The 57190-nt window shown below is 61.5% G+C and carries 50 protein-coding genes, 2 tRNA genes and 1 other RNA gene (1 of these 53 only partly in view); 30 read left to right on the top strand and 23 right to left on the bottom strand.

Translation table 11 applies throughout. From position 1 onward, the window contains the following. Positions 1-75: the 5' end (the start) of a basic amino acid/polyamine antiporter gene (locus PZN02_RS05170; RefSeq protein WP_280660535.1), read on the bottom strand. The gene continues 1359 nt to the left of window position 1, outside the view; only the first 75 of its 1434 coding nucleotides appear in the window; its start codon is at positions 73-75; its stop codon lies off the left edge, out of view. Positions 76-368: 293 nt separating this feature from the next. Continuing rightward, entirely contained in the window at positions 369-1799 is a 1431-nt protein-coding gene (locus tag PZN02_RS05165) for a basic amino acid/polyamine antiporter (protein ID WP_280660534.1), read from the bottom strand. 523 nt (positions 1800-2322) lie between these two features. Here PZN02_RS05165 and PZN02_RS05160 point away from each other — a divergent pair. Then, the gene (locus PZN02_RS05160; protein WP_225105906.1) at positions 2323-2523 is read left to right on the top strand and encodes a DUF2905 domain-containing protein; all 201 of its coding nucleotides are present in this window, start codon (positions 2323-2325) and stop codon (positions 2521-2523) included. Between the two features lie 128 nt (positions 2524-2651). Here the strand turns inward: PZN02_RS05160 and PZN02_RS05155 are convergent, their stop codons facing one another. The 3 genes from PZN02_RS05155 to PZN02_RS05145 all read right to left on the bottom strand — a co-directional run bounded on the left by PZN02_RS05155 (position 2652) and on the right by PZN02_RS05145 (position 3782). Next, positions 2652-2984 (bottom strand): ArsR/SmtB family transcription factor, encoded by a 333-nt coding sequence (locus PZN02_RS05155; protein ID WP_280660533.1) that lies wholly within the window; start codon positions 2982-2984, stop codon positions 2652-2654. After that, the gene (locus tag PZN02_RS05150) at positions 2971-3408 is read right to left on the bottom strand and encodes an SRPBCC family protein (RefSeq protein ID WP_280660532.1); all 438 of its coding nucleotides are present in this window, start codon (positions 3406-3408) and stop codon (positions 2971-2973) included. The genes PZN02_RS05155 and PZN02_RS05150 overlap by 14 nt, the downstream gene beginning before the upstream one ends. A 98-nt stretch (positions 3409-3506) precedes the next feature. Next, positions 3507-3782 (bottom strand): BON domain-containing protein, encoded by a 276-nt coding sequence (locus PZN02_RS05145; protein WP_280660531.1) that lies wholly within the window; start codon positions 3780-3782, stop codon positions 3507-3509. A gap of 198 nt (positions 3783-3980) precedes the next feature. On the opposite strand from PZN02_RS05145, the gene PZN02_RS05140 reads away from it, so the two are divergent. Then, positions 3981-4925, top strand: coding sequence for an AEC family transporter (locus PZN02_RS05140; RefSeq protein ID WP_280660530.1), 945 nt, complete (start codon positions 3981-3983; stop codon positions 4923-4925). A gap of 125 nt (positions 4926-5050) precedes the next feature. Here PZN02_RS05140 and PZN02_RS05135 read toward each other — a convergent pair whose 3' ends face one another. Then, the gene (locus tag PZN02_RS05135; RefSeq protein WP_280660529.1) at positions 5051-5686 is read right to left on the bottom strand and encodes a c-type cytochrome; all 636 of its coding nucleotides are present in this window, start codon (positions 5684-5686) and stop codon (positions 5051-5053) included. Positions 5687-5842: 156 nt separating this feature from the next. On the opposite strand from PZN02_RS05135, the gene PZN02_RS05130 reads away from it, so the two are divergent. The 3 genes from PZN02_RS05130 (at position 5843) to PZN02_RS05120 (ending at position 7792) form a co-directional block, all read left to right on the top strand. Beyond that, the gene (locus PZN02_RS05130) at positions 5843-6595 is read left to right on the top strand and encodes a 3-deoxy-manno-octulosonate cytidylyltransferase (protein WP_280660528.1); all 753 of its coding nucleotides are present in this window, start codon (positions 5843-5845) and stop codon (positions 6593-6595) included. A 14-nt stretch (positions 6596-6609) separates the two neighbouring features. Beyond that, positions 6610-7464 (top strand): prephenate dehydratase, encoded by an 855-nt coding sequence (locus PZN02_RS05125; protein ID WP_280660527.1) that lies wholly within the window; start codon positions 6610-6612, stop codon positions 7462-7464. Between the two features lie 190 nt (positions 7465-7654). Further along, positions 7655-7792 carry a DUF1127 domain-containing protein gene (locus PZN02_RS05120; protein ID WP_136509286.1) on the top strand — a complete coding sequence of 46 codons (138 nt, stop codon included), beginning with the start codon at positions 7655-7657 and terminating at the stop codon, positions 7790-7792. 125 nt (positions 7793-7917) lie between these two features. Here the strand turns inward: PZN02_RS05120 and PZN02_RS05115 are convergent, their stop codons facing one another. From PZN02_RS05115 to PZN02_RS05105, 3 genes are all read right to left on the bottom strand, one after another. Further along, positions 7918-8625 carry a helix-turn-helix transcriptional regulator gene (locus PZN02_RS05115; protein ID WP_280660526.1) on the bottom strand — a complete coding sequence of 236 codons (708 nt, stop codon included), beginning with the start codon at positions 8623-8625 and terminating at the stop codon, positions 7918-7920. 135 nt (positions 8626-8760) lie between these two features. Further along, positions 8761-9741 carry an NAD(+) diphosphatase gene (gene nudC, locus PZN02_RS05110; RefSeq protein ID WP_280660525.1) on the bottom strand — a complete coding sequence of 327 codons (981 nt, stop codon included), beginning with the start codon at positions 9739-9741 and terminating at the stop codon, positions 8761-8763. 2 nt (positions 9742-9743) lie between these two features. After that, positions 9744-10148, bottom strand: coding sequence for an HIT domain-containing protein (locus PZN02_RS05105; RefSeq protein ID WP_280660524.1), 405 nt, complete (start codon positions 10146-10148; stop codon positions 9744-9746). Between the two features lie 223 nt (positions 10149-10371). Here PZN02_RS05105 and ffs point away from each other — a divergent pair. The 6 genes from ffs (at position 10372) to PZN02_RS05075 (ending at position 15663) form a co-directional block, all read left to right on the top strand. Continuing rightward, positions 10372-10469, top strand: an RNA gene (ffs, locus tag PZN02_RS05100) — signal recognition particle sRNA small type. Positions 10470-10524: 55 nt separating this feature from the next. After that, the gene (locus tag PZN02_RS05095; RefSeq protein ID WP_280660523.1) at positions 10525-12393 is read left to right on the top strand and encodes a DNA polymerase III subunit gamma/tau; all 1869 of its coding nucleotides are present in this window, start codon (positions 10525-10527) and stop codon (positions 12391-12393) included. A gap of 49 nt (positions 12394-12442) precedes the next feature. After that, entirely contained in the window at positions 12443-12766 is a 324-nt protein-coding gene (locus PZN02_RS05090) for a YbaB/EbfC family nucleoid-associated protein (protein WP_280660522.1), read from the top strand. A 149-nt stretch (positions 12767-12915) separates the two neighbouring features. Next, positions 12916-13527 (top strand): LysE family translocator, encoded by a 612-nt coding sequence (locus PZN02_RS05085; RefSeq protein WP_280660521.1) that lies wholly within the window; start codon positions 12916-12918, stop codon positions 13525-13527. A 50-nt stretch (positions 13528-13577) separates the two neighbouring features. Beyond that, positions 13578-14183 carry a recombination mediator RecR gene (gene recR, locus PZN02_RS05080; RefSeq protein ID WP_280660520.1) on the top strand — a complete coding sequence of 202 codons (606 nt, stop codon included), beginning with the start codon at positions 13578-13580 and terminating at the stop codon, positions 14181-14183. A gap of 214 nt (positions 14184-14397) precedes the next feature. Further along, positions 14398-15663, top strand: a complete 1266-nt coding sequence (locus PZN02_RS05075; RefSeq protein WP_280660519.1) for a lytic murein transglycosylase — start codon at positions 14398-14400, stop codon at positions 15661-15663. A gap of 507 nt (positions 15664-16170) precedes the next feature. Here the strand turns inward: PZN02_RS05075 and PZN02_RS05070 are convergent. Beyond that, positions 16171-17787 carry an MFS transporter gene (locus tag PZN02_RS05070; RefSeq protein WP_280660518.1) on the bottom strand — a complete coding sequence of 539 codons (1617 nt, stop codon included), beginning with the start codon at positions 17785-17787 and terminating at the stop codon, positions 16171-16173. A gap of 272 nt (positions 17788-18059) precedes the next feature. Between PZN02_RS05070 and rimP the strand changes: the two genes are divergently transcribed. From rimP to PZN02_RS05015, 11 genes are all read left to right on the top strand, one after another. Then, positions 18060-18677 (top strand): ribosome maturation factor RimP, encoded by a 618-nt coding sequence (gene rimP / locus PZN02_RS05065; protein ID WP_280660517.1) that lies wholly within the window; start codon positions 18060-18062, stop codon positions 18675-18677. A gap of 45 nt (positions 18678-18722) precedes the next feature. Beyond that, a complete protein-coding gene (gene nusA, locus PZN02_RS05060; protein ID WP_280660516.1) occupies positions 18723-20333 on the top strand; it encodes a transcription termination factor NusA in 1611 nt (536 codons plus the stop codon). A gap of 5 nt (positions 20334-20338) precedes the next feature. Next, positions 20339-21031 (top strand): RNA-binding protein, encoded by a 693-nt coding sequence (locus tag PZN02_RS05055; protein WP_280660515.1) that lies wholly within the window; start codon positions 20339-20341, stop codon positions 21029-21031. Between the two features lie 105 nt (positions 21032-21136). Next, positions 21137-23803, top strand: a complete 2667-nt coding sequence (infB, locus tag PZN02_RS05050; protein WP_280660514.1) for a translation initiation factor IF-2 — start codon at positions 21137-21139, stop codon at positions 23801-23803. Between the two features lie 180 nt (positions 23804-23983). Next, entirely contained in the window at positions 23984-24397 is a 414-nt protein-coding gene (rbfA, locus tag PZN02_RS05045) for a 30S ribosome-binding factor RbfA (RefSeq protein ID WP_280660513.1), read from the top strand. Positions 24398-24406: 9 nt separating this feature from the next. Next, the gene (truB, locus tag PZN02_RS05040; RefSeq protein WP_280660512.1) at positions 24407-25342 is read left to right on the top strand and encodes a tRNA pseudouridine(55) synthase TruB; all 936 of its coding nucleotides are present in this window, start codon (positions 24407-24409) and stop codon (positions 25340-25342) included. A 333-nt stretch (positions 25343-25675) separates the two neighbouring features. After that, positions 25676-27400, top strand: coding sequence for a sensor histidine kinase (locus tag PZN02_RS05035; RefSeq protein WP_280660511.1), 1725 nt, complete (start codon positions 25676-25678; stop codon positions 27398-27400). 270 nt (positions 27401-27670) lie between these two features. After that, positions 27671-27940, top strand: a complete 270-nt coding sequence (gene rpsO / locus PZN02_RS05030) for a 30S ribosomal protein S15 (protein WP_280660510.1) — start codon at positions 27671-27673, stop codon at positions 27938-27940. Between the two features lie 454 nt (positions 27941-28394). Continuing rightward, a complete protein-coding gene (pnp, locus tag PZN02_RS05025; protein WP_280660509.1) occupies positions 28395-30548 on the top strand; it encodes a polyribonucleotide nucleotidyltransferase in 2154 nt (717 codons plus the stop codon). An 80-nt stretch (positions 30549-30628) separates the two neighbouring features. Continuing rightward, entirely contained in the window at positions 30629-31645 is a 1017-nt protein-coding gene (locus tag PZN02_RS05020; protein ID WP_280660508.1) for a class I SAM-dependent methyltransferase, read from the top strand. 267 nt (positions 31646-31912) lie between these two features. After that, positions 31913-32155, top strand: a complete 243-nt coding sequence (locus PZN02_RS05015) for a hypothetical protein (RefSeq protein ID WP_280660507.1) — start codon at positions 31913-31915, stop codon at positions 32153-32155. A gap of 82 nt (positions 32156-32237) precedes the next feature. Here PZN02_RS05015 and fabI read toward each other — a convergent pair whose 3' ends face one another. Genes fabI through fabA form a run of 3 tightly spaced genes read right to left on the bottom strand, consistent with a single transcriptional unit; the run spans position 32238 to position 34832 of the window. Further along, on the bottom strand, positions 32238-33044 hold the full coding sequence (gene fabI, locus PZN02_RS05010; RefSeq protein WP_280660506.1) for an enoyl-ACP reductase FabI: 807 nt from the start codon (positions 33042-33044) through the stop codon (positions 32238-32240). A 4-nt stretch (positions 33045-33048) separates the two neighbouring features. Continuing rightward, the gene (gene fabB, locus PZN02_RS05005; RefSeq protein ID WP_280660505.1) at positions 33049-34269 is read right to left on the bottom strand and encodes a beta-ketoacyl-ACP synthase I; all 1221 of its coding nucleotides are present in this window, start codon (positions 34267-34269) and stop codon (positions 33049-33051) included. Between the two features lie 47 nt (positions 34270-34316). Further along, positions 34317-34832, bottom strand: a complete 516-nt coding sequence (gene fabA / locus PZN02_RS05000; RefSeq protein ID WP_153442463.1) for a 3-hydroxyacyl-[acyl-carrier-protein] dehydratase FabA — start codon at positions 34830-34832, stop codon at positions 34317-34319. Between the two features lie 386 nt (positions 34833-35218). On the opposite strand from fabA, the gene irrA reads away from it, so the two are divergent. Beyond that, positions 35219-35641 carry an iron response transcriptional regulator IrrA gene (gene irrA / locus PZN02_RS04995; protein ID WP_136509262.1) on the top strand — a complete coding sequence of 141 codons (423 nt, stop codon included), beginning with the start codon at positions 35219-35221 and terminating at the stop codon, positions 35639-35641. A 60-nt stretch (positions 35642-35701) separates the two neighbouring features. Here irrA and PZN02_RS04990 read toward each other — a convergent pair whose 3' ends face one another. From PZN02_RS04990 to PZN02_RS04975, 4 genes are all read right to left on the bottom strand, one after another. Further along, the gene (locus PZN02_RS04990) at positions 35702-36337 is read right to left on the bottom strand and encodes a trimeric intracellular cation channel family protein (RefSeq protein WP_280660504.1); all 636 of its coding nucleotides are present in this window, start codon (positions 36335-36337) and stop codon (positions 35702-35704) included. Positions 36338-36628: 291 nt separating this feature from the next. Then, positions 36629-37414: a YdcF family protein gene (locus tag PZN02_RS04985; protein ID WP_280660503.1), complete on the bottom strand. Its 786-nt coding sequence runs from the start codon at positions 37412-37414 to the stop codon at positions 36629-36631. Positions 37415-37605: 191 nt separating this feature from the next. Then, positions 37606-37681 (bottom strand) — tRNA-Ala (locus PZN02_RS04980). A gap of 249 nt (positions 37682-37930) precedes the next feature. Beyond that, entirely contained in the window at positions 37931-38320 is a 390-nt protein-coding gene (locus PZN02_RS04975; RefSeq protein ID WP_280660502.1) for a TIGR02300 family protein, read from the bottom strand. Positions 38321-38606: 286 nt separating this feature from the next. Here PZN02_RS04975 and aroA point away from each other — a divergent pair, with 286 nt between their 5' ends. The 4 genes from aroA to rpsA all read left to right on the top strand — a co-directional run bounded on the left by aroA (position 38607) and on the right by rpsA (position 43390). After that, on the top strand, positions 38607-39953 hold the full coding sequence (gene aroA / locus PZN02_RS04970) for a 3-phosphoshikimate 1-carboxyvinyltransferase (RefSeq protein WP_280660501.1): 1347 nt from the start codon (positions 38607-38609) through the stop codon (positions 39951-39953). A 141-nt stretch (positions 39954-40094) separates the two neighbouring features. Then, a complete protein-coding gene (locus tag PZN02_RS04965; protein WP_280660500.1) occupies positions 40095-40886 on the top strand; it encodes a hypothetical protein in 792 nt (263 codons plus the stop codon). After that, positions 40883-41521, top strand: coding sequence for a (d)CMP kinase (gene cmk / locus PZN02_RS04960; protein ID WP_280660499.1), 639 nt, complete (start codon positions 40883-40885; stop codon positions 41519-41521). The genes PZN02_RS04965 and cmk overlap by 4 nt, the downstream gene beginning before the upstream one ends. 162 nt (positions 41522-41683) lie before the next feature. Then, positions 41684-43390, top strand: coding sequence for a 30S ribosomal protein S1 (rpsA, locus tag PZN02_RS04955; RefSeq protein WP_280660498.1), 1707 nt, complete (start codon positions 41684-41686; stop codon positions 43388-43390). Positions 43391-43526: 136 nt separating this feature from the next. Here rpsA and PZN02_RS04950 read toward each other — a convergent pair whose 3' ends face one another. Continuing rightward, positions 43527-45152 carry a hypothetical protein gene (locus PZN02_RS04950; RefSeq protein ID WP_280660497.1) on the bottom strand — a complete coding sequence of 542 codons (1626 nt, stop codon included), beginning with the start codon at positions 45150-45152 and terminating at the stop codon, positions 43527-43529. A 467-nt stretch (positions 45153-45619) separates the two neighbouring features. Between PZN02_RS04950 and PZN02_RS04945 the strand changes: the two genes are divergently transcribed. After that, entirely contained in the window at positions 45620-45949 is a 330-nt protein-coding gene (locus PZN02_RS04945) for a DUF6665 family protein (RefSeq protein ID WP_280660496.1), read from the top strand. A 112-nt stretch (positions 45950-46061) separates the two neighbouring features. On the opposite strand, the gene PZN02_RS04940 is transcribed toward PZN02_RS04945, so the two are convergent. After that, on the bottom strand, positions 46062-47126 hold the full coding sequence (locus PZN02_RS04940; RefSeq protein ID WP_280660495.1) for a hypothetical protein: 1065 nt from the start codon (positions 47124-47126) through the stop codon (positions 46062-46064). A gap of 259 nt (positions 47127-47385) precedes the next feature. Then, on the bottom strand, positions 47386-47763 hold the full coding sequence (locus PZN02_RS04935; protein WP_280660494.1) for a BA14K family protein: 378 nt from the start codon (positions 47761-47763) through the stop codon (positions 47386-47388). A 389-nt stretch (positions 47764-48152) separates the two neighbouring features. Here PZN02_RS04935 and PZN02_RS04930 point away from each other — a divergent pair. Together PZN02_RS04930 and PZN02_RS04925 are read left to right on the top strand one after the other, a co-directional pair. Next, positions 48153-48239: transfer RNA gene (locus PZN02_RS04930), tRNA-Leu, on the top strand. 98 nt (positions 48240-48337) lie between these two features. Continuing rightward, positions 48338-49792 carry a tyrosine-type recombinase/integrase gene (locus tag PZN02_RS04925; protein WP_280661388.1) on the top strand — a complete coding sequence of 485 codons (1455 nt, stop codon included), beginning with the start codon at positions 48338-48340 and terminating at the stop codon, positions 49790-49792. 124 nt (positions 49793-49916) lie between these two features. On the opposite strand, the gene PZN02_RS04920 is transcribed toward PZN02_RS04925, so the two are convergent. Genes PZN02_RS04920 through PZN02_RS04910 form a run of 3 tightly spaced genes read right to left on the bottom strand, consistent with a single transcriptional unit; the run spans position 49917 to position 56808 of the window. Further along, on the bottom strand, positions 49917-53021 hold the full coding sequence (locus PZN02_RS04920) for a type I restriction endonuclease subunit R (protein WP_280660493.1): 3105 nt from the start codon (positions 53019-53021) through the stop codon (positions 49917-49919). After that, positions 53021-54976 (bottom strand): restriction endonuclease subunit S, encoded by a 1956-nt coding sequence (locus tag PZN02_RS04915; RefSeq protein ID WP_280660492.1) that lies wholly within the window; start codon positions 54974-54976, stop codon positions 53021-53023. Before PZN02_RS04915 ends, PZN02_RS04920 begins: the two co-directional genes overlap by 1 nt. Beyond that, positions 54973-56808, bottom strand: a complete 1836-nt coding sequence (locus PZN02_RS04910) for a type I restriction-modification system subunit M (RefSeq protein WP_280660491.1) — start codon at positions 56806-56808, stop codon at positions 54973-54975. The genes PZN02_RS04915 and PZN02_RS04910 overlap by 4 nt, the downstream gene beginning before the upstream one ends. Positions 56809-57190: the final 382 nt, after the last annotated feature.

Raw genomic sequence — 57190 nt, 5'->3', positions numbered from 1 at the left:
GGCGCCGACCATGGAACCGACAACCATTGCGGTCAGAGCGAAGAGGGACAGCTTCTGCTCAGCTTTGCTCGCCATCGCACTGCTCCCGGGTTGACCGATGTGGGGGGCGTCCGCGCCGGTGCGAACGCCGATCAGATCTGGGTACCGCTCGTGATTCCGGATGAACTTGTGGAACTTGCTATGAATTGAAGCGGATAACCGCTTCTGGCACCACTTCTATAACATGCTTGGATTGTCCGAACGCAATGTTAGCGTGTAATGTGCAAAATTCCTAGTGGAAATCGATTACCTGCTGATATGCCGGTACAAGGACGCGCGTGCGCCCTACAGCACCGCGCGCCTTTTTCACGCGCAAAGAACTCTGAAATCTATAAGGTGATGTGACCGGTCACGAGACCGTAGACGCCGATAAGGCATCCGGCCACTGCAGCCATGAAGACGAGCCATTCCCGATGGTTGAAGAGCGGCTTCTTCTGTTCGCACCGCGTGTAGAAGAACAGGACCGTTCCAAGTGCGTAGAGGATGGTGGAAAGCAGCAGGAACTTCAGGCCCCCGGCATAGATCATGAATGCCGTGTAGACCATTGCAGCACCCGCGAGGATCAGATCGCGGAACCGCTCTTCCGGCCTGATGTCATAGGTCTCGCCGCGCCGGGCGACGAGGAAGCCGTAGGCCGCGACCAGCAGGTATGGAACCAGAACCATCGCGCTCGTCAGGTTTACCATCAACCGGAACGCGTCCTCCGAGAACAACGTGCTGACGAGGAAGAGCTGGATCACTCCGTTGCTCAGCCACAGAGCCGCAGCAGGAACGTTGTTACTGTTCTCCCTGGCGAGAACGCTCGGCATGTCCCCGTTCTTGGCGGCGCAGAAGATCACCTCGACGCAGATCAGCGACCATGCCAGATACGCTCCGAGCACGGAAACGATCAAACCGACACTGACAAAGACGGAGCCCCATGGCCCGACGACGGATTCCAGCACGGAAGCCATCGAAGGTTGCCGCATGCCCGCTATTTCCGGACGTTCCAACGCGGCGTAGGGCAGCAGCGTTACCAACACCATCAACCCCAGTACGCCTGCGAAGCCCAGCGACGTGGCCACGCCCACATCGGACCGTTTGCGGGCGTAGCGCGAATAGACGCTCGCGCCCTCCACGCCGATGAACACAAAAACTGTGACCAGCATGGTCGCACGGACCTGCTCGAACAGGCTCGCCTCGGGCATGCCCGCGCCGCCCCAAAAATTGGCGCGAAAGAGGCCGGCCTCGAACACGCCGAGCAGGATGACGATGAAGATCACAATGGGGACGATCTTTGCCACGGTGACGACAGTGTTGATGGCCGCTGCCTCCTTGATCCCGCGCAGGATCATGAAGTGGAAGCCCCACAGCGCAACTGAGGAGACAAGCACTGCGGCGACCGTGTTGCCGTCTCCGAAGACCGGAAAGAAGGCGCCGAGGGTCGCCTTGATCAACACCCAGTACGACACATCGGCAATACAGCCGACGAGCCAGTAGCCGAGGACCGAAAGGAAGCCGGCATAGTCGCCGAAGCCGGCCCGCGCATAGGCGTAGACGCCCGCATCGAGATCCGGCTTTCGTTCGGCAAGCACCCGGAACACGTGAGCCAGAGTGAACATTCCCGCCCCTGCGATGCACCAGGCCACGATCGCGCCGAACGGTCCGGTCGCATTGCCGAAGGTGCGCGGCAGGGAAAAAATCCCGGCGCCGACCATCGACCCGACCACCATTGCGGTCAATGCGAACAGAGACAACTTCTGCCCCGAATTATTCGTCATGCTGCTGCACCCGCCGCACAAGAGTTGCTGCCGCAATGGTCGCGTCGTGCATGGTAGCCGAACCTGCATAGAATCTCGCAACCTACGTCTGCAATCATCGCACTATTGACCATCGTTAGTATACACGATCGTCGCCGTGGCTCGCCGGTGCTGGGAGCAGAGCCGACCATGGATCGAGGCCATGTCGATTATTCGGTGTCGGGGAAGGCGGATTGCCGCCCGCATTCGACGGCTCGCCGCGACGCATCGTCCCAGCCAATGCCCTGCGTGGAGAGCAGCTCCTGCAACTGGCGCAACGGAAGCGGCAATCGACCATGAAAAGACTTCGTTTGCGACAGGCGGTCTTGCGCTCATGTGGCGGCGGCATCGTTTGCAATCCTCTTGAATGAACAGCCAACAGAACGGCAAATTGCGCCGTCACCGGAACCTGTTGTTGCCAGTCCAACACCGGCGCATTGTTATACGATGCGAATTCAAACATCATGCTGGAAGGCTGAATTCGCGAATAGATCATGCCTGTGCCATGTCCCGAGTTTTGATCATTGTCGGACTTGTCATCGTCGCGGTTGGCATTCTCTGGCCGTGGCTCACGCGCCTTGGCTTGGGCAGGCTGCCGGGCGATATTCTGATCCAGCGCGAGAATTTCACCATCTATATACCGATTACCACCGGGCTACTTTTCAGCGTTGTGCTTTCGGCCATCCTCTGGCTCCTTAATCGTTAAGCGGCGACGTTGCCGGACCTGTTCCGAAAGACGGTGGCAGCGCGTTATGAGGGATCGTCCGATGACAGGGATTCGGGACGCCTTCCGAATTCAGCACGAACGGTCTCGCGCAGCGGTCATCAACGCATTCATCGCTCCACCAGCGCCTTGAGTCGCGCCAGCGCCTCGTCCCATTGCGCGGAAACTCTATCGAGGTACGATCGTGCCTCGATGATCGGCCCGGGCCGGTAGCCGAACTGGCTTTCGCGGCCGACGCGGATGCTTTTGACGAGGCCGGCGCGTTCCAGCACGTGCAGGTGTTTGGTCACCGCCTGCCGCGTCAGCTTGGTGTCGGCCGAAAGCATAGCGATCGACCGCGTCTGGCCATCGCTGAGCTTTGTCAGAAGCGAGAGGCGGGTCGGGTCGCCGAGAGCGGCGAAGACCTCCACCGGCCCGGGATCGGCAGGTTCAGGCTTCGACATAGGCCTTGATGTTTCCCGCCTGGATCTCCCATCCGCCTTCATTGCCGCGCAAAGCCTCCATGCGGCGATCCTCCGGCAGCGTTTCGAAGCCAGATTCGACTATGGTGAGACGCGTGCCATTCGCCGTCGGTTCGAGGCGGAATTCCACGAGCGTAGATGGGGATGTCGAGAGATCGGTATCCTCGCCGTGCGGCCATCGGAAGGAAAACAGCGTCGGGGACTCCATGCGTTCCGTCACCGAAGTCCATTTTGTGCCCTCATGGCCGGGATAGGTCATTTCTCCGGTCGTTTCCTCGCCGACGACGAAGGGTCCGTCGAGCCTCACCCGGAACCATTCGCCGAACGCGGTGTGGTCGGTCAGCGCATGCCAAACCTTTTCGATTGGCGCGTTGAGTTCGATGCTCTTCTCGATGCGATCTGTCATGATGCAACCTCCTGGTTGCCAATATTCTCGCAGGTCGAAACGAAAAAGGCAACCAAAAGGTTGCCTTTCAAAGCGCTTGACGCCGAAGATGCATGCGTTCAGTCGCTAGATTCGTCCGGCCGTACTGTGAGCCGGTTTTCGACAGTCGAAACGCCAATCACCGAGGCGGCGGCCTCTCCGACGCTGGCAATATCTGCCTCCTGCGCGACATTGCCGGAAAGCACGACCATCCCGCCAAGCGCGACGACGGAAATCCCGCTCGTATCCACGAAGGTCGCGTAGCGGATGAAGCGCAGAACTTTCTCGGCCAGATCGTCGTCTCTCAGATGCGGATCGTCGTCCCGATGCGAGTAGAAGGATTTGTCTGTCGACATCACCGTTTCCCCAGTCTTTTAAAACGCTTGCGTCGGTCGAAATGTTCCGCCCGTGGTGCCTCTCTCGGCGAGCGGCGCCGCGACCTACTGCATGTTTCCTTGCGTCGGAAAAGATGTAGGCCGCCGCCTTTCCTCCCATGCGCCCTTGCCTCCGCCGATCGAACCGGTTTATGCCTCCAGCACCACCCAAGGCTCACCATGTCCGATATTTTCCTGAATGTTCTCCCGATCTTCGTCCTGATCCTGACCGGCTGGCTGGTCGTGAGGCTTGGCTATCTGAAGCCTGCTGTCGGCGACGCGCTCGGCGATTTCGTCTTTCGCGTCGCCGTGCCGGTCCTCCTGTTCCGCACGATTGCCGAAGCCGATTTCAAGGAGGGCTCGCCCTGGCCGCTCTGGGTCGCCTATTTTTCCGGTGTTGCCGTTACCTGGACGGTCGGCCATCTGGCGGCGACCTTTGCCTTCGGGCGCGACGCGCGCGTGGGGGTGCTCGCAGGCGTGTCCTCGGCCTTCGCCAACACCGTGTTCATAGGGCTGCCGCTGGTTTCGCGTGTGGTCGGCGAGGACGGGCTGGTGGCGCTGTCGATCCTGCTCTCCGTCCATCTGCCCGTCATGATGATCGCAGGCACCGTGCTGATGGAGCGTGCGGATCGGAAAACGAGCGGCAAGCCGGGGCAAAGCCCTTTGAGGCTGCTTGCCGGCGTCGGACGCAATCTCGTTCGCAATCCACTGGTGATCGGTCTCGCCTTCGGCGCGCTCTTTCATCTTCTCGACCAGCCGCTTGGCGGCCCGGCGAAGGCCGTCGTCGATCAGCTCGCCGGTACGGCGGCGCCGGCCGCACTCGTGTCGATCGGCATGGCGCTCGACAAATACGGTCTCGCCGGAAACACCGGGCTTGCGGCCGTCACCAGCACGTTGAAGCTGCTTGTGCTGCCAGGCGTCGTCTTTGGCGCCTGCCATCTTTTAGGGCTCAACGACAGCTGGACCGCCGCGCTGGTGCTGACCTCCTCGGTACCGACCGGCGTCAATGCCTGGCTGATCGCCAATCATTTCAATGTCGGTCATGCGCTCGCCTCGTCGACGATCACGCTGACGACGGCGCTCGGCGTACTCAGCGTCTCGGCCTGGGCCTATCTGCTGATGTGACCGACTCCAATGAGTTGGGGTGGGATGCGGTGCAGAACCGCGCATACGTTGTCGTCATCTCGCTCTGGAAACAAAAAACCCGGCCAGAGGCCGGGCTTTTCCAAATCATCTCTCTCGCTGGCGACTTAGTTCGCCGGCGCCGGTGCCTGACCTTCCTGGGCCGCCTGTCCTTCTGCGGCAGCAGGCTGCGCGGCGCCGCCTTCCGCTCCAGCGGCAGGCAGCGGTGCCGGGTTATCGGCCTTCTCGCGCAGCCAGGCTATCAGGTTGGCGCGCTCGTCGCCCTTCTTGAGGCCGGCAAAGCCCATGGCCGTGCCCGGCACGTGCTTCTTCGGCGCTTCGAGGAAGGCGCTCAGTTGATCATAGTCCCACGCCTTGCCGCCTTCGGCGAAGGTCTTCATGCCAGCGGAGTAGGCGAAACCCTCATGCGAGGCGATCGGGCGATTGATGACACTCCAGAGATTCGGGCCGACCTTGTTCGGTCCGCCCTTCTCCACGGTGTGACAGCTTGCGCATTTCTTGAAGACGGCCTCGCCGGCGGCAGCATCGGCCTTGGCAAGCAGCGGCGCGATCGGCTCGGACGTCGCTTCCCCGCCGCCGGTCGTTTCTGCTTCGCCGCCAGCCGGTTCCTCGGCGACAATGGCGAAGCCTTCCTTCTCGGGAGCTTCGGAATGGAAAATGCCTTCCGATACAATGGATACGGACATCAGAACGAAGACCGTACCCAGCAAGGCACCCATGCCCATGTTCACATATGAATTCATCTGCAAACGCTCCCTTTGCCACCGGCGTCAACAAAAAACCGGCCCATCTTGAAATCGCGCGGAACCTATGTCTTTTGGCTCTGCGTTGCAACAAAGATTATCGACCCTGAAGTGAGACGTTTTGACACTTTCAGCGGCGTTTTTTAAGGCTGGACGATGAATCACGGAAATTCTGGCAAAGCTCTCGTGCTCATTCCGGCGCGGATGGCGTCCACGCGCCTGCCCGGCAAGCCGCTCGCCGACATTTGCGGCCTGCCGATGATCGTACAGGTGGCCAAGCGGGCGGCCGAAGCGGATGTCGGCCGAATCGTTGTCGCCGTCGACCATCGCGACGTCTTCGAAGCGGTGAGTGATGCCGGCTTCGACGCGATCATGACGCGGGTCGACCATCAGTCCGGCTCGGACCGCATCCATGAGGCCCTGCTGAAAGCGGATCCTCACGGCGAGGCCGAGATCGTGATCAACGTGCAGGGCGACCTGCCGACGATCGAGCCCGGACCGATCCGCGCGGCGCTGAAACCCCTCGATAACGCCACGACCGATATTGCGACGCTGACCGTCGAGATCACCGACGAACACGAAAAGACCAACCCCAATGTCGTGAAGGTCGTGGGCTCACCGCTTTCCGAGAGCCGCCTGCGCGCACTCTATTTCACCCGTGCCACCGCACCGCATGGCGCCGGACCGCTCTATCACCACATCGGTCTCTATGCCTATCGGCGCAAGGCGCTCGAAACCTTCGTGTCGTTGAAGCCTTCGGCCCTTGAAAAGCGCGAGTCGCTAGAACAATTGCGGGCGCTCGAAGCCGGGATGCGCATAGACGTCGAGATCGTCAACTCGGTCCCCCTCGGGGTCGATACGCCCGAGGACCTCGAAAAAGCCCGTCGCATTCTCTCCATTAAAGCCTGAGAAGGAATTCGAAAGTGACCGTCAAGACCAACAGGATCTCCTTCCAGGGCGACTTCGGCGCCAATTCCGACATGGCCTGCCGCGACATGTTTCCGTCGATGGAACCGCTGCCGTGCCAGACCTTCGAGGATGCCTTCGTGGCGGTGGAGAATGGCGATGCCGATCTCGCCATGATCCCGATCGAAAACACGATCGCCGGGCGCGTCGCCGACATCCATCACCTGCTGCCGGAATCGCGCCTGCACATCGTCGGCGAATATTTCATGCCGATTCGCTTTCAGCTGATGGTGCTGCCCGGCGTCTCGCATGAAGAGATCCGCACGGTGCACAGCCATATCCATGCGCTGGGCCAATGCCGCAAGATCGTTCGCGCCAATGGCTGGAAGCCGGTGGTGGCGGGCGACACGGCCGGTGCCGCCAAGCTTGTCAAGGAAACGGGCGACCGCTCCATGGCGGCGCTCGCCCCGCGGCTTGCCGCCGACCTCTATGGGCTCGATATCATCGCCGAAAATGTCGAGGATACGGACAGCAACGTCACGCGCTTCGTCGTGCTTTCGCGCGAAGAGCAGCGCATCGCCCGGAACTCGGACGACGAACTGATCATCACCACTTTCGTTTTCAACGTGCGCAACATTCCGGCCGCGCTCTACAAGGCGATGGGCGGCTTCGCCACCAACGGTATCAATATGACGAAGCTCGAGAGTTACCAGCTCGGCGGCAAGTTCGTCGCAACCCAATTCTATGCCGATATCGAAGGTCACCCGGATGATACGCCGGTGCGCCACGCCATGGACGAGCTGCGCTTTTTCTCGGAGAAGGTGCGCATCCTCGGCACCTACCGGGCGCATCCTATGCGCGGAGTGCTCTGACCGGGGCGATCACGCCGTTGCCGTGATTTGAACTGTCCGGGATCTTGGCCGCCGAATCCCACGGCGGAAAAGATGGCGGAATTTCGTTAACTGGCTATTCGTTTGGCGCATGCCTAACTTGCAATCATGGAACTACTTAAATCTTAGGCAAATGCCTATTTGACCTCTGTCAAGATATGGAGTGTCAAAAATGAAGATCCGCCAGAAGATCATGGAATACGCAAAGCTGCGTCGCGCTGTTCGCGAGCTGAACGCTCTCGACGATCATGTGCTGAGCGACATCGGTATTTCCCGTTCTCAGATCCAGGCCGCCGTTTACGGCCGCTAAAAGTAAAAGTCTTACAGCGATCTTCGCGCGTCTCAAAAGATGCGCGGCGCTGTTGAGTCTTCCGCACCCCGCCGGCTTCCCGCGCGGGGTGCGAGTGTTTTTGTGCGCAGCATTGCCCCGTTCTTTCAGCCGCGTCTCGTACCACGCATGTCGGGGGCTGCGTCCTGCGCAGCACGCCAGTCCTTGAGCAGGGCTTGGCGACGGCGCGGGTAGCGCTGATCGCTCACCAGCGCCCTACTGATCCGGTCCGTCCGGAAATGGCGAAAGTCCTGCCTGAGTTCGCACCAGGTGACCAGCACGCGGACCTGTTCGAAGAAACCGAGCGCAAAAGGCCAGACAGTGCGGCGGCTGTCGCGCCCGTCATTGTCGATATAGCTGATATCGAGCTTGCGCTCGCCGCGGATCGCCTTGCGAAGAAGGCCGAGATCGATGCCTTCGGCGATCGGTTGGCGCGGCCCGACGAGAAGGGGCGAGGTGTCGAGACTTTCGCTGAGATCGGGCGGGAGCACGGAGGCTATCTTGGCGAGCGCGTCGGCGGCCGCCATTGCGAGGCGGTTGTCGCCACGTTTGGCCACCCAGCGCGATCCGAGCACCAGCGCCTCGACTTCTTCCTCCGAGAACATCATCGGCGGCAGCATGAAACCTGGCTTCAGGACATAGCCAAGGCCTGGTTCCCCTTCGATGTGGGCGCCTTGGGCCTGCAGGCTGGGGATGTCCCGGTAGAGCGTTCTGAGGCTGACGCCGGTCTCCTCCGCCAGCCGTCGGCCGCCCACCGGCTGGCGGTGGCGTCTCAGCACCTGCAAGAGATCGAGCAAGCGCTCCGATCGGGACATGGCTTCTTTCTCTCCGCGGGGTGGCAACAGCGCCGCGCGTCCAATCGGACGCGCTAAGGTCTCTGTAGCACTTTGAATTGCTGCATGATTTTGTCCCTAAATCGATTCCGATTTAGGGGATCATGCAGTATCCGATCAGGTCCGCTCGGGCCAGGCCAGCCAGTCGCGCATCAACTGGTGGGCGATCGCCCCCTTCGGAGGCGGAATGTGTTCGTCACCGGTGTCGGCGACGCCGGTCGTGCGTTCCAGCATCGCCTCGGTCTCCGCGCGCGTGAACCAGCGGACGTCTTCGAGTTCCTGTTCGTCGCGCTTGATGACGGTCGATTTGGCCTCGGCGTAGCAGCCGATCATCAGCGAATGCGGCAACGGCCAGGGCTGCGAGGCATGATAGCGGACCCGGCCGATGCGGATACCCGATTCCTCCTGGGTTTCCCGGCGCACGGCGCTTTCGATCGTCTCGCCCGGTTCGACGAAGCCGGCGAGGCAGGAGTACATGCCCGACGGAAAATGCGGGCTGCGGCCGAGCAGGCAGAGATCGCGCTCGAGATCGATCGTCAGCATGATGACGACCGGGTCGGTGCGTGGAAAGACCATGTGGTTGCAGGCGGTGCACACGCGCCGGTAACCGCCCGCCGCGCCGTCCATCGGCCCGCCACAGCGGCCGCAGAACCGGTTGTTGGCGTTCCAAACGATCAGGCTGGAGCCTTGTGCAAACTGGCCGAGCAATTCCTCCGGCAGCATCTGCTGACGGTAGAGCGTTCGCGCGTCGGCGATCTTGAACGGCTCGGGCAGGGTCTCTTCCGTAAGCCCCGACGGTACGGCAAGCCGCGGCTCCCCGTTCGGCAGATAGCCGAGCAGGATCGCCTCGTCGAGCGTCGGTTCGAGGCCCTCGAGCTCGTAGGGTGCGAAGAGCGGGTCGATGATCTTCTCGTCGTGCTTGACGATCAGCTTCGCGCCGGAAAAGGCGAGGAAATGTGCGCCCGGATGCCTCGACGCCACCTCGACGCAATCGTCGGGACGGTGCTCGGATTGGCGGTCCAGGTGATTTTCCGCAAAGGCGACGAGTGTGCTCGGTTCCGGATGCGGGCTTCGAAGGTCAAAGATCGATTTCGTCATCTTCAGAGATTTTCCAGAATACGTGCTGCAAATACCTGCTGCTCGTCGGTCGGCCACGGCTCGGCCTTGCCGAAGCCCCACACCGGTCCCGGCCAGTTCGGATCGCCTTCCCGGCGGGCTATGATATGCACATGAAGCTGGCGGACGATATTGCCGAGCGCGCCGATATTGATCTTGTCAGCGGACGTGACCTTTTTGAGCGCGGTTGCCACAATGTTGATCTCGAAGGCCAGCATCGTCTGATCGAGCGGCGTCAGCTCGAAAATCTCGGAAACGTCCGGACGCTGGGGAATGAGGATCAGCCACGGCCAACGGCGGTCGTTCATCAGCCGTAACTGGCACAGCCCGATCGAGGCGATCGGGATGCCGTCGCGCTGAAGTCGCTCGTCGAGAGGGAAGGTCGTCAACAAAATCTCCTCGGCAGGAGCGGGATGAGGAAAAGTGTGTTCGGTTTTCCGCCCGCATCCCGCGTCTCAACCCTTTAGAATTGATCACGTTTATGATTTTGGGTCGATTCGACCCAAAAATCATCGTGATCTCAGGCGCGGATTCGCCTTGTTTTGCATATCGATACCAGTTTTTTGACGCCTTGGCTTGCATTTGCTTGCGATATTGCCGATATGGAGGCCGGGAGGTTGGTGGTGGACGAGCCACTCGCCAACCGGGTCAGGTCCGGAAGGAAGCAGCCCTAACGAGCCCCGGCACGGGTCATCGTGCCAGCCTCCCACCTTATCTTCGTATCTCCGTCCTGTCGGGACAAGAGTTCGAGCTGCGGCAGGGTCGATGAGCGACGAAACGTCCATTTCATCCGAACAGAAGCCAGCCGCCTACCGTGTTCTGGCGCGTAAATATCGGCCCAAGGACTTCTCCGACCTTATGGTCGGACAGGAGCCGATGGTGCGCACGCTCACCAACGCCTTCGAGACTGGCCGCATCGCGCAGGCCTACATGCTGACGGGCGTGCGCGGCGTCGGCAAGACGACGACGGCCCGTATCCTGGCGCGCGCGCTCAACTACAAGACCGCCGAGATCGACAAGCCGACGATCGACCTGCGTGTGCCGGGCGAGCATTGCCAGGCGATCATGGACGGCCGCCATGTCGACGTGATCGAGATGGACGCCGCGTCGCACACCGGCATCGACGACATCCGCGAGATCATCGAACAGGTGCGTTACCGCCCGGTTTCCGCCCGCTACAAGGTCTATATCATCGACGAAGTACACATGCTCTCGACGCAGGCCTTCAACGGCCTGCTGAAGACGCTCGAGGAGCCGCCGGAGCATGTGAAGTTCATCTTCGCGACGACGGAAATCCGTAAGGTTCCGATCACCGTCCTCTCGCGCTGCCAGCGTTTCGACCTGCGCCGCATCGGCGCGTCGGACCTCGTCGGCCTCTTTTCTACCATCCTCTCCAAGGAAGGCGTGCCTTTCGATCCCGAGGCGCTGGCCATGGTCGCGCGTGCGGCCGAAGGGTCGGCGCGCGACGGTCTATCGCTGCTCGACCAGGCGATCGCCCACGGCAGCGGCTCGGTCGAGCTCGAAACCGTGCGCTCGATGCTCGGACTTGCAGATCGTGCCCGCATCGTCGATCTCTTCGAGCATATCGTCAAAGGCGACGTGACGGCGGCGCTTCAGGAGTTCGCCGCGCAATACGAGGCAGGCGCCAATCCGACGGTCGTGCTGACGGATCTTGCCGACTTCACCCATCTCGTCACCCGGATGAAATATGTTCCCGACGCGGCGAACGACCAGTCGCTGAGCGAGATCGAACGCCTGCGTGGTGCCGAATTCGCCGGCAGCGTCGCGGTGACCGCGCTTTCGCGCATCTGGCAGATGCTTTTGAAGGGCATCCCCGAGGCGGAAAGCTCGTCACGGCCGGCGGGTGCCGCGGAAATGGTGCTGATCAGGCTCGCCCATGCCGCCCATCTGCCGTCGCCGGAAGACGCCGCGCGACGGCTGCTGGAGCTTACCGACGGGGAGGGGACCGCCGGTCGCCCGGCGCCGCGGAGCAATGGCGGCGGAAATCAGGCCCAGGCCAGCCCGTCCACACAAGCGCGTTGCGTCGAAGCAGCGCCGCCCGTTCAGCGCCCATCGAATAACGGCGCAACCATGCTGCGTGCCGTGCCGGATGCCGCGCCTCAGCCGATGAGCGTCGGTCGCATCGAGGAACGGCCAGCGCCAGCCCCGGCCGCGAAGCCGGAGCCGAAGGTTCCGGTCAACTCGATCAGCGATATCGTCGATCTCTGCGGAAAGAACAGGGACATCAAGCTGAAGACGCTGGTGCGCGGCTTCGTGAGACTCGTGCATATCGAGCCTGGCCGGCTCGACGTCAACCTGCCCGATGACGCGCCGAAGACGCTGCTCGGCGAACTCGCCGTCAAGCTCAAGGAATGGACCGGCATTCACTGGGTCGTCAGCTACAGCCGCGAACCGGGCGAGCCAACCCTTGTCGAGGCCGAACAGCGCGCGCAGGAGCAGCGGGTCAACGACGCCCGCCAGGATCCGGACGTCGCGGCAATTCTCGCGCGCTTTCCGGGCGCGCGGATCACCGACGTGCGCATCCGTGCGACGGAGCAGGAAATCGAGATTGCCGCTCCGGCGGCCGCCGAATCGGAAGACGGCGATATCGTCCCCGGCGACGATATCGAATAGTCCAGCTAATAAGCTTCTTGGAAGAAATTACGAAAGACAGGAGACGACGATGCGCGACATCATGAGCATGATGGGCAAGGTCAAGGAAATGCAGGCCAAGATGGAGAAGTTGCAGGCGGAGATCGCCGCGCTCGAAGTCGACGGCACATCCGGTGGCGGCCTCGTCACTGTTCGTCTCGACGGCAAGGGCCACATGAAGAGCCTGAAGATCGATTCCTCGCTCTTCAAGGAAGACGATGTCGAGATCCTCGAAGACCTGATCGTTGCCGCGCACAAGGACGCCAAGGACAAGGCGGAAGCCGTGCAGGCGGAAAAGACCCGCGAACTGACCGCTGGCCTGCCGATCCCGCCCGGTATGAAGCTTCCCTTCTGACCGAGCGGCGCGAGCGCCCCGCCGCGCGGCTGGCGGCACATGCGAAATGGCATGTTTCCGACTGCAACGTCGCGCGTCCAAACAGACGCGCAAGGAATGCCGTAGTGCCTTGAATTGCTGCATGTTTTATCCTTGGGGAGGAATAGGTCATGAGCATTGCGTCGCTGCTTGTCTTTGCAGGAGCGCTGGTGATCGCAGCCGGATCGCCGGGGCCGAGCATCGCGGCGCTTGTCGCCCGCGTGCTTTCGAAGGGCGCGCGGGACGTGCTTCCCTTCCTCGCCGCCATGTGGATCGGCGAGGCGATCTGGCTATCTTTCGTCGTTGCCGGTCTTGCTGCGATCGCCGAGACCTTCCACTGGATGTTCGTCGCGATCAAATGGGCGGGTGTGGCCTATCTTCTGTTCCTCGCCTGGAAGATGTGGTCGGCTGAGCCGGACGTGCCGGGCGACGGGCTGCCGGAAACACGATCGGCGTCGAAGCTCTTCTTCGCCGGGCTTACCGTCACGCTCGGCAATCCCAAGATCATGATGTTCTACGTGGCGCTGCTGCCGTCGATCATCGATCTCGGCTCTGTCACCTTCCTCGGCTGGACGGAACTGGTGGCGACCATGTTCGTCGTGCTCGTCGCGATCGATCTCGGCTGGGTGATGATGGCTGCCAAGGCGCGCCAGTTCCTGAGAAGCCGCCGTGCGGTCCGGATCGCCAACCGCGCCAGCGCCGGCACGATGGCCGGGGCGGCGGTCGCAATCGCCGCGCGGTGATCGGCGTCAAAGCGATTCCGTTTGCCGATGAATTGAGCTAAAAGCCCGGCATGGCAAAGCGAGTCACCGGCCCCGAAATTGAAAAACTCATCCAGCTCCTGGCGAAGGTGCCGGGCCTCGGGCCCCGTTCAGCCCGCCGGGCCGCGCTGCACCTTGTCAAGAAGAAGGAGCAGTTGCTGGGCCCGCTCGCGGAAGCGATGGGCGAGGCGCATCGCAAGGTCCGCATCTGCTCCTGCTGCGGTAATGTCGATACGATCGATCCCTGCACGGTCTGCACGGACGAACGGCGCGACCAGTCCGTGATCATCGTCGTCGAGGATGTCGCGGACCTTTGGGCGCTGGAGCGCGCCGGCGCGATGAATGCCGCCTATCACGTGCTCGGCGGAACGCTGTCGCCGCTCGATGGCATCGGACCGGACGACCTCAACATCAAGGGCTTGGTGGATCGTGTTGCCAAGGGTGGCGTGCGCGAGTTGATCATCGCGGTCAATGCGACGGTCGAGGGGCAGACGACGGCGCATTACATCACCGATCAGCTCGAAGGCATAGATGTCAAAATCACTCGTCTCGCCCATGGCGTTCCGGTTGGCGGCGAGCTTGATTACCTCGATGAAGGCACTTTGGCGGCCGCCTTGCGGGCACGCACGACCATTTGAAGGGATGCCGATGCGTTTGAAATCTTGTGTTCGCTCGTGGTTTGCCGGTCTTCTTACTGTGACAACCCCCCTCTGCCCTGCCGGGCATCTCCCCCACAAGGGGGGAGATCGGGTTGGAGCGAGCACTCAATCCCGCCGCATCGTTGCCTCGAACGCGATTCCTTCTGCCGGGGAAAGCGGTCGCTGCCCGCCAATCTCCCCCCCTGTGGGGGAGATGCCCGGCAGGGCAGAGGGGGGTACGCGCCGCGCGCGCCTGCTCGCAACGGTCGCCGCGCTCCTCGTCTTCCACTTTCCCGCTCATGCCGCTACCAAGGCCGATGTTGAGGCGCAGTTCCAGCAATGGCTTTCGGTGGACCTCTGGCCTGAGGCGCAGAAATCCGGCATCTCCGCGACGTCCTTCAAGGCGGCCTTCGCCGATGTGAAGCTCAATTGGGATCTACCCGACCTTGCGCCTCCGGGCTTCCCTAAGGCGAAGGAGCGCAAGCAGAGCCAGGCGGAGTTTTCATCGCCCGGCTCCTATTTTTCCGAGAAGCGGTTGCAGGGATTGGCGGCAACCGGCCGGAGCCTTGCCTCCGCCCACGCTTCGACCTTGAAGCGTATCGAACGCACCTACGGCGTTCCCGGGCCGATCGTGCTCGCCATCTGGGGCCGGGAATCCGGCTTCGGCCGGGCGAAGATCCCGCACCCGATCATGGACGTTCTGGCGACCAAGGCCTTCATGTCGACGCGGCCCGAACTCTTTCGGCGCGAGCTGATCGCCGCGCTCCACATTCTCGACAGCGGCGATGTGCGCGAGGCGGAGATGCGCGGTTCCTGGGCCGGCGCCATGGGCCAGCCGCAGTTCCTGCCGTCGAGTTTTCTGAAATATGCCGTGGATTTCGACGGCGATGGACGCCGCGACATCTGGACTTCGGTTCCGGACAGTCTGGCTTCGATCGCCAATTATCTCTCGCAAAAAGGCTGGCAAGCTGGCCGCGACTGGGGCTTTGAAGTCCTGATCCCCAAAGGTGTTTCCTGTGCTCAGGAAGGCCCGGATCTCGCCCGCCCGATCGCCGACTGGGCCGGCATGGGGATCGGGCGCATCTCCGGCAAGGCCTTTCCGTCGGCCGAGCGCGCAGCGGCCGGCATGATGCTGGTGCCGGCAGGCACCCATGGACCGCAGTTCGTCGTCACGCCGAATTTCTACGTGATCAAGGAATACAACAATTCGGATCTCTACGCGCTTTTCATCGGCAATCTGGCCGATCGTATCGCTTCCGGCGGCGGCGCCTTCCGGGGAGAGTGGGGCGATGTCGGAAACATGCTGCGTTCCGACGTGCTGGCGATGCAGAAGGCGCTCGTTTCCAAGGGCTACGACGTCGGCAAGGTCGACGGCCTGCCCGGCTACAAGACGCGCCGTTCCCTCGGCGACTGGCAGGCGAAGAACGGCCTCTCCGCCACCTGCTTCCCGGCGGCCTCGCTGAAATCGCAGCTGCGGTGACCATCGGGTCTGAAAACCTGACCCTTTGTAGGCGGCTATCGAACTTCGGCTAATTTTGTGCGGTTTCAACCTTTAGTGGGGGCTTCTTACGTATACGATGACTTTTGGCAGCCGATCACCGTATTCACGAATAAGGCTCAGCCGAATTGCTTCTAGGCCCCATGGGTCGTCAACCAATCCTTCTTCGTCGATCACTGCAGACTCCACGACAAGCGCCTCGGCCGCAACGAAAGTCTCTGGGTCTGCGTAGATGCCCCTGGACACTTTAAAGCTCGGACAATCGGTCATGCGGCTCAGCTCTCCAGTGATTTGACGTTCGCGGTGCAGATCAAGGTCGACCTAGCACGAGGGCTGTCACGTTTCCACCTTTGCGACTTTGTTCGTCACCTCGATGTGGGACCGCTTGGGGCCAACACCGTAAATTGCGAGTGCTATCGGCGAAAGGCGGCTCACGGTAGAAACCGATATTCGGCTCCGGTTCTAAGTGTCAGATTCTGTGTCCGTCCGTCAATGCATCTCGACCGGCCGCTTGTAGCGCTCGTAGTGCTCCGGAACGATCGTCTGCCGTTCGATCATCCGGTGGACGCGCGGCGGCATCGTACCGCGATGGAGCGCCGTCAGCTTGTCGCCGACGGCCGCATCGGCCTGCGTGCGCCGCTGGTTGTGCCGCACATATTCCACCCAGGTCGGCACGTGATAGGTCTCGGTCCAGGTTGTCGGGTTTTCAAGATCGCGCATCAGCGCCCAATGTCCCGCGCCGTCGCGAATGCGGATGCGGCGGCGTTCCGCCATGGTCGTCAGGAACTCGGGGATGTCGGGTTCATGGATCTCGTAGTCGATCATGACGACGATCGGGCCGCTGCGCGGCTTGAGATCGAGCTCGAGCGGCGGTTCCGCGAACCGGTTGAGCGGGTCCAGGTTCAGCGACTTGAATTCCGGCAGCGCGAAGCGTAAGCCCACGGCCGCTCCGACGAGCATGAGAAGACAGGAGCCGATGAGTGCGTTGGCGGCGCCGTATTGCTCGGCAGCAACGCCCCACAGCCAGCTGCCGCCGGCAATGCCGCCGAAGGTCATGGTCTGGTAGAGGGAAAGTGCCCGCCCGACCACCCAGCGCGGGGTGGAGAGCTGAACGGTGGTGTTGAACAGCGCCAGCGCCAGCACCCAGCAGGCGCCGGAGACGGTGAGGGCGAGCGAGGTCAGCCACGCCTCGGTGCTGATCGCCGTGACCGCGGCACTTGCGGCAAAGCCGGCGAACGCGCAGCGCACGACCGCCTCGCTCGACAGGCGTTCCCGGAGCCTGGCGCTCAGCAGCGCGCCGCCGATAGCGCCGAGGCCGAAGGCGCCGAGCATGATGCCGTAGGTGAGCGGGCCGCCGCGGACGAGATCGCGAGCGACAAGCGGCAGCAGCGCAAGGATGGCGCTTGCCGACAGGCCGAAGACAAAACCGCGCAAGAGCACCTTGCCGATGTTCGGCGACATCGCGACATAGCGAAGCCCGGCCGAAACCGCCCGCCCAAGCGTTTCGCGCGGCAGGGGGCTTTCCGGAACCTCTCGTTTCCAGCGGAAAAGGGCGAAGAGGATCGCGAAATAGCTGAGCGTATTGGCTGCGAAGGCTGCGGCGGCGCCCGCGGCCGCAACGATCGCGCCGCCAATCGCCGGGCCGACGCTGCGGGTGATGTTGAAGCCCACGCTGTTCAGCGCCACCGCCGCCGGCAGGTCATCACGCGGCACCATGTCGCCGACCGAGGCCTGCCATGACGGGTTGTTGAGCGCCGTCCCGCAGCCGATCAGGAAGGTAAAAAGCAGGAGGAGCCACGGCGTGATCAGGCCGAAATAAGCGCAGGCCGTCAAGATGGCCGAGACGCTGAGCATGAAACCCTGTGCGATGAGCATGATCCGCCGCCGGTCGAAATTGTCGGCAAGCGCGCCCGACACCAGCGAGAAAAGCATGATCGGCAGCGCGGTGGAGGCCTGCACCAGCGCCACCATGTTCACCGACTGCGAGATGGAGGTCATCAGCCAGGCGGCGCCCACCGCCTGGATCAATCCGCCGAAATTGGAGGCGAGGCTGGCGATCCAGATGATCCGGAACGTATCGTGTTTGAAGGGGGCCAGGGGCGACATGCGGCTCGTCACCTCATATTCTATTTCGTTTGACCAATGCGAAGCGGATGCTCTCTTATAAACTTCGAAATGTGGCGCGCCACCCGCTGAAATTGATGATCAGGCGCGAAAGCGGTCCGCTCTGCGTCGCTGCCCCTTGGGCCGCGGTCGCGAGCCTTGCAATTTGCGGCGATGAAGCGTATACGAGCCTCAAATTCTTGATCGGTAGATGAAGAGTGGGGCCGGAAGGACCCGCTCTTTTTTATTAGCCGGTCCGATGAGGAGACAATCGTTTGTCCGATAAGACAACGGCTGAAAACGCAAATGAACCGCGGCTGATCACCGAAACCGGTCTCGATCAGCGCATTGCAGACATCATCGAGCCTGTGCTCGTGCAGATGGGCTTCCGCCTCGTGCGCGTCCGCATGTCCGGCCAAAACGGCTTGACGCTGCAGGTCATGACGGAGCGCAGCGATGGCACCATGACCGTCGAGGATTGCGAAGAGGTCTCCAAGGCCATTTCGCCCGTCCTTGATGTGGAAGATCCGATCGACAAGGCGTATCATCTCGAAGTGTCGTCGCCGGGCATCGACCGCCCGATGGTGCGCAAGTCCGATTTCGTCCGCTGGCAGGGCCATCTGATGAAGTGCGAGACTTCTGTGATGGTCGAAGGTCGCAAGCGGTTTCGTGGCAAGATCTTGTCGGTGGACGAAGACGGCTTCCGTCTCGAGCGGGACCAGCCCGCCTATGGCGAGGAAGCGGTAGTCGCGATCCCGTTCACGGCGCTTTCGGAAGCCCGGTTGATCCTGACCGACGACCTGATCCGCGACGCGTTGACGGCCGACAAGAAGGCGAAGGCCGCGCGCGCCGCCAACGAGAATATCGAAGACGAAGATTCACCTATCGAATAAGGCAGGGCGCGCTTCAAAGGCCCCTGCAACAGACGGAGACAAGATATGGCAGTCAGTGCTAACCGGCTCGAACTTCTGCAGATCGCAGATGCTGTGGCACGCGAAAAGGTGATCGACCGCGAGATCGTTCTGGCCGCAATGGCGGATGCGATCCAGAAGGCGGCTCGCTCGCGTTATGGTTCGGAATCGAACATTCGCGCGGACATCAATTCGAAGACCGGCGAAATCCGTCTGCAGCGCCTTCTGGAAGTGGTCGAGAAGGCGGACGATTATTCGACGCAGATCCCGCTGGAGCTTGCGCGCGATCGTAACCCCGACGCCAAGATCGGCGATTTCATCGCCGATCCGCTGCCGCCGATGGATTTCGGCCGTATCGCCGCGCAGTCGGCCAAGCAGGTGATCGTGCAGAAGGTCCGCGAAGCCGAGCGTGACCGCCAGTACGAAGAATTCAAGGACCGCGTCGGCGAGATCGTCAACGGCACCGTGAAACGTGTCGAATATGGCAACGTCATCGTCGATCTCGGCCGTGGCGAAGGCATCATCCGCCGCGACGAGATGATCCCGCGCGAAAACATGCGCTACGGCGACCGCGTCCGCGCCTTCGTCTACGATGTCCGCCGTGAGCAGCGCGGGCCGCAAATCTTCCTGTCGCGCACACATCCGCAGTTCATGGTCAAGCTCTTCACCATGGAAGTGCCGGAAATCTACGACGGCATCATTCAGATCAAGTCGGTCGCCCGCGATCCGGGCTCGCGCGCCAAGATCGCCGTCGTCTCCAACGACTCGTCGATCGATCCGGTCGGCGCCTGCGTCGGTATGCGCGGCTCCCGCGTCCAGGCCGTCGTCGGCGAGCTTCAGGGCGAGAAGATCGACATCATTCCGTGGTCGCAGGATCCGGCCTCGTTCATCGTCAACGCCCTGCAGCCGGCGGAAGTCGCCAAGGTCGTTCTCGACGAGGATGCGGAGCGTATCGAAGTGGTGGTTCCGGACGAGCAGCTGTCGCTCGCCATCGGCCGCCGCGGCCAGAACGTCCGCCTCGCCTCTCAACTGACCGGCTGGGATATCGATATCCTGACCGAGCAGGAGGAAAGCGAGCGCCGTCAGAAGGAATTCAACGAGCGGACCCAGCTCTTCATGGAAGCGCTCGACGTCGACGAGATGGTCGGCCAGGTGCTCGCCTCCGAAGGCTTTGCACAGGTCGAGGAACTCGCCTATGTTGATCTCGACGAGATCTCGTCGATCGAGGGTTTCGACGAAGAGACCGCGACCGAGATCCAGACCCGCGCCCGCGAATATCTGGACAAGATCGAGGCCGAGATGGACGCCAAGCGCAAGGAACTCGGCGTCGCCGATGAACTGCGCACAATCAATGGGCTGACCAGCCAGATGCTGGTTGCGCTCGGCGAAGAGGGCATCAAGACCGTCGAGGACTTTGCCGGTTGCGCCGCCGACGATCTCGTCGGCTGGACCGAGCGCAAGGACGGTGAGACCAAGCGCTTCGAGGGCATCTTCTCGAAGTTCGAGGTGACCCGTGAAGAGGCCGAGACGATGATCGTCCAGGCCCGCCTGGCCGCCGGCTGGATCACCGAAGAAGATCTGGCAAGCGAGGCGGAAGAACCGATCGAGGTCGCCGAAGGCGCCGAGCAGGACGCCTGATCACGATGATAACGGAAACCGATGCTGACACCCTGCCTTCGGACAAGGGTCCGAAGGACCGGAGCGGCAGCACCCGGACCTGCATCGTCAGCCGCGAGAGCGGTTCTCCGGACGAGCTGATCCGCTTCGTCGCAGGCCCCGACGGACGCGTCGTGCCGGACCTGAAGCGGCAGCTTCCCGGGCGCGGATGCTGGATCAAGGCGGAGCGGGCGCTCGTCGAGAAGGCGGTGGCGAAGAAGCTCTTCGCCCGTGCCCTCAAGGCCGATGTCAGGGCCGACGCGGCGCTGGCGGACGACGTCGACAGGTTGCTTGTCGAGCAGCTTGCCGGAATGATGAACATGGCGCGTAAGGCCGGCCAGTTCGTCTCCGGGGCGACAAAGACTGAACAGGCGGTGCGTGGTCTCGCGGCGCTTGGCGTCTTCCACGCGATCGATGCGGCTGCCGACGGCGTTCGCAAGATCGATCAGGCTCGCAAGGCGATGAGCTTCGTGGTTGAGAATGAAACGGAAATACCCGCATTCCGCTCCTTCACGGTGGCGGAAATGGAGGGGCTTTTGGGAAGTAATGCTTTTATCCATGCCGCAGCGCTTGCAGGGCAGGCGGGTGAGGGTGTAGTGAAGCGCGCAATCATGCTCGAAAAGTACCGAGGATCTGTCCCGGTCCGGGCCGAAGGCGGCGCTGGCAAGCCACAGCAATGACACGCGTCACCGGCAAGGGCCGGCATCGCGAGCATTGTTTGAGACAATTTGGAAGACAGGGTCAGGTATTTCGTATCCGGCCCTGATCGCTAGGAACGGAACGGAATGACCGACAACAAAGACGACAAGACACTCAGCGTAGCGGGCAAGAAGACGCTGACCCTGAAACCCTCCGGGGTTCAGCAGGGAACAGTGCGTCAGGACATGGGCCGCGGCCGCACAAAGGCGGTAGTGGTTGAAACCAAGAAGCGGCGCCATTCCCGTCCCGAAGATGAACGGCCGATCACGCCCATGAGCGCGACGCCGGCAGCACGTGCGCCGGAGCAGCGCCCCATGCCGCCCCAGCCGTCGGGCCGCCCCGCGCCGCAGCCGCAACCGCATCAGCCGCGCCATGAGCAGAACCGTCCGCGTGGCGGCGTTGTGCTCAACGATCTGTCCGCTGGCGAGATGGAAGCCCGCCGTCGCGCCTTGGCGGAAGCCCAGATCCGCGAGGTCGAAGAAGCCAAGCGCCGCGCCGAAGAGGAAGCCCGCCGTCGGCGCGAGGAAGAAGAGCGTGCCGCACGCGAACGGGAAGAGGCCGCTCGCCGCGCCGCCGAAGAGGCAGCACGTCCGGCCGGCGCCGCCGAAAAGGTCGAGGAAGAGCAGCCGTCTGTAGCTGCTCCCGCAGTCACGGCGGAACGCCGCCCCGACGCACGCCCGCAGCCGCCGCGTCCGGCTCCCGCCGCGCCGCTGGCGCCTGCCGCCGTCGCGCCTCGCGGCCGTCGCGCAGGTGCCGAGGAAGAGGACGAGCGCGGCGCACGCGGCGCCGGTCCCGCACGGGGCAAGGTCGTGCGTCCGGAACCCGCAAAGCCGGTCACGCGCCCGAAGGGCGATGACGGTCGTCGTCAGGGCAAGCTGACATTGACGGCTGCTGTCGACGAAGACGGCAGTCAGCGCGGACGTTCACTCTCGGCGATGCGTCGCCGGCAGGAAAAGTTCAAGCGCAGCCAGATGCAGGAGACCCGTGAGAAGATCTCGCGCGAAGTCGTTCTGCCGGAGACCATCACCATTCAGGAACTGTCGCAGCGTATGTCCGAACGTGCGGTCGACGTCATCAAGTTCCTGATGAAGGAAGGCCAGATGATGAAGCCGGGCGACCTGATCGATGCCGATCTCGCCGAGCTTATCGCCGGCGAATTCGGTCACACGGTCAAGCGCGTCTCGGAGTCGGATGTCGAAGAGGGCATCTTCAACATCACGGATACCGAAGAGAACATGGAGCCGCGTCCGCCGATCGTCACGATCATGGGCCACGTCGACCACGGCAAGACGTCGCTGCTCGATGCGATCCGCCACGCCAACGTGGTCGCCGGCGAAGCCGGTGGCATCACCCAGCACATCGGCGCCTACCAGGTCGAGCAGAGCGGTCAGAAGATCACCTTCATCGACACTCCCGGCCACGCTGCCTTCACGGCGATGCGTGCTCGCGGTGCCCAGGCGACGGACATTGCCGTCCTCGTCGTGGCGGCCGATGACAGCGTGATGCCGCAGACGATCGAGTCGATCAACCACGCCAAGGCGGCCAATGTGCCGATCATCGTGGCGATCAACAAGATCGACAAGCCGACGGCGAACCCGCAAAAGGTCCGCACCGAGCTGTTGCAGCACGAAGTCTTCGTCGAATCGATGGGTGGTGAAGTTCTCGATGTCGAAGTCTCGGCGAAGAACCACACCAACCTCGACAAGCTGCTCGAGGCGATCCTGCTGCAGTCCGAAATCCTCGATCTCAAGGCCAATCCGAACCGGACAGCTGAAGGAACGGTGGTGGAAGCCGAGCTCGATCGCGGCCGCGGTGCCGTCGCGACCGTTCTCGTGCAGAAGGGTACGCTTACCCCCGGCCAGATCATCGTTGCCGGCGACCAGTGGGGTCGCGTGCGCGCCCTCGTCAACGACAAGGGCGAACACGTGAAGTCGGCCGGCCCGTCGACCCCGGTCGAAGTCCTCGGTCTCTCCGGTACGCCGGCCGCCGGCGACAAGTTCGCGGTCGTCGAGAACGAAAGCCGTGCGCGCGAGATTTCCGAATATCGCCAGCGGCTTGCCCGTGAAAAGATGGTTGCGCGCCAGTCCGGCTCGCGCGGTTCGCTCGAGCAGATGATGAGCCAGCTCCATACCTCCGGCTTGAAGGAGTTCCCGCTGGTCATCAAGGGCGACGTGCAGGGCTCGATCGAGGCGATCGCCGGCGCTCTGGAAAAGCTCGGGACCGACGAGGTGCGTGCGCGCATCGTGCACTCGGGTGCGGGCGGTATCACCGAGTCGGATATCTCGCTTGCCGAAGCCTCGAATGCCGCGATCATCGGCTTCAACGTCCGCGCCAACAAGCAGGCGCGCGATGCGGCCGAACGCTCTGGCATCGAAATCCGCTACTACAACATCATCTACGATCTGGTGGATGACGTGAAGGCGGCGATGTCCGGTCTGCTCTCGCCCGAACGGCGCGAAACCTTCCTCGGCAATGCCGAGATCCTGGAGGTGTTCAACATCACCAAGGTCGGCAAGGTCGCGGGTTGCCGTGTCACCGAGGGCAAGGTCGAGCGTGGCGTGGGCGTCCGTCTGGTGCGCGACAACGTCGTCATCCACGAGGGCAAGCTCAAGACGCTCAAGCGCTTCAAGGACGAAGTTTCGGAAGTTCAGGCCGGCCAGGAATGCGGCATGGCCTTCGAAAACTACGAAGACATCCGCGCCGGCGATACGATCGAGTGCTTCCGCGTCGAACACATCACGCGCACACTCTGATTTCCGTCCGGTTGGAGATTGTGCGGGCGCCGGCTCATGTTCGGCGCTCGCACTTTTTGAAGCGGGATTGGAAAGAAGCGGGCGGTTCTACGCCCGCATCCCGCATTTCATTGAAATCGATCCCGTCTGTGATTTGAGCGAATTCAATCCAAGATCATGACGTGATCCGAGGTAAGTACGATGACCAGATCCACATCCTCCGCTCCTTCCCAGCGCATGCTGCGCGTGGGAGAACAGGTGCGCGCCGCGATCACGCAGGTTCTGCAGCGTGGCGAGGTGCGCGATCCATTGATCGAAAAGACGGTGATATCCATTTCCGAGGTGCGCATGTCGCCGGATCTGAAGATCGCCACAGCCTATGTCACCCCGCTCGGCATGGCCGACCATGGCGCGATCATCGAGGCATTGAACCGGAACGCGAAGTTCATCCGCGGGCGCCTGGGGCCGCAGCTCCGGCAGATGAAATACATGCCGGACGTCCGTTTCAGAGACGACACGAGCTTCGACAATTATCAGAAGATCGACGCGCTGCTGCGCTCGCCGGAGGTCAGCCGCGACCTCGATTCCGATACCGACGACGAAAAAGAAAAATAAGAAAGACCCATGTCCAAACCGCGCAAACCCAAGGGTCGCCCGATCTCGGGCTGGCTGATCCTCGACAAGCCGCTCGATTTCGGTTCCACCGAGGCCGTTTCCAAGATCAAGTGGCTGTTCAAGGCGCAGAAGGCGGGTCACGCCGGCACGCTCGATCCGCTCGCCTCCGGCATGCTGCCGATAGCGCTTGGTGACGCGACGAAGACCGTCCCCTACGTGATGGATGGGCGCAAGATCTACGAGTTCACCGTCGCCTGGGGCGAGGAGCGGACGACCGACGATCTTGAGGGCGAAGTCGTCCGCTCGTCCGCAGAGCGGCCGAAGGAAGAGGCGATCCGCGCCCTGCTGCCGAAATATACCGGTGTGATTAGCCAGGTGCCGCCGCAATTCTCGGCGATCAAGATTGACGGCGAACGCGCCTACGATCTCGCTCGCGAGGGGGAGACGGTAGAAATTCCGGCCCGGGAAGTGGAGGTTTTTCGGCTTTCGCTGATCGGATGCACGCCGCATCTCGCGCATTTCGAGATCGAGTGCGGCAAGGGAACCTATGTTCGCTCGCTTGCCCGCGATATGGGCCGCGATCTCGGCTGCTTCGGGCATATCGCTTCGCTCCGCCGCACTTTCGTGGCTCCCTTCGGCGAAGATGACATGGTGCCGCTTGCCGACCTCGTCGCGCTGGAGAAGATCGAGGACGATGGCGAGCGGCTTGCCGCGCTGGACGACTTCCTGATCGAGACGGGCGAGGCTCTTTCCGACCTGCCGCACATCGCCGTCAACGATGATCAGGCGCATCGCCTCAAGATGGGCAATCCGATCATCCTGCGTGGCCGCGAGGCACCGCTGCCTGCTCCCGAGGCCTATGCAACGGCGCGCGGCAAGCTCGTGGCGATCGGCGAGATCGCCGAAGGCGAATTCCGGCCGAAGCGGGTGTTTGCCACGCCGTGATCCATGTTTCCTTAAATCGTCGCCGATTTAAGGATAAAAACATGCAGCAATTCAAAGCGCTACAGCGCCTTTTGCGCGTCTGAAGAGGCGCGCGGCGCTGCAGGCGGTTTGCGTTTGGCGAAACGCTGACGCATGATCGCGGGAGACGATTCGATCTATTCGGCGCAAGCTGCGGATATGGCCGTTCGCGGCAGTTGGGGCCAATCCGAGATCGCGATTTTGCCATGCGCGTCAACCGGTAGTGGTTGTGCGGCCGACGCGCAGGAGCGCACGGGACCTCGTTCGATCGTTGGCCACCGGCGGCGCGACGATAGACGGTGAAAGGCGACCCGGGTGACTGAGGTGTCAGGGAAGGACCACGGAAACGCTTCGCGCGGCGGCTTGCAGGCTGCCGCCGCCTTCGTTCGGGACCGTCTCCGCCGGCCTTTCAGCTTCTATCTGGTCTCGTTGCTGCTGATCGCGATCATCCCTTCCTTCATCTTCTCCTTCGTCATCCTGAAACGCAGCATGGATGCACAGGAGCAGGTCGTGACATCGCTCCTGAACGCCTCGACCGGCTCCGTCGCGCGCATCGTCGAGCGCGAGGTCGAGGGCATGCTGACGACGCTCAAGGTTCTTTCGACATCGAGCGAGATCGAGCTGCGCGACATGCGCGCCTTTTACAACCGCGCTTCCGTCGCCCTGGCCGACACCGATTCCAATCTGATTGTCATAGACAGGAACCACAATCAGAGACTGAACACCCACCTTCCCTTTGGTGCACCACTCGGACAGGCGTCCGATCCGGAATCGATCGAACTTGCCTTCAAGAACAAGGGTCCGCTCGTCTCCGGCGTGTTTTTCGACAGCACCGACGGGCGATGGGCCTTCAACGTCTATCTTCCGGTCAGGCTGGCAACCGGGGAGAGCTATCTGTTGGCCTTGACGCAAGACGCTGACGGGATGGCGAAGGCCGTCAACCGCGACACGCTGTCGCCCGGCTGGAACGCGGCACTGGTGGATGGCAGCGGGAAGGTGATAGTGTCCTCCGATGCCTCGGTCAAACCGGGCGATGCCTTCTTCCTGGAGAATCTGCCGGCGATCAGTATCGGCGTCGCCAACATCAGCGAAAACGGCGCGGACTACCGCGTCGCGACCGAGTTTTCCATCGTGACCGGATGGCGCATCGTCGCCTGGGCGCCGCGTGCGGTTGTCGATGCGCCGATACTATGGTCGTTCCTCTGGTTGTCGCTTGGCGGCATTATCTTCGCAAGCATCGCAGTTGCGGGTTCGTGGGCAATCGCCCGCCTGCTCTCGCAGGGGGTGAAGCTGCTTGCCATGGACGCGCGCCGTCTTGGTGCCGGCGAGCCCATAAAGCCGCGTCGATACGTGATCACCGAGGTCGAGTACGTATCGAGCGCATTCGCCCGGGCGGCCGCGGCGCGCACCAAGGCCGAAGGGGAAATCCGCTTTCTGATGAGAGAGGTCGCGCACCGCTCGAAGAACCAGCTCACCGTCATTCAATCGATGTTGAACCAGTCCGCCTCTTCTACCGAGAGCGCCTCGGAATTCGCCGAGGCCTTTCGAAAACGCATCGCGGGCCTTGCCCGGTCTACCGACCTGATGGTCGCCAATGCCGCCCTCGGCGTCGATTTCCGCGAACTGGCGCAGAACCAACTGCAACCGTTTGCTCCCGATGACCCGCAGCGCATCGTGCTGAGCGGTCCGGCCGTTCGGTTGGAAACGCAGGTGGCACAGATGCTCGGCATGGCGTTGCACGAACTCGCGACCAACGCGACCAAATATGGCGCACTTGCCAACGCGACCGGTATCATCAGGCTCGACTGGTCGGTGTCGGATGGAATGATCGCCATTCGTTGGCGCGAAGAGGGAGCGGATATTGCGCCGCCGAAACAAACGTCAGGGCGAACGGGTTTCGGAACGGTCGTGCTCGAGCGCATGCTCGGCATGGCGCTGAGCGCCGAACTCGAACGGACGATGCACCCGGACGGCATCGAATGGAATATCCGGATTCCGCGCAGCAGCAGGGGCGAGGTACCGGCCGAAACCGGAAGTTGACTGCGAGAATGATGGACGCGGACGCTTTTCAAGGGTTTGCCGGATAGCACCTCGATTCCCGGAAAACCGGTGGGCGCGCCTTCAGCCAACCGGCAATTGAAGCGTGGCGTGTCGCCTCCGGATGCCTGGTTCCATGACCCTTTCCTTTTCGATCCATTTCGTTTATAGGCACGCCATCGAAAGGCACTGCCTCTTCGTATGAACGGCCGCGGCTGGACGACATCCCGGCTGCCGGCGACCCCGAAATCCTCGAAACGAAAGGATCATCCGATGTCGATTACTGCAGAGCGCAAGGCTCAGCTCATCAAGGAATTCGCGACCGTCGAAGGCGACACCGGTTCTCCGGAAGTCCAGGTTGCGCTCCTGACGGAACGGATCAACAACCTGACCGAACACTTCAAGGGCCACAAGAAGGACAACCATTCCCGCCGTGGTCTTCTCGCGATGGTTTCCAGCCGTCGTTCGCTCCTCGACTATCTGAAGAAGAAAGACGAAGCGCGCTACACCAAGCTGATCGGTGCCCTGGGCATCCGTCGCTAAACGACTTTGTCCGGCGGGCCGCTTGCGGTCCGCCGGCTTTTTATGGGCGCTTGATCGCCTGCTGCATGCTTCCTTAAATCGGTGCCGATTAAAGGATAGAAACATGCAGAAATTCAAAGTGCTGCTGCGAATTTTGTGCGTCTGAAAGGACGCTACCGCGCGGCAGAATTGTCTCTCCGCTGGCGCCTGAGGCGCGAGGATTGGAGAGAATGTCCAGCGAACCGGATGGGCCGGTATCGCGGATCAACCGATGGCCCGTCATGGGGCAGGATTGCAGGATGCTTCGGCGCCCGCGCGCCGGAGCTGCCACGCGGGCAGCACGGCGAGACGGGATCGAGCCGGTTTGTTTTGAAGCCTCCCGTTGTCTTGCCCGTGATGCGCCACCACCAAGCGGCTCTCAGATCATCCGCGCTGCAAAAGCCGCGGAAGGTCTCCCGCACACGAAGGACAGAACATGTTCGAGACCCACAAGGTAGAAATCGAATGGGCAGGGCGTCCGCTCAAGCTCGAAACCGGCAAGATCGCGCGTCAGGCTGACGGTGCCGTTCTCGCCACCTACGGCGAAACGGTGGTGCTTGCCACCGTTGTTTCCGCCAAGGCACCGAAGCCGGGCCAGGATTTCTTCCCGCTCACCGTCAACTACCAGGAAAAGACCTACGCGGCCGGCAAGATTCCCGGCGGTTATTTCAAGCGCGAAGGCCGCCCGAGCGAAAACGAAACGCTCGTTTCCCGCCTGATCGACCGGCCGATCCGCCCGCTCTTTCCGGAAGGCTACAAGAACGACACCCAGGTGATCGTCACGGTCATGCAGCATGACCTGGAGAACAATCCGGACATCGTTTCGATGGTTGCGGCCTCTGCCGCGCTGACGCTTTCCGGCATCCCGTTCATGGGCCCGATCGGCGGCGCCCGCGTCGGTTACATCAACGGCCAATATGTGCTGAACCCGCATCTCGACGAGATGGACGAATCCTCTCTCGATCTCGTCGTCGCCGGCACGCAGGAAGCCGTGCTGATGGTCGAGTCGGAAGCCAAGGAGCTGCCGGAAGACATCATGCTCGGCGCCGTTGTCTTCGGCCAGAAGGGCTTCCAGCCGGTGATCGATGCGATCATCAAGCTCGCCGAAGTCGCCGCTAAGGAGCCGCGCGAGTTCGAGCCGGAAGATCATTCCGCCCTCGAAAACGCCATGCTGTCGATCGCGGAAGACGAGCTGCGCAATGCCTACAAGATCACCGAGAAGGCAGCCCGCTACGCCGCTGTCGACGCCGTCAAGGCCAAGGTGAAGGAACACTTCCTGCCGGAAGGCCTCGAGAACCCTCCCCACACGGCCGAAGAGATCGCTGCCGTCTTCAAGCACCTGCAGGCCAAGATCGTTCGCTGGAACATCCTCGACACCCAGAGCCGCATCGACGGCCGCGACCTCGTCACGGTCCGCCCGATCGTCGCCGAAGTCGGCATCCTGCCGCGCACGCACGGTTCCTCGCTCTTCACCCGCGGCGAGACGCAGGCGATCGTGGTTGCCACGCTTGGCACGGGCGAAGACGAGCAGTATGTCGATTCCTTGACCGGCATGTACAAGGAAAACTTCATGCTGCACTACAACTTCCCGCCCTTCTCGGTCGGTGAAACGGGTCGTATGGGTTCTCCGGGTCGTCGCGAAATCGGTCACGGCAAGCTCGCTTGGCGCGCCATCCACCCGATGCTGCCGACGGCGGAACAGTTCCCCTACACGCTGCGCGTCGTCTCCGAAATCACCGAGTCCAACGGCTCCTCCTCGATGGCCACCGTCTGCGGTACCTCGCTGGCGCTGATGGATGCAGGCGTTCCGCTTGCCAAGCCCGTCGCCGGTATCGCCATGGGCCTCATCAAGGAAGATGACCGCTTCGCCGTTCTCTCCGACATCCTCGGCGACGAAGACCATCTCGGCGACATGGACTTCAAGGTTGCGGGCACGGATGCCGGTATCACCTCGCTGCAGATGGACATCAAGATTGAAGGCATCACCGAAGAGATCATGGGTGTTGCCCTCAACCAGGCCAGGGGCGGCCGCCTGCACATTCTCGGCGAAATGGCCAAGGCCATCTCCGAGAGCCGCGGCCAGCTCGGCGAATTCGCCCCGCGCATCGAAGTGATGAACATCCCGGTCGACAAGATCCGTGAAGTCATCGGTTCGGGCGGCAAGGTCATCCGCGAGATCGTCGAAAAGACCGGCGCCAAGATCAACATCGAAGACGACGGCACGGTCAAGATTGCATCCGCCTCCGCCAAGGAGATCGAAGCGGCCCGCAAGTGGATCCACTCGATCGTCGCTGAGCCGGAAGTCGGCCAGATCTACGAAGGCACGGTCGTCAAGACCGCCGATTTCGGCGCCTTCGTCAACTTCTTCGGCGCCCGCGATGGCCTCGTCCACATCTCGCAGCTCGCCTCCGAGCGTGTCGCCAAGACGACCGATGTCGTCAAGGAAGGCGACAAGGTCTGGGTCAAGCTGATGGGCTTCGACGAGCGCGGCAAGGTTCGCCTCTCCATGAAGGTCGTCGATCAGGCGACCGGCAAGGAAGTCGTCGCCGAGAAGGCGGAGAAGAAGGACGGTGGCGAAGCGGCTGAATAAGCCGTCCCGCCCAAAATACTCGGGGGCGCGGAGCGGATTGCTCCGCGCCCCTTTCTGTAAGCAAAAAACGGAATCACCCCATGAGTCGCGACGCACTGAAAACGCTGTTCCATCCTTTCGAGACCGGCGTCATCGATCCGCCGGGAGAGGACGAACGCGTGCTCTTTCTCGGGGCGGAGGCGGGCTACAGGCTGCCGCAGGACTTTTCCGCCTCGATTGCCGCCGTGCAGCCCCTAAGGTCACTCTATCGCGCCCTGGAAGCGGCACGTGCCGACGTGACGCCGGTCGCCGAGGGTGAGGATTATGACGCCGCGCTGGTACTCTGCGGCAAGCACAAGGGCGAAAACGAGGATCGGATCGCCGAGGCGCTCAAGCGCACCCGCGCCGGTGCACTGATCGTCGTTGCGGGTGGCAAGGAGGACGGGATCCAGCCGCTGCGCAAGAAGATCGGCAAATTCGGCTGGGATGGGGACTCGCTGCCGAAATACCATGGCGTCGCCTTCTGGTTTACCCGGCCGGAAGATGTGTCGGGGGCCGTGTCTCAGCTCGCCAAAGTGCCGGTGCGCGTAGACGGCCTGTTCGAGGCGTCGCCGGGCATGTTCTCGCACGACCGGGTGGATGCTGGTTCGGAGCTTCTTGCCTCTCGCCTTCCCAAGGATCTTACCGGCCACGCGGCCGATTTCGGTGCCGGCTGGGGCTATCTGTCGGTGATGCTCGCCCATGCCTCGCCGGGGCTGAAGGGCATCGATCTCTTCGAGGCGGACTATGAAGCGCTGGAGGCCGCGCGCGCCAATATGATGGCGAACGCCCCCTCGACACCGGCTCGCTTCTATTGGCACGACCTGACTAGCGAGGAGACGCGCGACAAATACGACCTGATCGTCATGAATCCGCCCTTTCACGAAGGCCACGCCGCGGAGCCGTCGCTCGGTGCCGCGATCATCAAATCCGCCGCCAAGGCTTTGAAGCACGGCGGCAGGCTGATGCTCGTTGCCAATCGCGGCCTGCCCTACGAGCAGGTTCTCGCGGAAAACTTCAAGGAGAGCGGCGAGACCTGCCGCAACGCTCGCTTCAAGGTGCTCTGGGCGAAACGGTAGAGCAATTCCGGGAGAAATGTGCAGCGGCTTTCCGTCCGGAACCGCGTAAGTCCACACGCTCCGGACAGCGCCGTCGCTTACTGCATGATTCCTCAAATCGGAATCGATTTGAGGAATCATGCAGCAATTCAAAATGCCACAGCGACCTTTGCGCGTCCCAAAAGACGCGCCGCGCTGTAGCCGTGACGCGCCGTTTCCAGTTGCCAGCAGGGACGATCGGGCACACCATGGTCACGTCGGTGCGTCTTTGCAGGAGAGGAGCAGGCTATGGGATTCGGACCCGCTCGACCCCCTATGATGGAGGATGTTGAAGAGGTGATTGCGCGCGACATCAAGAATGCCGAGGGACATGGCGCGACGTCGGAGGTTCCACTCCCGTTCCTGCGCAAGCTCTATCGCGCGCCGCTTGTGCCGGGAAAGCTGCGGCACATGCGTGGCGCGACAGCCATTGTTGGCCTCGGACTTCTGGCCATTCTGTTCGGATTGATTTGGGCCTGGACGGCGGCCTGATCCGGGTTGGAGCAATTCCAAGAAAACTGTGTAACGGCTTTCCGTCCAGAATGCGTCTGGTGAATAACCCGGATCGGCTGTCTTACTCCACGTCGGCCGTGCGCAATGCCTCGAGCGTCGGCATGGAGGTGATGTTGTAGCCGGAATCCACATAGTGGATTTCGCCCGTGACGCCGCGCGAAAGGTCGGAAAGAAGGTACAGCGCGGAATTGCCGACATCGTCGATCGTCACCGTGCGGCGCAGCGGCGAATTCTTCTGCTGCCACGACAACATCGCGCGCGCGTCCGAGATGCCAGCGCCGGCGAGCGTGCGGATCGGCCCGGCGGAGATCGCGTTGACGCGGATGCCGCGCGTGCCGTAGTCAGCGGCGAGATAGCGCACCGAAGCTTCGAGCGCCGCCTTGGCAACACCCATCACGTTGTAGTTCGGCATCACCCGCGTCGAGCCGCCATAGGTCAGCGTCAGCATCGTGCCGCCCTCGCTCATCAGCTCGGCGGCGCGTTTGGCGATCTCGGTGAAGGAGAAGCAGGAAATGACCATGGTGCGGCTGAAATTTTCGCGCGTGGTGTCCGCGTAAAGCCCCTTCAGCTCGTTCTTGTCGGAGAAGCCGATGGCGTGAACGACGAAATCGAGCTTTCCCCAGCGCTCCTTGATCGCGGCGATCACGGCGTCGACCGAGGCGATGTCCTCGACGTCGCAGGGCAGGAGGAAGTCGGAATCGACCTCTGCCGCGAGCGGCTTCACCCGCTTGCCGAGCGCTTCGCCCTGATAGGTAAAGGCGAGCTTGGCGCCCTGGGCGGCGAGCGCCTTCGAGATTCCCCAGGCAATAGAATGGTTGTTGGCCACACCCATGATGAGGCCGCGCTTTCCGTTCATCAGTCCGTTCATTGTGTTATCCGTTGTAGCGCTGGAAGACGAGCGTGGCGTTGGTGCCGCCGAAACCGAAGGAGTTCGAAAGAACCGTGTCGATCTTGGCGTTGTCGATCCGCTTGCGGACGATCGGTACGCCTTCGAACTCCGGGTCGAGCTCGCTGATATGTGCGCTTTCGCCGATAAAACCGGCCTGCATCATCAACAGGCCGTAGATCGATTCCTGGACGCCGGCAGCTCCCAGCGAATGGCCCGTGAGCGATTTGGTCGACTGGATATGCGGCATCTTTTCGCCGAAGACTTCGCGAATGGCGCCGATTTCCTTGGAGTCTCCTACTGGCGTCGAGGTTCCGTGGGTGTTGATGTAGTCGACATCGCCCTTCACGGTCGCAAGCGCCTGACGCATGCAGCGCACGGCACCCTCACCGGACGGCGCGACCATGTCGTAACCGTCTGAGGTTGCGCCATAGCCGACGATCTCGGCATAGATCTTGGCGCCGCGGGCCTTGGCGTGCTCCAGTTCCTCGAGCACCAGAACGCCGGCGCCGCCGGCAATCACGAAGCCGTCGCGGTTGGAATCATAGGCGCGCGAGGCCGAGGACGGCGTGTCGTTGAACTTGGACGACATCGCGCCCATCGCATCGAAAAGGTTGGACATCGTCCAGTCGAGATCCTCGTGGCCACCGGCAAACATCACGTCCTGCTTGCCCCACTGGATCATTTCCGCGGCATTGCCGATGCAATGCGCCGAGGTCGAGCAGGCGGACGAGATCGAGTAGTTGACGCCATGGATCTGGAACCAGGTCGCAAGCGTGGCCGAGGCCGTCGAGGACATCGCCTTCGGCACCGCGAAGGGACCGATGCGCTTGGGGCTCACGTTCTTGCGGGTAATTTCTGCAGCCTCGACGATGGTGCGCGTCGAAGGGCCGCCCGAGCCCATAATGATGCCGGTGCGTTCGTTGGTGATTTCGCCGGCTTCGAGGCCTGAATCCGCGATCGCCTGCTTCATCGCGACGTGGTTCCAGGCGCCGCCCTGCGACAGGAAGCGCATGGCGCGCCGGTCGACGAGTTCCGTCGGGTCGAGCGTTGGTGCCCCCCAGACCTGGCACTTGAAGCCGTTCTCGGCGAAGTCCGGGGAAAAAGTAATGCCCGATTTCGCATCGCGCAGCGATGCCGTGACTTCCTCGGCATTGTTACCGATCGAGGAAACGATGCCGAGGCCCGTGACAACAACCCGTCTCATGGTACTGACCTTTTCTTAACTTGAACCCGTCCTGGCCTTTTTGCGGCTCAGTCGGCCTTTTCCTGGAAAAGACCGACCCTGAGGTCGCTGGCCTTGTAGATCACTTCGCCGTCGGCCTTCATCCAGCCGTCCGCAATGCCGAGCACCAGGCGGCCGCGCATCACGCGCTTGAAGTCGATGCCGTATTCGACCAGCTTGGTCTTCGGCGTCACCATCCCGGTGAATTTCACCTCGCCGGTGGAGATAGCGCGGCCCTTGCCGGGCTCACCGAGCCAGCCGAGGAAGAAGCCGGTCAACTGCCACATGGCATCGAGACCAAGGCAGCCCGGCATGACGGGGTCGCCCATGAAATGGCAGGGGAAGAACCAGAGGTCCGGCGTGATGTCGAACTCGGCGCGGATATAGCCCTTGTCGTGCGGGCCTCCGGTTTCCGAGATATCGGTGATGCGGTTGAACATCAGCATCGGCGGCAAAGGCAATTGGGCATTGCCGGGGCCAAACATTTCACCTCGGCCGCAGGTCAGGATTTCCTCATAGCTGAAGCTGGATTGTCTGGTGGTCATGAATGGTTGCTTCCCCGAGTGACTGAGTGTTCTCCGACCTGCTTTAGAGCAAGTTCGGGCTGAATTGAAGCGTGGCCTACGCCAATGGCTGTCCTGCCTGCCGCAGTTTCCGCTTCTGCGATATCCTATAAGTTAGTGCGGATGGCGGCGAAAACCCGCTTCACATTTTCTCTCATTCGGCTCTTATTAGCGACATCGTTCCGCCGTCGCTTACAGTATGAATGTGGGCACGGCCAGAGTTAAATGCCAGCCTTCCCCTGCTTTGGGCCGATTTTCAGGCGTTTGCGCCCCTGGAAGCTCGGAATCTATTGAAAGCGGCGGCAGCAGAAGTTATATCGCAAACGGATAATCTGTGAATTTTGGCCAGGATACCGAAACGGCTGCGCATGACGAAAGCACCACAAATGTGTTCGCAGGAGAGGCTGCGCAATTCGGGGTTGCGCCCGACACGTCAGCGCGTCGCGCTTGCGGATCTCATTTTCGCAAAGGGCGACCGTCATTTGACCGTCGAGGAGTTGCACGAAGAAGCGGTTGAGGCCGGCGTCCCGGTTTCGCTCGCGACCGTCTACAACACGCTGCACCAGTTCACCGAAGCGGGCATGATCCGCGTTCTGGCGGTCGAGAGCGCCAAGACCTATTTCGACACCAATGTGTCCGACCATCATCATTTCTTCGTCGAAGGACAGAATGAGGTGCTCGACATTCCGGTGAGCAACATCCAGATCGACAATCTTCCGGAGCCTCCCGAAGGCATGGAGATCTCCCATGTCGATGTCGTGATCCGTCTGCGTCGCAAGTCCGACCGCTGACCGTAAGAACGGCGCCGCGTCCGCCGGACGATTAAGGCGCCGTGATATCTTCAAAGGTTTCTACATCACGTCGCTCGGGTCGCGGCCAGGACCGGCCTTGCCGGTCGGCAGTGTCCAGCCATACCGCAACGCGCCGCCGCGCACGGCAAAGGCCGCCAGCACGCCGAGCGCCGAGGTCGCCGCGAGCGGCATGCCGACCATCGCCGCCAGAACGAAGGCGCCTGCGCCGATAAGGGCCGCGGTGACGTAGATTTCCGGCCTCAAGAGCACGGAGGGTTCGCCGGCGAGCAGATCGCGCAGGATGCCGCCAAAGGTTGCCGTCAGCATGCCGGTCACGATCGCGACGATCGGCGAGCCTGTCGCCGCCAGCCCCTTGGCGGCACCCATGACGCAATAGGCGGAAAGCCCGACCGCATCGAGCCACACGAGCACGCGGTAGCGCGACTCGAAGCGGTGCGATGTGAGGAACACCAGGAGCCCGACCGAGGCACAGACGATCAGATAGGCCGGGTTCAACACCCAGAACACCGGTGTTGCCCCCAGGATCACGTCGCGCATCGTGCCGCCGCCGATGCCGGTGATGGAGGCGAGAAAGAGATAGCCGATGATATCGAGCTGCTTGCGCGACGCCGAAAGCGCGCCGGTCGCCGCGAAGACGGCCACACCGGCATAGTCAAGAATTTCGAGGATCGGCATGAATGCTCCGCTCTGGACTGCGCCGAGCCCGGGCTGACGCTATCCGCGTTCATTAGCGCAACGGCGGGAATAAGTCAGCGGGGCGGAAGGCTGTGCTATCCAAGGATATGCGTGACAACTCAAACTGAGGAAACGTCTCCCACTTGCGGCGAGAGGGGACGCGGAGTTTGGCGCAGCCCTCTTCCCCTCAAACGGCGATGTCGCGCGAGACGGCCCCGCTTGACCCATGCCCCGCCTGCGGAGGTGCCGGCAGGCGAATGGGGGCCCACCGGGCACGGCCTATCGCAAAACCTATTGCGGCAGGATCGTTTGCGTCCGGCCGAGTAGATAGTAGGCGAGCAGCCCGGTCCATTCCTTGGCGGCGGTCGTCGCCAGTTGCGCATTGAGTGAGGGCTGAGTGAAGTCGAAGCCGAGCCGCACCTTGCCGCTCGTCCGGTAATCCGTCGGCCAGGGCATCACGTCGATGCCGAACGAACGAAAGAGGCCGATCGAGCGCGGCATGTGGTAGGCCGAGGTGACAAGCGCGCAATGTTCCATTTGGTTCTCAGCGAGCAGGTCCTTGGTATAGCGCGCGTTCTCGAAGGTGGTGCGCGAGTCTTCCTCACGGACGAGACGATCGGGGGCGATGTCGAATGCGTCGAAGAACGCCCGCGAGGCCTCCGCGTCGCCGGCATAGCCGCCGCTCAAGGAGCCGTCGCCGCCCGACACGAGGATGCGCGCGGCAGGATAGGCCTTGGCAAGCCGGACGGCCTCGACGAAGCGCTCCGCCGCCTGGTTGAGCTCAATGCCGCCGCGCCCGTCAATCACCACGTTCTCGAAGGCGCCGCCGAGCACGATGATGCAGGAGAGCTCCGCCGGAGGGGAAGGGCGGGGAAACCGGTCTTCGAGGACTTGCAGGAAATAGGAGCCTGCGGTCGTAAAAAGGCTCAGGAACAGCACCAGGAGGCCAAGAGAGCCGAAGACGCCACCGATGCGTGCCCGGCCTCGCAGCGCCAGCAGAAAGCCGATGAGGACGCTGAAGAAGGCGAGGGAGAGCGGCTGGGCAAGGAGCCAGAAGATCTTGGAGGCAAGGAACATGAGGCAACTGTTCTGGCGCCTGGTGGGTTAATTTTCTTTAAATTCCACTATCATCGCGCCGGCAGCAAGGCCCTTGCGTTTCTAGCCGAGGTTGCCGTCATCGTTCTGACGACGTTGCCGAGAATGCTATGCGCACGCGCAAGAAATCGCCGCCGTCGTAGGCCTTCGTGTCGCAAGTCATTGGAAAGTTTTGGTGGAGCTAAGCGGGATCGAACCGCTGACCTCTTGCATGCCATGCAAGCGCTCTCCCAGCTGAGCTATAGCCCCATCAGGGTCCGGCAGCGCCGGTTCCGGGAAGATCGTCGGGCGTTGTGCCCGGCGAGTGGCGGCTTATTACTTCTGCTTTTGGCAGATGGCAAGCCGAAAATTTAAGGCCGGTGCGATTTTATTGCTCGTTCCGGGAAATGCCCCGACCGCGAGGTGTTGCGGCGGGCGGGGCATCTTTCATGCGTCATTTGAAACGCTTAGCGCGATGAAAAAATGTGCGCGAGGGTTCCGTCCACATCCTGCAGGTAATTAGACGTCCTCATCCTCGTCGGAGACGCCGATGAGGTCGCTCATATCGTCGTCGTCGTCTTCGTCGTCGGTCTCGAGGAAGGTGTCGTCGTCGTCACCGTCGATCTCGACGTCGTCGTCACCAAGATCCGGCAGGTCGTCGCCGCCCGATGCCTCGTCGTCAGCATCCTCGAGCGAAACGAGTTCGACTTCGGTGTTCTCGGTGTCGACTTCCGCCACCTCTTCCTCTTCTGCCTTCTCGAGCACCTTGGCGACGGAGCTCTCCTCGAAGAAGGACAGCGGATAGGACTTGCCCGTGTAGGGGGAGACGATCGGATCACGGTTCAGATCGTAGAATTTCCGCCCCGTTTCCGGGTCTATGCGCTTTGTTCCAAGTTCCGGTTTTGCCACAGTCAAAGCCTCTTGAGTGGCCGGACGAGCCGGCTCTTGCCGGTAAGCCGGCGGGTGGAAGGTTATCAAGCTTATGATGATTAGCCGGTCCCCATAATCGTCTTGACGACTTCTGTCAAAGACAAACTTCGGGCGGGCCTCGCTCGCATTTTCTTCGTCCGGGAGGATGACCCTATTTGTGCTTTATGTTAGGGAGCCGAGGAGACCGGCGGTCCGTGCCCTAACGCGCGAGAAGGGCGTGATGTTCCGTGGCTGCCGGCAGCCGGATTGTCAGAGGAAAAACACCATGTCCCATGGCTCAAGCCCGCGGCCTGCCACCGCAAAAAAGTCTTCCGATCTCAAGGGCACGGTCCGCATTCCCGGCGACAAGTCGATCTCGCATCGCTCCTTCATGTTCGGCGGCCTTGCCTCGGGTGAGACGCGGATCACCGGCCTGCTCGAAGGGGAGGACGTGATCAACACCGGCAAGGCGATGCAGGCGATGGGCGCCAAGATCCGCAAAGAGGGCGATACCTGGATTATCAACGGCGTCGGCAATGGCGCACTGCTCGCGCCGGAAGCGCCGCTTGATTTCGGCAATGCCGGCACCGGCTGCCGGCTGACCATGGGCCTCGTCGGCGTCTATGATTTCGACTCGACCTTCATCGGCGATGCCTCGCTCACCAAACGGCCGATGGGGCGCGTGCTGAACCCGCTGAGAGAAATGGGCGTCCAGGTGAAATCGGCCGAGGGCGACCGGCTGCCGGTGACGCTGCATGGACCGAGGACGCCGAACCCGATCACCTACCGCGTGCCGATGGCGTCCGCCCAGGTCAAATCCGCCGTGCTGCTCGCCGGCCTCAACACGCCCGGCATCACCACCGTCATCGAACCGGTGATGACGCGCGATCATACGGAAAAGATGCTGCAGGGTTTCGGCGCCAATCTGACGGTCGAGACTGATGTTGAGGGTGTGCGCACCATTCGCCTCGAAGGGCGCGGCAAGCTGACGGGCCAGGTGATCGATGTCCCGGGCGATCCGTCCTCGACGGCCTTCCCGCTGGTGGCCGCGCTTCTCGTGCCGGGCTCGGACGTCACCATTTTGAACGTCTTGATGAATCCGACGCGCACTGGCCTCATCCTGACGCTGCAGGAAATGGGCGCCAACATCGAAGTCATGAATGCGCGCCTTGCCGGCGGCGAGGATGTCGCCGATCTCCGCGTGCGTCATTCGGAGCTGAAGGGCGTCACCGTGCCGGAAGAGCGCGCCCCGTCGATGATCGACGAATATCCGGTGCTCGCCGTCGCCGCCGCCTTCGCCGAAGGTTCGACCGTCATGAACGGCCTCGATGAACTGCGTGTGAAAGAATCCGACCGCCTCTCCGCCGTCGCCGACGGCCTGAAGCTCAACGGCGTCGACTGCGACGAGGGCGAGGCCTCGCTGGTCGTCCGCGGCCGCCCCGGCGGCAAGGGTCTCGGCAACGCTTCGGGCGGTCAGGTGAAAACCCATCTCGACCACCGCATCGCCATGAGCTTCCTCGTAATGGGGCTTGCTTCCGAGCACCCGGTGACGGTCGACGACTCGACGATGATCGCAACCAGCTTCCCCGAATTCATGGACCTGATGACGGGGCTGGGAGCGAAGATTGAGTGAGATTAATATATGGCATGTCGGGTACGCTGTCGTGCTCGTGTGGGGCTGATGGCGTTACGCCCCGGACGCCGATCATAGGCACACTCTCTGCAAGGGCGAAGTCGAATGAGGCTGAGGAGAACGCTCGGATGGCTGCCCACGGTGGCTGTCGCAATTGTCCTCACGCTCGTGTCGCAGATCGGCGGCCTGATCTGGCTCCTCTCGCTCTGCATCACACGCCCATGGAGGAAACGGATCGGCTTTGCCGGATTTCTCGTGCTGTTTGCGAGCCTCTACGCGGCTGGAAGTACGCTGAGCCATGCCGTCGCACCCATCTTTGGCCGGGTCCCGCTTCCTTGCTTTGACGACGCTTCGCGGCTCCGTATGCAGTCCCCCTTGTACTGTGTGCTGAACCGCCAGTATGTCGTTCCGAAGCTGAGAGAGGCGGCGCTTGCCCTATCGCGGCAGATGGACCTCGTGTTCCCTGGAACGACCACTTTGGCGCTCGATGGGAACTTTCCCTTCTTCGATGGCTTTCCGCTGTTACCGCATCTGTCCCACTCGGATGGCCGAAAACTTGATGTGGCATTCTACTATCAGGACAACGAGGGGCGATTTCTCGACAAGGCTACACGCTCTCCGGTCGGCTACTTTGCATTCGAGCAGCCAAGCGAAAACAGCGTTCTGCCGTGTAAAGACCGCAATGATATCTTGACGCTGCGCTGGGACTTGCATGTCCTGCAAGCGCTGTGGCGGCCTTTGTTGCTTGAAGAAAAGCGAACCCGGGAGGCGCTCCGTTGGCTTTCCGATGAAGGCCGAGGGTTCGGCGTAGAGAAAATGTTCGTGGAGCCACATCTGGCACAAAGGCTTGGCGTCTCCGCAGAAAACATCAAGTTTCAAGGTTGTCGGGCTGCCAGACACGACGATCACATCCACATGCAGGTTGCAAAATGACACTTACCATCGCCATCGACGGACCCGCCGCGGCCGGCAAGGGAACGCTCTCGCGCCGGATCGCCGAGGAATATGGCTTTCAACATCTCGACACCGGGCTTACCTACCGTGCGACCGCCAAGGCGCTTCTCGATGCCGGGCTGCCGCTCGATGACGAGGCGGTTGCCGGGAAGATGGCGCGCAATGTCGAACTCGCCGGTCTCGACCGGTCGGTACTGTCGGCCCATGCGATCGGCGAGGCGGCCTCGAAGATCGCCGTCATGCCGGCCGTTCGTCGCGCATTGGTCGAGGCGCAGCGCGCTTTTTCGCAGCGGGGGCCGGGAACCGTGCTCGATGGGCGTGATATCGGCACTGTCGTCTGCCCCGATGCTACCGTGAAGCTCTATGTCACGGCCTCGCCCGAAGTCAGGGCAAAACGGCGTTACGACGAGATCGTTGCCGGCGGTGCCGCGGCTGATTACGACGCGATCTTCGAGGATGTGAAAAAGCGCGACGAGCGCGATATGGGCCGGGCGGACAGCCCGCTTCGCCCGGCGGCGGATGCGCACTTGCTTGACACTTCCGAAATGAGTATAGAGGCGGCATTCCAGGCAGCGAAGACGCTGATCGACGCGGCCTTGCAGAAGAAGATTTGAAGAAAGCCATCATCGGCTCCTGCCGGATCGCCTTCTTAAAAAGCCTGAAATTCCGTCCACGCGCCGGATTGCTCCTTCAGATGGAGCGGACTGGGTTCAGGCCAGTTTAACGCTAACCCCCGGCGCATGTGCGTCTCTTCTCGAGATGCATCAGGAGATTTTATGTCTGCAACCAACCCCACCCGTGATGATTTCGCAGCGCTTCTTGAAGAGTCCTTCGCCAAGACGGACCTCGCCGAAGGCTATGTCGCCAAGGGCATCATCACCGCGATCGAAAAGGACGTCGCCATCGTCGACGTCGGTCTGAAGGTCGAAGGCCGCGTACCGCTGAAGGAATTTGGCGCCAAGGCCAAGGACGGCGCGCTCAAGGTCGGCGACGAAGTCGAAGTCTATGTTGAGCGCATCGAAAACGCGCTCGGCGAAGCCGTTCTGTCGCGCGAAAAGGCTCGCCGCGAGGAAAGCTGGCAGCGCCTGGAAGTGAAGTTCGAAGCCGGCGAACGCGTCGAAGGCATCATCTTCAACCAGGTCAAGGGCGGCTTCACCGTCGATCTCGACGGCGCCGTAGCCTTCCTGCCGCGTTCGCAGGTCGACATCCGTCCGATCCGCGACGTCACGCCGCTGATGCACAACCCGCAGCCCTTCGAAATCCTCAAGATGGACAAGCGCCGCGGCAACATCGTGGTCTCGCGCCGTACGGTTCTGGAAGAGTCCCGCGCCGAGCAGCGTTCTGAAATCGTCCAGAACCTCGAGGAAGGCCAGGTTGTCGAGGGTGTCGTCAAGAACATCACCGATTATGGTGCGTTCGTCGACCTCGGCGGCATCGATGGTCTGCTGCACGTGACCGACATGGCATGGCGTCGCGTCAACCATCCGTCGGAAATCCTGAACATCGGCCAACAGGTCAAGGTTCAGATCATCCGCATCAACCAGGAAACCCACCGCATCTCGCTCGGCATGAAGCAGCTCGAGTCCGATCCGTGGGATGGCATCGGCGCGAAGTATCCGGTCGGCAAGAAGATCTCCGGTACCGTCACGAACATCACCGACTACGGTGCGTTCGTCGAACTGGAGCCGGGCATCGAAGGCCTGATCCACATCTCCGAAATGTCCTGGACCAAGAAGAACGTCCACCCCGGCAAGATCCTGTCCACCAGCCAGGAAGTCGACGTTGTCGTTCTCGAAGTCGATCCGACCAAGCGTCGTATCTCGCTCGGCCTCAAGCAGACGCTCGAGAACCCGTGGCAGGCATTCGCGCATAGCCACCCGGCTGGCACCGAAGTCGAAGGCGAAGTCAAGAACAAGACCGAATTCGGCCTGTTCATCGGCCTCGACGGCGATGTCGACGGCATGGTCCACCTCTCCGACCTCGACTGGAACCGTCCGGGCGAGCAGGTCATCGAAGAATACAACAAGGGCGATGTCGTCCGCGCTGTCGTTCTCGATGTGGACGTCGAGAAGGAGCGCATCTCGCTCGGCATCAAGCAGCTCGGCAAGGACGCGGTCGGTGAAGCTGCCGCTTCCGGCGAACTGCGCAAGAACGCCGTTGTTTCGGCTGAGGTCATCGCAGTCAACGATGGTGGCATCGAAGTGAAGCTCGTCAACCACGAAGACATCACCTCGTTCATCCGTCGTGCGGACCTGTCGCGTGACCGTGACGAACAGCGTCCGGAGCGCTTCTCGGTTGGTCAGCTTGTCGACGCTCGCGTCACCAACTTCTCCAAGAAGGACCGCAAGATCCAGCTGTCGATCAAGGCTCTGGAAATCGCGGAAGAGAAGGAAGCCGTCGCTCAGTTCGGTTCGTCCGACTCCGGCGCTTCGCTTGGCGACATCCTGGGTGCCGCTCTGAAGAACCGCCAGACCAACGAATAATCGTTGCTCTGCGTTCAAGTGTTGCAGCGTCCTTTACGCGTCTGAATAGACGCGCGGCGCTGCAGACTGAAAATAACGAGCCCGCGGAGAGCGATCTCCGCGGGCTTTTTCGTTGAGCGGAAGAGAATGGAGAGGGTCAGCCGAGACCGCCGAGCCTTCTGTAGAGATCATAGGCATCGATGGCGCCGGGCTCGTCGCTCTTCTCTTCCGCTCCACCGTCGGAGGATTCCCCTTCGGGCGTTTCGCGATCACCTTCGTCGGCCTCTGCGTCTGCTCCAGCATTGCTCTCGCCGTCGCCGGTGCGTTCCTGCCGGTCGGCCTTCCCGGCAGCGTCTTCGGCGTCCGTCTTGGCCGGGAGGTAGGGAACGAGTGCGAATGGTATCGCCTCGCGGGGGAGCCCGTTTTCGACGAGACGGGTGATCATCTGCTGCATCGTCGGATCGTCGCCGGGATTCGAGGCTTTCGCTTGAATCGCCGAGCGCAGCGCGGCGGTCTTCTCTGGTTCGTCGGCGGATCCCGGGTCGCTCATCGGAACAGCCCCAGTCGTCTCGTTTCTGGGGCGCGTGAACGGCGAATGCTCCGCCGCTTCGCTCTCCGATGGCGTCGCCGGCACCCGCTGTCCAGTCTCACCACCCTTCGGTTCCGCCGGCGCTCCGCCTTCGCTTAAAATTTCGGGAAGGGCGACGCCCTCACGGACAATCGCTTTTACGGCGGAAAAGCGCTCGGCCTGACCGCCTGGCTCTCCGCGCGGAGGTCGCGTGCTCTGCTCGTTGCCTTCCGTATCGGGCGCGGGGCGGCGATAGGTGCCATCCGCGTCGAGCCCGTCGTCGCCAGCCGCTTCAGCAGGCTCACGTTCGAGCAAGGACGTCTCGGCGTCGCTTGCGGTTTGTTCGGCGTCTTCCGGCATGGCGGGGAGGGTCGGATCGAACGGAGGGGCGTCGAAGTCCGCCGCTTCGCCAGCCGTGTTGCCGGCGGCCTCGATGCCGGTGTCGACCACTTCGCCTTCGGGCTCTGTTTGTGGGAGCGCCGCATCGGTCTCGGCTGCTTCACCTTCCGTGCCGCCGCCCGCAGTCGGCGCCGCGCTCTCCATCTCCGGACGCGGCGAAGCCTGCGTCCGTTGCGAGCGCGCATCCGGCGTCCTCGCGGCATCTGATCGCTGGGCGTCCTTGGGCATCTCGTCTCCCGCCTCGAGCATCGCCTCGACCGGGTCGCCCTCTTCGTCGGCGCTGAAGGTCTTCTTCAGAATCGACTGAAGCAGCGCGACATCGCTTGATGCGGACGCTTTTATCGCGGCGAACTGGGGCGGCACGGGTGTCTGCACCGGCAGATTGCGGATCGCTTCCTTTGCCGGAGATTGAGGGAGTGCTGCGTTGGCGCCTGCAGTTCTTTCGCCGTGGCCGGACGGCATGGCGGTCAGCACTGCGAGGCGGTGCGCGAGATCGCGTCCACCAAGTTGCCGCTCCAGGAGCAGCCGCTCCGGCATTGGCATGGATTGAAGGAAACCGATCAGCCGTTTGGCGAAGTCGCGGCCGCTTTCTTGCGGCAAGGGCGGAAACTTGAGGATGCGCGCCAGATCCTCCATCAGCCGCACCAACGCGTCCCTGGAAAGAACCTCCTTGCCCGATAGATGACGGCTGAGCGCGTCGAGAATTTTCTGGATCGCCTCGGCCCGCTGACCTGATGGAAGCACGGCATGGCGGATCTGCGACGTGGTTTCGTCGCCTGGGCCGACCGCGTTTCTGATCGTGAGAATGGGCAGCATTCCGGTTTCCACTTCGCTAGCAGCAACGTCCCGCTGTTCTTGCACCACCGCGCGAAAACTCGCCACAACGGCCCGAACGGCGTCGGATCTCGATGATTGCTGTCGGAGAGCGCTTCATGCGCGCAATGGTCGGCCGGCCGAGCCAACCACGGCTTGGCCGCGGACACTCGCAGCTCCGCGCGTCCTAACAGACGTGCAAAGGACGCCGTAACGCTTTGAATTTCTGCATGTGGGGCATGATCGTTAAGGGTAAGCTAAAGAAGTTTAAGAAATCTTAACCATGCCGCCTGCTGCGCCGAGACCTTGCCGTCCACTTGCGTGAAGGCCTTTCCCGGTCCATCCTGCCCCCACAGCGCCGCGCGTCCGATCGGACGCGCCAAGGTCGCTGTAGCACTTTGAATTGCTGCAGGATCCCTTAAATCGATTCCGATTTAAGGGATCCTGCAATAGCCTTCACGGAGCTGCCGATGACATTTCGCCCGCCGCAATCACTGAGCCGTTTCGAGACCAGAAGCGGCGTGAACGTGCTCGAATATGAGCTGATGGCGGAGCGTGCGGACGCGCTGGGTCGAAATGGCCTGAAGGTCGAGAAGGCGATTGCGGCCCTGAACCGGTTCGACAGCAGCAAGGACGGGCCGGCTGTCCGTGAGCGGCTTCTCGACGAGGCAGCGGACGTTGTCTGGGCCTTCCTCATTCAGCGCGAAATATGCGGCCTGCGCGACAGTCGCGACGCGGTCCGCCGTTACGGCATTCCAAAGGAGGTCATGGCCCGCCTCGGAATCATCAGAAAGCGATAATCAGGCTCCTGCATGTTTCCTTAAATCGTAGGCGATCAAAACATGCAGCAATTCAAAGTACTACAGCGCCCATGCGCGTCTGAATGGACGCGGCGGTGCCGCAGCTCGGCGATCATTGTGATCCAGCCAGCTTGCGCCTGATAAAGTCGTAGATGCCGTCTTCGTCGACGTGAAGAACGAACAGATCGCGGGCCTCGGCAGCCTGCTTGTCGGTTTGCTTTTCGCCGTCCTCATGAAGCGCCGCCATGAGGCTTGCCTCTTCCTTCGTGATACCGGCATTCGTGATATCGGCATTGTCGTGCTCGCTGCCCTGGCTCTCCGAGGTAGCCTGCTCGCGGTCGCGGTCATCGTTCCGCGCCTGCGTTTCCGCGACCTCGGCGCCGGCGGCGAGAACGGTCAGCATCTCGGCCGCATCGACGACTTCTCCGCCGGGCGCTGTCTTCCCGGCGTCGATATCGGCGGCAACCTCGTTCCGCTTCCTGACGGCCTCATGCAGTTCCTTGACGTCGTCGAGCTTGTCCTTTGCCTCGAGCGCACGGATCGTCTTCTCCCGCTCGGCATGGGTCTCCGCATCCTCGACGCGCGTCGGATCGCTCTCCGTCCGTTCGAGTTTCAGTTCCTCGAGCGACTTCGGATTGGCGGCATCCTCCAGTCGTTGCAGTACCTTTGCCGTTTCGATGGCGGTGAGCCCGCCATCTTGCGCCTTCGTTTGCAGCGCTGCCTCAAGCTTGTCGTCTTCCGTGCCATAGGGGTTCTTGATCGCGGCCAGGACTTCCAAGAGTGAAAGGTCGAGCGCGTCGAGGCCGAGCGTCTTCTCGATCATTCGGATCTGTTCGGGCTCAAGACTGGAGAGAGCCTCTTCGAGCTGACGCCCATAGGCATAGGCCGATTGGCCATCCGCTCGCTCCAGGCCGACGAGTTCGCCCAGCTTGCCGGTCAGTTCGAGCTTGAGCTCGGTGACGTCGACCACGGCGCGATTGAAGAAGTGGTTGTTGATCTTGTCGTTGGCGGTCTTCTGCGCCTCATCCGACTTGATCCGCGCATTGAGGATCTTGTCCTCCTTGGTCGCTTTTGCCTTTTCCTCTTCCTCCGCGCGGCGCTTTTCGATGTCCTCGATGATCGAGCCCACGAGGGTGGTCGAGACGGTCGCGCTTGCCTGCTGGGTCGGAAGCAGCATCGTTTCAATCCGCCATCTGATTGTACCGGTCTGAAACGATAAGCGGGCGAGGTTAACTGCACCTTAATGATGCCGACCGATTGCCTGGCCCATCTTGCGAGCTGAGCCTTTACCGATAGGGCGAATAGCAGGCGCCGCCACAGGTCAGGAAGCGGTACAGTGCGACATATGCGGCCCGCGCGACAGCCGCGGCCGCTCAGTCATATTTTCAAAACCAGGGAGGCCCGGCGGAAATCGCCGCGCCTCGTTCGAGCGAGCCTTACCAGCCCCGGACGATGACGCCCCCATAATAGCCAGGTCGGTAGTACCGATGGCCGTAGTAACCGGGGCCGTAGCGGTACGGATAGTAGCCGCGATGATATCGGTAGGGATAGTAACCGGGATAATAGCCCGGACCGTAATAGCGGGTCCCGTAGTAGTGGCGCCGCGGATAGTATCCGGCGCCCGGCCCGAAATAGAAGCTGATGCCGGCCCGGCGATAGCCGGGATGATATCCCGGCCAGCCGCCGTAGTAGCCGCCCCGCCAGCGCGGATAAGAGCCCCAGCGGCGATGGGTGACGGTCTGGACATCTGCGGGTGGCCCGATGTCGAGCACTGGACGCGGCATGGCCTGGGCAGGCGCGACAGGGGGAATCATGGAGGCGGCCGCCAGCGCGCAGCTCATAACGAAATTCCGAAATCCCGTCATTTTTCCTCACTTTCCGAAAGACGTGCTTTCCGGTTTGTCCCTGCTCCTTAGATGTTTGTTTTGGTTGGTTTATTCCATGACGTCGGGTCGCGCGTACGCGTACTCAGCCGCGGGATTTCCGCGCCGATCAGCCGTCGGAGGAAGCATGCGCCTCTCCGGCATTCATGTCACTGAAATTCTTGCCCTATCTTTGCGGGCTTGGAATGCTCCGAGCGGACCGGTGGAAGGCGAGGCACGACGAAGCGGCGCCACTCCCTGGTGCTTTTTCGTGATCCGACATGAAAACTTCAAAATGCCTGTTGACACTTCGGCTCGGGCCTTTTACATGCCGGTCCGTCGCCCAGATGGCGGAATTGGTAGACGCGCCAGCTTCAGGTGCTGGTACTCGAAAGGGTGTGGAGGTTCGAGTCCTCTTCTGGGCACCATTTCCCCTTGGTTTAACCCAAGGAAATCAGCAAGTTCAGTGCTTTAGGCCTCTCCGATGGTACATTTCTTGGTACACGGAGAGTACATCGTGGGTTTGATGCTACCTTACACACAGCAGCTTCCTTCGGGGGCGTGGCGCTATCGTCGCCCGGTCCCAAACAAACTAAGGCCGATCATCCAAAAGAAAAACTTGGTGAAGGCGCTCGGCGAGACGTACGCAGCGGCGCTGAAATCCTATTCTCAGGTTCATTCCGAGTTCGAAAGGGTGATCCGCAAGGCGGAGCAAATCCTAGCTGCGGACGCGGACCCACGTGAGCTACCGCTGCTGACCAAGCTGGATCTGTATCTCCAAGGCACAGCCAAAATACGGCAGATGGGCTTTGACCCTTACGACGCCACTGTCGATGCCGACGACCCCGATAGCGTGGCAGAAGATGCGGCCAGAACTTCAGTGGCAGATGTCATCCTTGAGGATTACCCGAAGGACCCGGCTACAGGAGACCCCGTAGGCATCACAAAACTTGATCAGTTTGTCGTCAGTGCACTTTATGGCGGCGCCCCGTCCGCGCCAGAGCCAACGCTCGAAGATGCAAAGAAGCTTTACGTTGCCGAGAAGATCACCGGCACAGAGTTCGAGATCAAGAAAAAGACGCAACGCCTTGAGCGTGTCGTCGGTCACATTGAAGCAGCATTGAGCCGACCGCCAACAATTCCCCGGTTCACGCGCTCCGACGCAAAACTTGTGCGCGATCACATGCTTTCTCTCGGCACCCTGAAGCCGTCCTCGGTGAAGCGTGAGCTGAATGTCGTCAAGGCGATGTTCAACCACGTCATTACCGAGATGCAGTTGGTCGGCTGCATGAACCCGTTCGCCAAGCTCCCGATTGCCGGTCTCAATGAGGACCCGGAGGACGAACTGCGTGATCCGCTGCCTGACGATGTTCTTAATTCCGTTCGGGCTTTGATCCTGAACAACGCGAATGACGATCTTCAGTTGATCTGGCGGCTGCTGGAAGGCACCGGCTGCCGATTGGCAGAGGTTACCGGGCTCCGAGTTCAGGACGTATCTCTGCACGACGCCTTCCCGCACATCACCGTGACTTGGCACGAGGGGCGACGGATAAAGACCAAAGCGTCCAAGCGAGTGGTCCCGCTCGTCGCTGATGCTCTGGACGCAGCCAAGGAAGCCGTCGAAATGTCCAAGTCCAAGAAGGGGACGATGCTGTTTGCTCGCTACGGCGGCGAGAACGGACCGGGGAATGCCTCGGCGGCGCTGATGAAGTATGTGCGTAAGGTGACCGATGATGAGGCCCACGCGGTCCACTCGCTTCGACATAACATGAAGGACCGCCTGATTTTGGCCGAGATCTCAGAGCTGGAGCAGAACCTTATTCTTGGTCACTCACTTGGGGGTGTTGGCGACAGGGTCTACGGCGGTACTCCGGCAAAGCTCAGGGCAAGCACCAAGGCCATGAAACGGGCATTTGGCGTGTTTGACGAGGCGGACGGCAAGGAGACGGAAGAGACCCGTCAGGTCGCCGAATTTAACTGAGGGCCGGGGCCATGATGCACCAACACGCAACTTTGCCTCCAAGCAGGTGATCTCCCCAGCTTGAGAAGGACCTGAAGGACGACAGCGCGACCGAGCAGCAGCAAGGGCGTCTCGGCAGTCCAGGTTAGATCTGCGCTCGCTCTCTCAGCCCTTCCCAAAGCCGCCCCGGTCCAAGCAGGATTTCCTTGATGCCGTCACGGACTTCCTTTGAGGCGAGCGCTTGTCTGCTCATTGCGGAATGCGTTTCAAGGGCATCCATGATGGCGTTCTCAATGGCTTTAGATAGATCGGGGGAGTCGGCAAAACGCTCCTTGGTGTTGTGTTCGGCTTGTTGGGCGAGCGTCTCCGATTTCATCACCTGGCTTCGTATGTCACCCATGACGTATCGAACCTGATCGTCATCATCGACGCCTTGGAAAAGATCATTCAGTCGCTCGACGATTTCAGCGAGCAGCGCCTTCTCCTTGTCCTGCACCGAGCCTGAGCCGGGGGCCGTGTAGGGCATCAACGGGGACGCTTCGCCCGTGAGAGCAAGGGAGCGTGGCCCCTTGGTCGAAAGCTTGTGGTGCGTCAGCTTGATTTGAGAGACGTCAACAGTCTCCCGTTCCCGACCAAAGTCGAGCAGTGGGATCAGTCGCTTGTAGAAGACCGATCTCTTCTCGATGTCGGTGTTGCCGTAGTCAAAGATCTGCGACAGGAAGGCGTAGACCCGGACAAAAGCGCCCATGTCGCTGCGGAAGAGCAGAAGCGCCTCCATCTCGTCCTGGGCATCCTTCGCCGCCTTGGCATCCTCTTTTGTCAGGGCCACCGTTCGGCGCTCCTGTGCCACCTTGTAGGCCCTAAGCAAACGATCCGCGACCGGCATGATGGCGGCTACAAGATCGCCCTGCTTCGATTGCGGGTCGAGTTCCGCCTTCACGACACGATCGACCTCGAAGCTGTCATAGTATCCGGCGGCGTCCAGCTTCGCTCTGAGGTCGAACACGAGGTTCGGGTCGGTGACCCCTGCGAGTTCAGCAGTCTCATAGTAGGTCTGGAAAGCCTTCAGGATGTCGTCGCCGCTGTTGACGAAGTCGAGGACATAGGTCGTGTCCTTGCCCGCGTGTGCCCGATTGAGGCGCGAGAGCGTCTGGACCGCCTGTATTCCCGCCAAGCGGCGATCGACATACATGCCGCATAGCAGCGGCTGATCGAACCCGGTCTGGAATTTATTGGCGACGAGCAGCACGTGGTATTCCGGCAGCTTGAAGGCCTCGCGGATGTCGCGCCCGTTCAGTCCCGGGTTCAGTTCCTTGCTCGACTCCGAGAAAGGCTCCGGGCCGCTTTCCTTGTCATCGACCTCCCCCGAGAACGCCACGAGGGTGCCGAGGTCGTACTTCTGGTCCCGGATGTACTTCTGCATCGCGATCTGCCACCGCACGGCCTCGACGCGGCTGCCGGTGACCACCATGGCCTTCGCCTTGCCGTCGAGCAGCGGCTGCACGTTCGCACGGTAATGTTCGACGACGATCTGGACCTTCTGGCTGATATTGTAGGGATGCAGCCGCACCCAGCGCATCAGCGCCTTGACCGCCTCCTTGCGCTCGACCTCCTTGTCGTCCATCTCCCCGCCAGCGTTGGCCAGCTTGAAGGCGAGATCGTAGGGCGTGTAGTTCTTCAGGACGTCGAGGATGAAGCCCTCTTCAATGGCCTGACGCATCGAATAGACGTGGAAGGGCTGTGGCTTGTTGGTCTCGCTCGCCGGTTCGCTCGGGTTCGGGCGGCGGCCAAAGAGTTCCAGCGTCTTGCCCTTAGGGGTCGCCGTGAAGGCCACATAGGTGATGCCGCTTTCGCTCGCACGAGCCGCCATCTGGGCCGCGAGAATGTCTTCGCTGCTGACCTCGCCACCGTCCCCGAGTTCCGCGAGTTCCTCGGCTGAGAGAACCTGTTTCAGTTTCGATGCGGTCTCACCCGTCTGGCTTGAATGCGCCTCGTCGGCAATCACCGCAAACTGCTTGCCCTGTGTCGCAGCAAGCTCCCGCACTGCCTCCAGCGCAAACGGGAAGGTCTGGATGGTGCAGACGACGATCTTCTTTCCTCCGGCGAGCGCTTCGGCAAGTTTGCTGCTCTTCGCCCCGCCTTCACTCGTGATTGTCTCGACGACGCCTGTGGTGCGCTCAAAGCTGAAGATCGCTTCCTGAAGTTGGGTGTCGATCACATTACGATCAGACACAACGATGACGGTGTCGAAGATCTTCTTGTGCTGCTTATCATGGAGATCGGCGAGGAAATGCGCCGACCATGCAATCGAGTTGGTCTTTCCCGACCCCGCCGAATGCTGGATCAGGTACTTGCCCCCTGCGCCCTCGGCGAGAACCGCAGCTTGAAGCTTCCTTGTTGCGTCCAACTGGTGAAAGCGCGGGAAGATCAGGCCCGTAATCTTTTTCTTGGCGTCCTTCGCGGCAACAATGTAGCGCCCGAGGATCTCCAGCCAGGAATGGCGCTCCCAGATCTCCTCCCAGAGATAGGCGGTCGGGTGTCCGTTCCGGTTGGGCGGGTTGCCCTTGCCGCCCTCATTGCCCTTGTTGAACGGCAGGAAGCGGGTGTCGGCGCCTTCGAGTTTCGTCGCCATCATCACTTCGGCATTGCTCACCGCAAAGTGGACGACAGCACCGCTGGGGAAGCTCAGGAGAGGCTCAGGCGATTGTCCCTTGGGGCTCGGATGCCGATCGAACCTGTACTGGTCGACCGCGTCCTGGACGCTTTGGGTGAAGTCCGTCTTCAGCTCGACGGTCGAAACCGGAAGCCCGTTCAGGAATAGGACGAGGTCGACGCAATTCTCGTTGTTATTCGAGTAGCGCACCTGCCGTACGACACGCAGCCGGTTGGCGTCGTACCGGGCCAGGATCTCTTCGTTGAGCCCAAAGGCCGGTTTGAACTCGGCGAGCTTCAGCGGAGCCCTGAGACCGATCAGTTCGACGCCGTGGCGCAGCAGATCCAGAGTCCCGCGCTCGTCGAGTTGCTTGCGGATGCGGTCGAGCAGCATGGTCTCGGCAGCGGAACCGTGGTTCTTCGCCAGTGTCTCCCAAGCCTTCGGCTGCGAGGTCTGAACCCACGCCACGACGTCCGCAGGTAACAGCGCTCGGCTGCGGTCATACTTGGCAGCATCACCCTCCGTGTACTGCCAGCCATGCGCCGCGAGGTGAGCGCAGATTTCCGTTTCGAAGCTGATCTCCCGATGTAGAGTCATCAGACGAACAACCTCCCAGTGCTCGTCACGGGGGCATTTCCTTTCGGCTTCAATCCATTGCGGCGCATCCAAGCCAGCCAGTGCTTCAAATCCGCTACGGTGAACGTCTCAGCCTTCTTTGGATGCCACTCGTTCAGAACTTCCCTGATGATCTCGTCGTCACTCGTGACAGTGCCGGACGCGAGAGCGTCATTCCAGACCGCATAGAGTGTGGCCACGGCTTCTGCTCCCCGGGTGTCGAGCGCTCCCACCGTCTCGATCAATTCGGAAAGGGCCGAAATTCTGTCCCCAAGAAGTGTCTGTAATTCCGTTTCGAATGCTCCCTTCGTTCCGCGAAGTTGATAGTTCACGGCAGTGCCCCGGCCTTCCGGCTGTTCAATGACGACATGACCGGAAACTTGCAAAGCCGTCTCGACTTCCCGAACCATGTCCCTGTCGAGCGGCCCCGCGGCTTCCCGAACGTAATGGCCACTTAGTTCATGTATGCTGGCATGAGCTTCTGCCAGGTAGAGCAGCTTCTGCAGCTTGACACGGCCGAATGTCTTCTGGCCCGACAGGTCTTCGACAATCTTGGCGGCGACGAGCTTCCGGCTCTGGCGAAAGTCAGGAGTCACAACTGTAGAGGTTGATTGACCGCGCACATCGATCTTGCCGGTGACGGCTGCTGAGATCAGGGCTGCGCGGCGTTCTTGGAGGAGAGCGATTGATGCTGCAACATCGTCAAGCGAGCGCTGAAATACGTCGGAGACGTATTGTAGTCGCGACAATATTTCTTGTTGCTCATCTGCCGGTGGCAGCACGAGGACAAGATTGGCAACTACTTCCGTGTTAAGTCCAGCGAGAATTGCCCCTCGTTTCACAAGTGACAACTGGGTCTGAACATACATCGCGTCATGAAGAAGCCGGAGAGCATACTCGGCTTTTATTTCCGCAGGATCCAACCGAAGTCGTATGGTGTCGCTGTCTGCTACGCCTGGATCTGCGTTGTCCGGGAAAAGACGACAGTTTCCTATCGACCCCTTCCTCGTCATTACCAAGTCCCCGGGCTCCAACTTGTAGCGGTTAAGCTCGCAAAACCGAGGATGATCGAGCCACCGCGAGCCGAGTGCGAAGTTGCCTGTAATCGTGTTCTCTTGCCCATAGAGCCTATAGCCTGTTGGCTCGGTCTCCAAGTCTTTCAACATGCCGCCAAATGGGCCCATCTGTATGCCGTCTCTTGCCGCGATGTGCTTCAACCGACAAATGCGCCAACGTTCCGGCACCTCCCCGAGCCACTCAATCCCCGTGTCCTTCATCGGGGCATCCGGGTTGAGCCCCTTGGTGACCGCGTGGGAGATGACGGCCTGGCGCTTTTCCGTGAGCAATTTGATCAACCGCTTCTGATCCTCCACCAGCGCATCGATCTTGGCGGTCTCGCGGTCGAGGAACGTCGCGATGGCGGTTTGCTCGGGGAGCGGAGGCTGAGGTACCTCCGTTTCAGCAAGAGGTTCTAAATTGAGCGCCCGGAAAGTAGCGCCCCCGACGATGCTCTCCCACTGCGCGAAGGAGATCCGGCTACGAAGCACCCAGAAATAATAGCGATTGCAACACTCCGGTGCGATTGCAACCCTTGCGGTTCCCTGCGTCAAATTGGCGCCTTCAAGTTCCTTCGGGACCACCATCACCTTGCCGAAAGAGGGACCTATCGAACAGACCAAGTCGCCGCCAAGAAGGGAGCTACGCTTGTATGATGCTGCAATCTCGTCAGAGGTGCGCAGCATTGCGTCGAAATCAGTAACACCAGCTTCGTCTGTCATATCGGCAGGGCGGATATAAGGGATGCCGCCCTCGACCATCGGACCGGCTTGAACGATGCCGTATGTGATCGGTCGAGCGTTGTTCACCACCCTTTTCAGCTTCGTCTGCATCCAGCTAGATGGCAATGCGCCCAACCAGGACGAGTTGTTTCCTGTCATGCCGACAGCTCCTCGATCATCTCCAGGATGCGTCCGGTAACCTGCTTCAGGTCGGCATCGATGTCCGCGAGTGGTCGCGGCGGTTCGAAGACGTAGAAGTGGCGATTGAATGGGATCTCATAACCGGTCCTGGTCTTCTCGTGGTCGATCCAGGCATCCGGGGCATGGGGAAGGACCTCCCGCACGAAATAGACCTCAGCCTCTTCCCCAAGCGGCACGTTCTCCGTGTCCCGCAGGGAGCCATCCGCCTGTGGCTTTCCTTTGGCCTTGCCCTTGGTGCCCACGACGACAGCGCCTTTCTCGTCCCTCAGCGGGCGCTCGACCGTAATCGTGCGGTAGCCGAAGGCTTCATTGGGAAAGATGCGTGACAGCGGCGCGAACTTGACTTTGCCGCTCTCGGGAGCAACCGGGGACCTCCCCCCTTGAACCACGATCTCCCGTCCGACTTCCTTGCCCCCAGCATCCAGCAGCGTTGCAATTTGGGCCTCGGTGAAGCCGCCGAACAGTTTTGTCACCGACGCGATGTCGGCATCGCCCATCTCCTTGCGTTTGGAGCCCAGGCTCTTGCGCATCTTCTGCCAGAAGGACGAGGCGTCGATCAGTTGCACCTTGCCCTTGCGGTGATCCGGCTTCCGGTTCGACAACACCCAGACATAGGTGGAGATGCCGGTGTTGTAGAACATGTCGGTCGGCAGCGCGATGATCGCTTCAAGCAGGTCGTTCTCCAGCACGTATCGACGGATCTCGCTCTCGCCGCTGCCAGCCCCGCCGGTGAACAGGGGAGAGCCGTTGAGAACGATAGCAAAGCGGCTGCCGCCGTCGACCGCAGGGCGCATCTTCGAGATCAGGTGCAGGAGGAAGAGCAGCGACCCGTCGGACACACGGGGAAGACCGGGGCCGAAACGCCCGTTGAAGCCCTTCTGCTCGTGTTCCGCCCGGATCTCCTTCTCAACCTTCTTCCACTCCACTCCAAACGGCGGATTGGAGAGCATGTAGTCGAACTTCGCACCAGCATGGCCATCGTCAGACAGGGTGTTGCCGAAGACGATGTTGCTGACATCCTGTCCCTTGATCAGCATGTCGGCCTTGCAAATCGCGTATGACTCCGGGTTCAGTTCTTGCCCGTGCATAACAAGCCGGGCCTGTTCATTGTGCTCGCTGAGATACTCTTCCGCAATCGACAGCATTCCGCCCGTCCCGGCGGCGGGATCGTAGATCGTGCGGACCACGCCCGGCTTCGACAAGATGTCGTCATCCTCTACGAATAGCAGGTTGACCATCAGCCGGATCACCTCGCGGGGCGTGAAGTGCTCCCCGGCGGTCTCGTTGGAGAGTTCGGAGAACTTGCGGATCAATTCCTCGAAGACGAGGCCCATCTGGTGGTTGCTGACCCTATCGGGGTGAAGGTCGATCCGGGCGAATTTCTCGGTCACCTGATAGAGCAGCTTGGCCTTGGCCAGCCGATCAATCTGAGCGGCAAACTCGAAGCGTTCGAAGATGTCACGGACATCCACCGAGAAGCCCTGGATGTAGGCATAGAGGTTGGCGGCGATATTGTCCTGGTCGCCCATCAGAAGCCGCATGTCGAGCTTCGAGACATTGTAGAAGGTTTGCCCGGCCTTGCGGAGGACGAAAGGCTCGGGATTGATCCCGGCTGCGGTTTTGGCGGTATGTTCAGCGAGCACCGCGTCCTTGGTCGGCTCCAGGACACAGTCGATCCGGCGCAGCACCGTAAACGGCAAGATCACCTTGCCATAGTCGGACTGTCTGTAGTCGCCCCGGAGAAGGTCCGCAACGGACCAGATGAATGCCGATAGTGCCTGTTGGTTCATGCGTTTCCCCCGATGCGTGTACCGAGTCCTTTATGTCGTCCTTACATCGCCTTAACAAGACAGCGACAGCTCCGGAGACCGAAATGTTTTGTGCAGAAATTTGAGCCACCCAATCAGATGAGCGGCTTGGTCATTTCCCCCCGGTACCCCCCGGGTTTATCCCTCCGTGAACGTCAGCTTTCTTGGGGTCGTCGCTCTCGGACTTCGGATGCGGTCAGGACGATGGTCGCGCGATTGCTTCGATCGAAGTGCCGACTGCGGAGGACCTTTCAGCTCTCGCGGCTCGCTTCTACCGCGCATCAGGGCAGACGCTCCATGCGGCAACACGTTCTGTTAGAGTCTGTGCTGACTTCATTGAATTTATCAGGCACAACGAACGTTG

It is taken from the genome of Sinorhizobium garamanticum, assembly GCF_029892065.1.
In the GTDB taxonomy this organism is placed as follows: domain Bacteria; phylum Pseudomonadota; class Alphaproteobacteria; order Rhizobiales; family Rhizobiaceae; genus Sinorhizobium; species Sinorhizobium garamanticum.
Note: the sequence above shows the minus strand (reverse complement) of the source record. Positions and strands in the feature narration are given on the sequence as shown.

Bases quoted from the DNA above. Each gene is read 5' to 3' on its own strand.
- truB (WP_280660512.1), top strand. From the start codon at position 24,407: ATGTCCAAACCGCGCAAACCCAAGGGTCGCCCGATCTCGGGCTGGCTG.
- PZN02_RS05120 (WP_136509286.1), top strand. From the start codon at position 7,655: ATGAAGATCCGCCAGAAGATCATGGAATACGCAAAGCTGCGTCGCGCT.
- PZN02_RS05070 (WP_280660518.1), bottom strand. From the start codon at position 17,787: ATGTCGCCCCTGGCCCCCTTCAAACACGATACGTTCCGGATCATCTGG.
- PZN02_RS04950 (WP_280660497.1), bottom strand. From the start codon at position 45,152: ATGCTGCCCATTCTCACGATCAGAAACGCGGTCGGCCCAGGCGACGAA.
- PZN02_RS04915 (WP_280660492.1), bottom strand. From the start codon at position 54,976: ATGACAGGAAACAACTCGTCCTGGTTGGGCGCATTGCCATCTAGCTGG.
- PZN02_RS05145 (WP_280660531.1), bottom strand. From the start codon at position 3,782: ATGTCGACAGACAAATCCTTCTACTCGCATCGGGACGACGATCCGCAT.
- irrA (WP_136509262.1), top strand. From the start codon at position 35,219: ATGACGAAAGCACCACAAATGTGTTCGCAGGAGAGGCTGCGCAATTCG.
- PZN02_RS05140 (WP_280660530.1), top strand. From the start codon at position 3,981: ATGTCCGATATTTTCCTGAATGTTCTCCCGATCTTCGTCCTGATCCTG.
- PZN02_RS05135 (WP_280660529.1), bottom strand. From the start codon at position 5,686: ATGAATTCATATGTGAACATGGGCATGGGTGCCTTGCTGGGTACGGTC.
- recR (WP_280660520.1), top strand. From the start codon at position 13,578: ATGGCAAAGCGAGTCACCGGCCCCGAAATTGAAAAACTCATCCAGCTC.
- PZN02_RS05095 (WP_280660523.1), top strand. From the start codon at position 10,525: ATGAGCGACGAAACGTCCATTTCATCCGAACAGAAGCCAGCCGCCTAC.
- PZN02_RS04910 (WP_280660491.1), bottom strand. From the start codon at position 56,808: ATGAACCAACAGGCACTATCGGCATTCATCTGGTCCGTTGCGGACCTT.
- PZN02_RS05090 (WP_280660522.1), top strand. From the start codon at position 12,443: ATGCGCGACATCATGAGCATGATGGGCAAGGTCAAGGAAATGCAGGCC.
- PZN02_RS05115 (WP_280660526.1), bottom strand. From the start codon at position 8,625: ATGTCCCGATCGGAGCGCTTGCTCGATCTCTTGCAGGTGCTGAGACGC.
- PZN02_RS05055 (WP_280660515.1), top strand. From the start codon at position 20,339: ATGATAACGGAAACCGATGCTGACACCCTGCCTTCGGACAAGGGTCCG.
- pnp (WP_280660509.1), top strand. From the start codon at position 28,395: ATGTTCGAGACCCACAAGGTAGAAATCGAATGGGCAGGGCGTCCGCTC.
- rpsA (WP_280660498.1), top strand. From the start codon at position 41,684: ATGTCTGCAACCAACCCCACCCGTGATGATTTCGCAGCGCTTCTTGAA.
- PZN02_RS05130 (WP_280660528.1), top strand. From the start codon at position 5,843: ATGAATCACGGAAATTCTGGCAAAGCTCTCGTGCTCATTCCGGCGCGG.
- PZN02_RS04925 (WP_280661388.1), top strand. From the start codon at position 48,338: ATGCTACCTTACACACAGCAGCTTCCTTCGGGGGCGTGGCGCTATCGT.
- PZN02_RS04990 (WP_280660504.1), bottom strand. From the start codon at position 36,337: ATGCCGATCCTCGAAATTCTTGACTATGCCGGTGTGGCCGTCTTCGCG.
- PZN02_RS04920 (WP_280660493.1), bottom strand. From the start codon at position 53,021: ATGACTCTACATCGGGAGATCAGCTTCGAAACGGAAATCTGCGCTCAC.
- aroA (WP_280660501.1), top strand. From the start codon at position 38,607: ATGTCCCATGGCTCAAGCCCGCGGCCTGCCACCGCAAAAAAGTCTTCC.
- nudC (WP_280660525.1), bottom strand. From the start codon at position 9,741: ATGACGAAATCGATCTTTGACCTTCGAAGCCCGCATCCGGAACCGAGC.
- nusA (WP_280660516.1), top strand. From the start codon at position 18,723: ATGGCAGTCAGTGCTAACCGGCTCGAACTTCTGCAGATCGCAGATGCT.
- PZN02_RS05165 (WP_280660534.1), bottom strand. From the start codon at position 1,799: ATGACGAATAATTCGGGGCAGAAGTTGTCTCTGTTCGCATTGACCGCA.
- PZN02_RS04940 (WP_280660495.1), bottom strand. From the start codon at position 47,126: ATGCTGCTTCCGACCCAGCAGGCAAGCGCGACCGTCTCGACCACCCTC.
- PZN02_RS05150 (WP_280660532.1), bottom strand. From the start codon at position 3,408: ATGACAGATCGCATCGAGAAGAGCATCGAACTCAACGCGCCAATCGAA.
- infB (WP_280660514.1), top strand. From the start codon at position 21,137: ATGACCGACAACAAAGACGACAAGACACTCAGCGTAGCGGGCAAGAAG.
- PZN02_RS04935 (WP_280660494.1), bottom strand. From the start codon at position 47,763: ATGATTCCCCCTGTCGCGCCTGCCCAGGCCATGCCGCGTCCAGTGCTC.
- PZN02_RS05015 (WP_280660507.1), top strand. From the start codon at position 31,913: ATGGGATTCGGACCCGCTCGACCCCCTATGATGGAGGATGTTGAAGAG.
- PZN02_RS05160 (WP_225105906.1), top strand. From the start codon at position 2,323: ATGTCCCGAGTTTTGATCATTGTCGGACTTGTCATCGTCGCGGTTGGC.
- PZN02_RS04985 (WP_280660503.1), bottom strand. From the start codon at position 37,414: ATGTTCCTTGCCTCCAAGATCTTCTGGCTCCTTGCCCAGCCGCTCTCC.
- rbfA (WP_280660513.1), top strand. From the start codon at position 23,984: ATGACCAGATCCACATCCTCCGCTCCTTCCCAGCGCATGCTGCGCGTG.
- fabI (WP_280660506.1), bottom strand. From the start codon at position 33,044: ATGAACGGACTGATGAACGGAAAGCGCGGCCTCATCATGGGTGTGGCC.
- PZN02_RS05020 (WP_280660508.1), top strand. From the start codon at position 30,629: ATGAGTCGCGACGCACTGAAAACGCTGTTCCATCCTTTCGAGACCGGC.
- cmk (WP_280660499.1), top strand. From the start codon at position 40,883: ATGACACTTACCATCGCCATCGACGGACCCGCCGCGGCCGGCAAGGGA.
- PZN02_RS05155 (WP_280660533.1), bottom strand. From the start codon at position 2,984: ATGTCGAAGCCTGAACCTGCCGATCCCGGGCCGGTGGAGGTCTTCGCC.
- fabB (WP_280660505.1), bottom strand. From the start codon at position 34,269: ATGAGACGGGTTGTTGTCACGGGCCTCGGCATCGTTTCCTCGATCGGT.
- fabA (WP_153442463.1), bottom strand. From the start codon at position 34,832: ATGACCACCAGACAATCCAGCTTCAGCTATGAGGAAATCCTGACCTGC.
- PZN02_RS05085 (WP_280660521.1), top strand. From the start codon at position 12,916: ATGAGCATTGCGTCGCTGCTTGTCTTTGCAGGAGCGCTGGTGATCGCA.
- rpsO (WP_280660510.1), top strand. From the start codon at position 27,671: ATGTCGATTACTGCAGAGCGCAAGGCTCAGCTCATCAAGGAATTCGCG.
- PZN02_RS05075 (WP_280660519.1), top strand. From the start codon at position 14,398: ATGCCCGGCAGGGCAGAGGGGGGTACGCGCCGCGCGCGCCTGCTCGCA.
- PZN02_RS04945 (WP_280660496.1), top strand. From the start codon at position 45,620: ATGACATTTCGCCCGCCGCAATCACTGAGCCGTTTCGAGACCAGAAGC.